Below are 57,671 nucleotides of genomic sequence, written 5' to 3' on the forward strand. Positions count from 1 at the left end.
GAAATTATTAAAGAGAAGATAAAATCAATAATTGAACGTGACAGAATTACTAATCTTCCCAATGCATATTATTTTAAAGAAGCAATAGTTGAATTTTTTAATGAATATAGTGAAAATAAGATACAATGTGCAATGTTAATGCTTAATTTGGATAATTTTAAATATGTTAATGAATCTTTTGGACATGAATTTGGAGATTTAGCATTAAAAGAAATTGCGAATAAAATTTTATTAATGCTTTCAGAAGAAAACTTGGTATGTAGATATAGTGGAGATACATTTTTAGTTTTTATTCCTTATATCTCTAGTTTAAATGAAGTTAATACTTTGTGTAAAGATATGGTTAAAGCTTTTGATAGGCCTATTTTAATAGATAATAAAGAAATATATTTAACCGTAAGTATAGGAGTTTCTATATATCCATACAATGGATTAGATTTTGAAGCTCTTTTAAAAAATTCAGATGCAGCAATGTACATGGCTAAAAGTAACGGGAAAAACGAGTATAATTTTTTTGATGATAGTATGTCACTTGAATTAAATAGATTATATACTCTTCAAAAAGGGCTAAGAACTGCACTTGAAAATAAAGAAATGTATGTTGTGTTTCAACCTAAAGTTACATTAGAAGATTCATTAGTACGTAGTTTTGAAGCTTTAGTTAGATGGAAAAGTAAAGAATTTGGATTTGTTAGCCCTGAAGAATTTATTCCCATAGCGGAAAATACAAAAATGATAATCCCTATTGGTAGTTTTGTTTTAGAAGAAGTTTTTAGAAAAGTAAGGAATTTATTAAATGATGGATATGAAAATTTTAAGATTGCAGTAAATTTATCTGAGATGCAGTTAAGGAAAGATGTAGTTATATCAGATCTTAAAAATTTGATAAATAAATATAGAGTTAATCCGAAATATATTCAGGTAGAAATTACTGAGAGCATGCTTATGAAATCGTTTGAAAAGAATGCGGAAATACTTGATGAAATTAAAGAATTAGGTATAAGTATAGCCCTAGATGATTTTGGAACAGGATACTCATCATTAAATTATTTAACTAAGCTTCCTATAGATGCATTAAAAATAGATAGAACTTTTGTCATAGACTTAGATAATAATTTTAAAAGTAAATGTATTATTGAAAATATTATTAGATTATCTCATCAGCTAGGAATACAAGTAATTGCTGAAGGGGTAGAATCTAAAAATCAAGTAGATTATTTGCAGAGTATTTTATGTGATGTTGTTCAAGGATATTATTTCAGTAAACCAGAAAGCTTTGATAAAATAAAATATATGATTGGAAAAAATATATTACAAACATATTGACAATTAAATATGTGTCATTTAAAATACTAATTAGATAGATAAATTCTTAGATAAGGGATAGTAGTCAGGTGCTAAGTTGAAGAGAGCTGAAGATGGTGAGATTTCAGTACTGATGCTAATGATGAATGGGCCTTTGAGAAGCGATATGAAATCTTTTGAGAGTAGTTTAGCCGTAAGTCGCACGTTATAGCGAATGAGATATGTTAGTATCGAATTGAGAGGCATTTTATGCAATTTAGGTGGCAACGCGGATAATCTCCGTCCTATTTATATAGGACGGAGTTTTTTTATATATTTTTTTAGTGGGGTGTGATAATTATGTTGTGAAAGAGTGAATATATAACCTAAATAATATTAACAAGTATAAAATAGGGGGAATTAAAAATGAAAACAAAAAGAATGATAGCAAATTCAATTTTAATAGCAATAGGAGCAATATTACATCAAATTACACCAGCGCTAGGACTTCCAATGCAACCGGATTTTGCATTAGCAATGTTATTTATAATAATGATTTTTAATAAAGAGTATAAAACTATAACAATATGTGGATTAATAATTGGAATCTTTACAGCAATTACAACTAAAATGCCTGGAGGACAATTACCGAATATTATAGATAAATTTGTTACTTGCAACGTTATGTATTTAATTTTATTACCATTAAGAGATAAAATTAATGTGAATATACAAATGATAATATTATTAATTTTAGGAACATTTATTAGTGGAATAACATTTTTAGTTTCATTAATGTTAATAGTAGGATTACCAACTGGAATTTCTTTTACTGCATTATTTGTAGCTGTAGTTCTTCCAACAGTAATATTAAATGGAATAGTTGGATATATAATTTATAAAATAGTAAAGAGAACAGTATCAACAAATAATGTATATGCATAAAAAAATTAGATTTTATTAAGGGTAAGTATATTTTAGAATAATAGTAACATTATAGTATAAATCTCATGGACAAAGAAATTTTATTTAAAATATAATTAATAAAAAAGATTATCTCAAACTTATAAATATGTTTTGGAGATAATCTTTTTTGTAATTTTTTTAGAATATAAAGAAAATATAGTAAAAATTTATTAAAATACAATTAAAGAATTTAAGTATGCAATTTTATTGTATTAATTTAGAATATATTTTAGGCACATTCAAAAAAATAATAGACCAGTATGCTCGTATATTTTGTGTTATACTGCATCAGCGAATTTAGCTAATAGCTCACTATTAACTAAATTTACTTCCTTGTCTGACACAAAATATACAACGCCTCTTTGATGTATTATTTTATTTCATGTGCCTTAAATAATTATTTTTTTATAATATGGTACTCTTCTGGTGTATCTGAATCAATTGCTTTAAATTCGTAACCATTATCCTTATAATACTTAATTACTTGAGGTAAAGCTTTAACAGAATTTTTATTCATATATCCACAATGCATTAATAAGATAACTCGATCCTTATCACTCTTAGATTTTTTTATAAAAGTACTAGGTGCTGCACAATGATTAGCACCATCGCCACTATCTACATTCCAATCATATATTTTTAAATTATTTTCATGAAGTAATTCTATTAGTGAATTATTAATTTTATAATAATTATTATTACATCCAAAAGGGAATCTTAAAATAACAGGCTTTATGCCTACAACGCAATCTATTAGTTTTTGAGTATCAAGCATTTCTTTTAAAAATTGTTCATTTGAACAATAAAGATTTCCTTTTTTATGAGTCATACTATGAAGTCCTAAAGAATGCCCTTCACAATACATTCTCTTGATTAAGTTTTCTTGTCCTTTAATTTGCTCTCCAATTAAAAAGAAAGTTGCCGGTACATTTTCTTTTTTCAATATATCTAATGTGTTTTCTGTTATTTTAGCAGCAGGACCGTCATCAAAAGTTAAATAGATTACCTTTTGATTTTCATTATTTTCTTGACATTTAACTGGTATAGAGAAATTAATTATAGATATTAATACTAAACATACTACAATTAACTTTTTTAATAGTTTAATTTTCATATAATCACCTTCATAAATATTTTTATATATTAACTATTATGTACTAAAGTTTATAAAATATTTATGCATAATTTATATGTTTTTTTGTATTGAATTATAATAATGTAAATGTTAAAATTACAAGTATATACAATAAATAAATAAAATGGTCGTTTTGGAATAAATATTAAGTTGCTATATAAGACTATTTATAGAGGAGAAAAATTCTCATTTATAAATAGTCTTTTACAATTAACGGGAATTAGGTGTGATATAAATTTATAATGTTTATGAATTATTTAACAATAGAGTTTATTAAAAATAAATTTGTAGTTTTAAGTATTTAGATTGGTAAGAGATAAAGAGGTGAAATTGTTTGAAAACTTTAAACAATAAATATTTAATTGAAAGTTGCATAGAATCTGATGAAAATTTTTTAGTATATAAAGTTAGGAATAAATTTAATCATAAAAAATATAATTTTTATATTTTACAGAACGATTTTGAATATGAAAACTGTAGGGAATATTTATTAAGTAAGTTTAGAACAATAAAAAATTTAAATTTTGAAAATGTAGTTAAAGTAATTGATATAGAAGTAATTAAAAATATTGATGGAATAAACTTAGATAAAGTAAAGTATGGTTATATTACAGAATATATAGATTATAGTATTGATACTAAAAGTTATATTAGTAAGTGTACATTTAATGAAAAATTAGATATTTTTATGGAAATATGTGCAGCTGTTAATACCTTAAATATTAAAGGATATGTATTTGATGAGATTAATATTAAGGACTTAAATATAATAATAAATAAAGAAGTAACTATAAAAATAAAAAATTTATTACAATATGAGATAAGTAAATTTAGTACAAATAATTTATTGAATATGAAAAAATTATCATATCCTTATAATTTAGAAAGACAACACCAAGAGGGATTAGTTAAGGATAATATAAAAGAAATACTAAACTTATTTAAATTATTATTTGATGAAAAAGAACTAGAATATGAATTTAAATGTACAAATTATATAGAAAAAATAGTTTCTTTTAATAAAATGCCTAAAATAGCAGATTTTATTAAATATATAAATAAAGATTTAAATAAAAATTATAATATGTTTGTTTTTGAAGCATTAAATAAAGTTGAAACTGATTTGGACATAATTGGTATGGAAGATGAAATAAAAAAGGTAGAAATAGCTTTTAAACAAGTTTTAGAAAATAAATTAAGATATAAAATTATATCTTTTAATGGTGAAGAAGGTACTGGTAAAACTAAAACTTTAAAAGAGATTAGACATAAGATTATCAATAAATATTTTACTAATAAATTAGAAAAACCATATTTATTAATAGATAATTTACAAAATAATAGTTCATATGTTTCAATGTTAGAAACTATTTATAATAATTTGGACAAGACTTTGAAGGATAAATATGGTGTGTATTTAAAAAAATTTATAGATATGTTGTTTAGTGAAGAAGTAGTTAATGATAAAAATACTCTTCAAGTAATAAATAGAGTATGTAAATTCTTAGATGAATACACTCTAAATACTACATTAATTATGTTGTTAGATGATTTAGATCAAAGTAAAGATTTATTTAAATTATTTTTCAAATATTTTTGTTTATTAGGAAATAAATTAGAAAATATAATGATAGTTTTTTCTATAAATGAAGATAAATATGATCCTAAAATATTAAAATTTGTAAAAGAACTTGTGTGTTTAGAAAATTATGAAGAATGTAAAATCAATTATTTTAACAATTATAATACAAGCAAAATGGTAAAAAGTATGCTAAATTCTCATAGAAATATTGATGAACTTTGTATGAAAGTTTATGAAGAAACTTTAGGTAAACCTCAATTTATTAGTGAAACTATAAAAGAATTATATAAAGATGAAACTATATATGTATGTAGAGAAGAGGGGGTATGGAAGAGTAAAGTAGATATACATGATATTGTAGTACCAAAAAGTATTGAAAAGAAATTAGAAAATAAAATTTTAGATTTAAGTATTGAAGAGATTAAAGTTTTAGAATGTTTATGTATATATAAAAGCGCTTTATCAGAAACATTAATATTTTCTTATGTGTTTTTAGATAAGAAAAGAAGAAAAATATACGATACTTTAAAACGAAAAGGATTTCTTATAGATAAAATAAGTGATAGTGGAATACGAATAGATTTTTATAATGATTTAGTTAAAAAAATAATTTATTCAAAATTAGATTACAATAGAAAATTAAGAATGCATAATGAGTCTTGTGAATTTCTTGAAAAGGTTTTAAGTAATACTGATGAATATTTAGATGAATTTTTAAATCAATTAGAAAAAGCTATGAATTGGGATAAATTAATAAAATATAGTTTACAATGTGGAAAAGCATTTGATGTTTTAGGAGACACATTTAAATCAATATCTTATTATAAAAAGGCGTTAAAATATGCAAAAGGAAAAAGTAAGTGTAGAATTTCAATTAGTATTGCAAAACTTAATGAAAAGGTTGGAGAAGAAAAGGAAGCATATAAATATTTTAATAAAGCCAATATTTATGCATTAGATAGTGAAGAAAAAGAATTACAAATATATGCTTTACTTAGAATGATAATAATAAAAGCTAAGGAATGTAAAAATATAAATTTATATAATTCATTAGATGTAGTTAGAGATTTATTAAATAAAACACTATATCCTAAAGGAGAGGCGTATTATTATTATTCATTATCACTATTAGCTAGAATAGAAAGAGACAAAAAATTATGTTTGAATTATATAGAGAAAGTTTTTAATATTTGTGACCAAAATAATATAAACGTAGGCGTGTATGCATGTGCAAAGATATTATTTAGTCAAATTTATATTAGTCAGGGTATATATAATAAAAAAGTAAAAGAAACATTGAAAGAAGCCTTGAGTATATTTACTATAGAAAATAATTATGTAGGAATTGTTAGTGCTAAGCTTAATTATGAGCTAGTAAACAAAGAGTGTGGTGAAGATATAAAAAATATTTTAAAAAATATTTTAGAAGTTAATAAAGTAAGTAATAAATATAAGGTATATAAAAAAGAAGTGTCAACTTTAATACAGATAGCTATAATTTACATTGAAAACAAAGAATATGAGAGTTCTATAAAAGAACTATTGTATGCTTTAGAAATTGCAAAAGAACATAATTTTGATAGATATATATTTAGAATTTGCAATTTTCTTTGCTGGTCATATAGTAAATTAGGAGATTTAAGACTAGCTTCTAATTACTATAATTTAATTATGGAAATGAAAAATAGTGTAAATTTATTAGAGTTTGATATAGTAAATTTAAAATCTACATCAGCATTATATAATTGTCTAGTATATAATTTTGAATTAGCATTTAAAGAGTTAGAAGATATAAATGACATAATATTAGATTACCAAAGTTTTGAATATAACAAAATTAGATGTCAATATTATCAAATACGTATATTTAAATCTAATGATGAATATGAGATAAAAAAAGCATTTAATTTATTAACAGATGAAGTCAAAAAGATCAAAAAGACATGTGTAAGAGCAGAAATTTTAATAGGTAGTATAAGGAGTATTTTAGATTTGGGTTATAAGGATTTAGCAAAAGAATTATTTTTAAATCTTAAAGAATATCCAAATGATTATGATACTCAAATGGAATATATATATTTAGAATTAAATTTTAGATGCAAAAATTGTTATAATACATTAATTAATAAGGCTTTAAGGATAATATCTTTTGGTAATAACAAAAATATAAAAGCAAGCATATATTCAATTATAGGTGAAAAGTATGACGAGTTAGGATGTTATGAATTAGCAATAAATTATTATTATGAATCTATAGATATGTTTATAAATATTATTAATTCATTACCAGAGAAAGATCAATTATTATATGTAAATAATAGTAACTTTTTAATTGTATATAATAAATTTATAAGTGTTTTAAAGAATATTATATCTACTGGAATAGGACTAAAACTTATAGAAAGAATTAATAATATTTTAGAAATGGAAAATTTATTAGAGGGATTAAAAATTGATAAGATACTAGAGAATAAAAAATTCTTTAGTCTAATGCAAGAGTTTTATAGTAACTGTTATTACAATTATGTAATAGATATAGATGAAATATTAGAAAATTTTTCTAGTGATATAATAAAAAACTTAGAAACTATTTTAAAATATTTTGCAAGAATGACTTTAGCTAATAAAGCGATGATAGTTATGGAAAATAATTTTGGAGAAAATGAAGTAATATGTGAATATAGAATAAGTGATAAAAATGAGATTCAAAAATATTTTTCTTTAAAAGTAGACTCAACACAAGATGTATTAGTTATATCTAATAATGATAGTAGAGTTAATAGAATAAATGATATAATTTCATACAATCAAATGAAAGCTTGTATGCATATTAAATTTAGTAATAAAGGTAAGTTAATTAATAGTAATGAAAGAGTTAATGGAAAGCTTATTTTAATATCAGATAATGCTATTAATTATATAAATAGAGAATCTAAGAAGAAAGTAGAAAAGGCTATACCATTTATAATTTTTTTATTAGATCAGTATAAACTTAGAATAAATTCTACATTGGATAAACTTACAGGAGTATATAACAGGAAGTATTTAGAAACATCCCTTCGTGATTTGGTAGATTATTCACATGAAAAAAATAAAAAATTTTCACTAATAATTTTTGATATTGATGATTTTAAAGGTGTAAATGATAGATATGGACATCAAACTGGAGATGATGTATTAGTGAAAATAACAAAGGAAGTTAAGAAATGCTTATCTAAAAAGGATATATTTGTAAGATATGGAGGAGAAGAATTTATATTGTTGTTACCTAATAGAGGAGAAGAATCTACTTATAATTTAGCAGAAGAAATTAGACAACAAGTAGAAAGTGCTAAAATTTTAGGAGATAAGAGAAAAGTCACTATTAGCTTAGGAATATCTGTATACTTAAAACATTCTTCTAATCCAGAAGAACTTATCAACTTAGCTGACCAAGCATTATATACATCTAAAGCTGAAGGAAAAAATAAATCAACTATATGGTGTGAAAATTTAATATCAATCAATAAATCAAATGATTCAAATAATAGAATAAATAGAATATTTCAATCAAACTATACCAAAGATGATAATCTAAAGTTAGTTACAAGGGACATAATGGAGATGATAAAAATAAATTCTAATATTGAAGAAAAAATTTATTATTTTCTTTCCAGAATAATTCAAATAACAGAATCTGAATATGCGTCTATTTTTATAATACGAGATAATAAGATTTCAAAAGCATATAATAAAAAAAGATATGAGCAAGGTACTTGTGATATAAAAGATTTTAATTGGGATTTAATAAAAGAAAGCATAAATAATAATAGTGATTTATGTTTAATTGATTGGAATAATGTATATATGAATGAATCTTTTGGAATACCTGACTGGAAATCATTATGTATAACTCCACTTATATTTAATGGAAATATAGTTGCTTTGATGTATATTTCTATTTCTGTTAACGAAAAAGAATTTACTAATGAAGATCTTCATTTAATAAAATATTTTGGTCAATTATCAATATCATTATTTTGTTAATTGCTTTTTAGGCATAATCAACAAAATAACAAGTTCATCTGCAAAGCCTATTTTCTATTATACTGTGTCAGTAGATTTGCCTAAGAAGCTCGCTATGAGACTAATCTACTTCATTGTCTAATGAAAAATAATTATAGCATTTTGAACTTGTTATTTTTTCATATGCCTTAATATAAAACTCATAAGCACATAAAATATTTTTAAATCATACTTTATTAATGTATAGAAAATGTAATGAAAGGAATTTTTTTATGGATAATGATATGAATAACGATTGTAGTGTTAATAACTGCATTAGTAATAATATTCATGCAAATTTATCAACGTCTGACCCCAAAATAAAGTGTTATGGTAGTGACGATAATACTTGTATATTTGAAACTATAAATGATGATTTAAGAAGTAATAATAAGATTGATATGGAATGTGACATGGATGATTTTATTACAGATTATAAGGAAAAAATGAACGATTGTATTAATAATCAAAAAGATGATTTTAATAATAAATTTGATACCATTAATGAAGATTCTTCTAATCATTATACATCAAATATGAAAAAAAATAGATTAAATTATCAGAATGAATCTTGTTCACAACATATTAGAGGGAAAATAGTTGTTGTATCAATATTAAATTGTGGACAGGAAAAAACTTATTTAGAGGGTGCTAAGATAAATATTTATAGATTAAATGGAGTATGCCCAGTTTTTATTAAATCTTGTTTGACTGATAAATCAGGAAAAGCTATATTTAATAATTTATCTGAAGGATGTTATAGAATTATAGAAATTGTAAATAAAAATTATTTTCAAAAACCCAAATATATTAAATGGAATGAGGTTTGTATAAGTAGTGATAATACTGAGGACAGCATAATGATAGTAAATAATTTAAAACAGTCTTCAATAAGTAAAATTAAATAATAGTTATAGAAGGCTATAGTTTAAAAAGCAAATTCTAATGTCAGTGCACTCTTATATGACAATAGTAACATTCACTTAAAAATAGCATTAGGCACATTCAAAAAATAATAGACCAGTAAGCTCGTCTATTTTGTAAGTAAATTTAGCTAATGCTAGCTATTAACTGAACTTGCTTCCTTGTCTGACACAGAATATACAATGTCTCTTTGGTCTATTATTTTATTTCATGTGTCTTATAGAAAAAAGATTTATAATAATTAATAAAAATTCATCAATCTTTTTTTGATATTTATTTAATAATAATCTATAATCAAATAAGTTATATTAAAAAAATAATAAATTAGTATGTTTGCATATTTGGTTTATTATTTTCTTTAATATGCCTAAAACTTATATTAAAGCAGGTGGAAAAATGGATAAATATACATTGAAAATAAAAAGAATTAACGATAAAGCAATAATACCTAACTATGCACATGAAGGAGATGCAGGTTTAGATTTATATTCAGTAGATGAGATTATGCTATCTCCTGGAGAAAGAGCTCTAATACATACAGGAATACAAATAGAACTTCCAAAGAATACAGAAGCACAGATAAGACCAAGAAGTGGATTGGCATTAAAAAATGGAATAACAACTTTAAATTCTCCAGGAACTATAGATGAAGGATATAGAGGAGAAATAGGAGTTATTTTAATAAATCATAGTAATGAAGTTTTTAAGGTTGAAGAAGGAATGAAAATAGCCCAAATGGTTATAAAACCTGTATTTAAAGTAAATGTAATAGAGTCTAATGAATTAAGTAATACTGAAAGAAGTGCAAATGGTTTTGGATCATCTGGAATTAGATAACATACTTTTATACTAAAATATCAACATAGCAGGATAAAAAAATAGTTCTTAGCTTTAGGTTAAATTTTATTGTTTACCTGAGGCTAAGAACTTATAATTCAAGATAGTATTTATATACTAGATAATTCTTCCCATTCTTCATAAAGTTCTTCAATAATCTTTTCTTTTTCTTTGATTTCTTTATTAACTCTTTCACTTTCTGAAGGAACAGAATAAATTTCTTCTTTACATAATTCTTCTTGGAGTTTTAGTAAATCTTCTTCATTTTTACTTATGGTATCTTCAAGAGTTTTTATTTTATTTTTATGAGCTTTAAGTTCTTTATCTAAGGCTCTTTTTTTCTTTTTCTCTTCATTTATTTGAGTTTTGGTTTTATTAGAATTTGATTCAGTATAATGTTCAAATCTTAATGGATTTTTTTTCTTTTCATTATAATAACTATAATTACCTAAATAATCAACTACACCAGTTTCAGTAAGCTCTAATATTCGATTAATTACTTTATTTAAAAAGTATCTATCATGAGAAATTACGACTAATGTACCATCATAAGTTAATATGGCTTCTTCAAGAGCTTCTCTAGATGGTATATCTAAATGGTTAGTAGGCTCATCTAAAAGAAGTAAATTAGATTTTGATAACATTAGTTTTAATAGATTTATTCTACATTTTTCTCCACCGCTTAATTTATCAATTGTTTTAAAAACATCATCACCGATAAATAGAAATGAAGCAAGAATATTTCTTATTTCTGTTGTAGTTAATTCGGGAAAATCGTCCCAAACTTCATCTATTATAGTTTTATCCATATTAAGATCAGATTGTTCTTGATCATAATATCCAACATTTACATTGGCACCTAATACTTTTATACCAGTATCGCTCTTTATTTTATCCATTATTATATTAAACAAAGTTGTTTTACCACGACCATTTTCACCAATCAATGCAAGTTTTTCACCACGTTTTAGATCAAATGATAAATTAGAAAATAAGGTTTTTTTACCATAACTTTTTGATAAATTTTCAACATGCAATACATCATATCCACTTTTTACAGAAGTTTGAAAATTTATTTTTGATGCTGACTTTTCTTTATCTGGAGCATCTATTAATTCCATCTTATCAAGAGCTTTTTCTCTACTTTCAGCAGCTTTAATACTCTTTTCTCTATTAAAAGATCTAAATTTTTCTATAATTGCTTCTTGTCTTTTAATTTCAGATTGTTGAAGATTATAAGCCTTTAATTTAGTTTCATAATCTTTTTCTTTTAATTCTAAATATTTAGTATAAGAAGCGTTATAAGTATTTACATGTCCGTTTATAACTTGGAAAGTTATATTAGTAACAGAATCTAAAAAGAATCTATCATGTGATATAACTAAAACACTCCCCTTATAAGCTTTTAAATATTCCTCAAGCCATTCTATGGCATCTAAATCTAAGTGATTTGTAGGCTCGTCAAGTAATAATATATCAGGTTTTAAAAGTAGGAGTTTACAAAGTGCTACTCTTGTTTTTTGGCCACCACTTAATGTAGAGATTGATTTATCAAAATCACTTTCATCAAATCCCAACCCTTTAACAATACGAGATATTTCACCTTTATAAGTATAACCGCCTCTATTTTCATATAAATCTTGAGCAGTAGTATAATCTTTTATAATTTTTTCATGATAACTAGCATTATTTGCATCATAAGGTTCACTCATTTTTATTTGAAGTTTAGAAATTTTATTTTCTAACTGTATAAGGTCATCAAAAACTTTTAACATTTCATCATAGATACTATTATCAGAATTTAAATCTAAATGTTGAGATAAGTATCCTAAAGACTTATTTTTATCTATAAAAATTTCACCACTATCTTGAAGGATTTCTTTTGAAAGTATTTTAAATAGAGTTGATTTCCCTTCCCCATTTGAACCAATTATACCTACTTTATCCCCCTCATTAACGGAAAAGTTTACATCTTTTAAAATATCATTTATTCCATAACTTTTACTTATATCTTTGCAACTTAAAACAATCATTATTTATCCTCCAACGTTTTATTGTTATAATTGAATATATATAAGTTCCAATAAAGTTTGTTCATTAATATGAATCTTAGAATATTTATAAATATTATGACTCACGACTGTAGTTAGGAACTTATATAGAAAATTTATGATATATATACTTCTAACTAGAAAGTGTTAATTAAAGATATAATTTTCTATAAAAATTATATAAAAGATTATAAATGTATTAACTTAATTAGAACATATGTATATATATAAGAATATGGTGGAAAGTTCACATACCTTATATGATTATACTATTTTATAATATGTATATCAATTTAAGGCATCATATATGGAGGAATAAAAATGAACTTAGATGATAAAAAGGTTGATAGGGTTACCAAAAAAAAGCAAATGAAAGAAAAACAATTGTTTTCAGCAGGATATGATTTATTTCTTAATCAAGGAATAGAAAAGACAGCTATAAATGATATTGTAAATAAAGCAGGTGTTGCTAAAGGTACGTTTTATCTTTATTTTAAAGATAAATATGATTTATTAAATAAACTTATATTAAAGAAGAGTAATAAGATATTCAATGAAGCGTTAAACGCAACAGTTAGTACATCTATTGATGATTTTGGTGAGAGAGTATTGTTTTTTATAGATTATGTTATAAATGCTTTAAAGAATAATATATTACTTCTTAAACTTATAAATAAAAATATATCGTGGGGATTATATAGAAAAACTATAATGAGACAAGAAGAATATGAAAATGGGAGAATGGTAATAGAAATTTTTATAAATAATTTAACTAAACAAGGAATGAGCAGAGAAGAAGCTGAAATGACATTATTCATGATAATTGAATTAGTAGGAAGTGTATGTTTTACTACAATTGTATTTGAAGAACCAACAGATATAGAAACTATAAAGCCTATTCTATTTAAGAAGATTTTAGCGATGCTAAAAGTATAAATTAATAAGGCACATTCAAAAAATAATAGACAAAGCTTCTTTGATCTATTATTTTTTGAATGTGCCTAAAATTATATGTAATTAAGATTAATAATGTACAATTAATGAATAGAAGAAAGGTTTAATAAACTTTCATTATTAATTGCACATTATTAAAATAACTTAAAAAGCTACAATAATATTATTTTATTTGCCTTTCTTATTAATATTATCTTTAACAAGTATATACCCAATGTCAGGAGACCCTTTCATCATTCCAACAATATATATTGTAATAGACATATCACTTTTTAAATTAATTGCATTTATAAATTTATTGAAATTACCCATACCAGATGATACAACAAAATTATATATTCCTGGAGAAAGAGGATAGTAGTTATTAGTTTCTAAATAACTAGCTTCATTAAATAATATAGGTCCATTTGGTAAACCTAAAGATAATACAGGAGAGTCAGGAGAAAGATTAATAAATCTTACATACGACAAAAATTGATTATAGTTACAATTACAATCTGTATCATCTAAAGTAAAAAAATTTACTTTATTATTCTCCAAAACTACATTAGCAGTAGTAAAGGAGTTAGGTAATAATTCTATAGATTTTGACATTATAGGAGTATCTTTTGTAGAGGTTTTAAATAATTGTATATCATGTTTACCTGTTGGAAGTGTTACATATTTAGTAACTTGTCCAAAAGCGAGATTTTGGTGAAGTAAATTTCCATCTGAATAGATATCTACATTAGGTGCATTAGGTACAGTATGGATAAATCTAATATTAGCTTTTAAATCTGGTAATGAACTTCTAAATAAAAACATATAGATCACTACTCCTTATTACAATATTTTAGTGATAATTTAATTATCCTTTTAATAATAAGTCTTGAAATTGGAGAAGGAACATTATAAGAAGATAGTGTATTTATTATAGCTGGATTTTCCTTTTCAATTTTAGCATAAATTTTATTAATATCATTATCACAGCAATTTCTTTCTAAATCCATGCTTTCATCAAGATCAAGATCAAAACTTCTTAAGATTTCATCAGGAGTTAATATTCTTTTGATATTATTGTTAATATTAGGGTTATTAGTATTAGATGTATTGGTATTAGGATTATTAGTATTAAAAAGATTATTATTGTTATTAGACATATTAGCATTTAATTCATTATAATATGAATGTAATTCAGAACCTACAGTTTCAGAAGGAAACAATTCTGAGTATTGTTTATTGTTAAACTGTTCATTAGAATTAAAAATTGTATCATTTCTAAAATAAAAAGGAATATTATTATTAAAAAGTGACTTATTAAAATTATTTAAGGGTGTTGTAAGTGATAAGTCATAATTAAAATTTAAATCTGTTTTTAATGGAAAAAAGTTTATATCATAAGTATTTTTAGAATCAGAATAAGATTCAGACATATATTTTTGATCAGGTTTCATTATTATATTACCTCCTTATATTTCCTTATAAATATATGAATATAAAGAATTATTTGTTACATTTTATAATATGAATGAATACAAATATATATTACACTAGGCGCATTAAAGCAAATAATAATTCAATTATGTACATTGTTTAAGAATGTATTAATGATGGCACAATAAATAAGAAAATTGAATAGGATATATTGGAGGAGATGTATATGAAGTTAAGGGATTATAAAGAGATTAGGGATTTGTTTTTTGGAATAGATGAAAAAGTATACGATTATAATGGGCATCGTATAGATTCTATAAACTTTGATAACGCAGCTACAACTCCTGTTTTTAAATCAACCTTTCCATATATAAAAGGATTTAGTAAAACTTATGCATCTATAGGAAGAGGTACTGGTCAAAAGGCAGAAATAACAACTCAACTTTATTATGAATCAAAGAGTTTTTTAATGGATTTTTTCCACATAAAGGATAGAGATAAATATACCGTAATTTATGTAAATAATACGACTGAAGGTATAAATAAATTAGCTAAAACTTTAACTAAAAATGATGATGAAATAGTGCTTATTTCAAGAATGGAACATCATTCTAATGATTTACCATGGAGAAAAAGAGGGAAAGTAGAGTATATTGAAATTGATAAAGAGGGAAGACTTAATTTTGAAGAACTAGAAGAAAAATTAAGTAATAGTTTAGGAAAAATAAGATATGTATCTTTAACAGGAGCTTCTAATGTAACTGGATATATTAATGATATTCATAAAATAGCTAAAATTGTTCATAAGTATGAAGCTAGATTAATAGTGGATGCTGCACAACTTGTAGCTCATAAAGAAATTAATATTAGTGGAAGCTGTGAAGAAGAAAAAATTGATTTCTTAGTATTTTCTTCTCATAAAATATATTCACCATTTGGAATAGGAGTAATAATAGGTCTTAAGGAGGAGTTTAAAAATTCTTTACCAGATTATTTAGGAGGAGGAACTGTTGAATTAGTTTTAGATAATGAAGTTAAGTATCTTGAACCACCTGAAAAAAATGAAGCAGGAACACCAAATTTTTTGGGAGTTATGGCTTTAATTAATTCTCTTAAAATTGTAAGAACTATTCAATATTCTTTTATAGAAGAGCATGAGAAAATTCTTTTAAAGAGAATATTACAAGGTTTAGCAAGCATCCCTAAAGTGATAAACTATGGAGATACTATAAATATTTATGATAGACTAGGAATAGCAGTATTTAATATAGATGGATTCTATCATAGGGATGTAGCAGAAATATTAGCTAAGAAAAGAGGAATTTCTGTAAGACATGGATGGTTCTGTGCACATCCATACTGTAGAAGATTAATGAATGTAAGCGAAGAAGAAGCAAAGTGTTTCTTAGAAGATTATAATAAAAAAATGCCTGGAATGATAAGAGTAAGTTTTGCACCATATAATACTGTAAAAGAAGTAGATTTGTTTTTAAATGCAATAGAAGATATTGTTTCAGGAAAGTTGAAATGATGTGGTTAGGGGCCTCATAGAAAAACTAAAGAGCCCCTATTTTTTATTTTGGTTAATTATTGAAAACTTTATACTTTGGTAAATTATTTTCCAAGTTTAAAGTAGGAATACCTTCTATTAATGGTTCAAAATAAGAGAAAGCTTCTTGGTTTACAAAGTTACCTTCTTCATTAATCCATTCGACAGGGAAATATCTTACATTATTTGCTATTTTATTTGCATCTACTAAAAAGTAAGAGGCTTCATATTGAGTTCCCTCTTCTCTTTTTATAGCTACCATTTTACCAGTTTCACCTTGTAGTGCATATTCTAAAGCTAAATATCCGACTTTATGAGCTTCTTCTAAATCTCGACCAGAAGCACAGTGCATAGCACATCTTTGAAGAATTCCAAGTTCTAAGGCCTTTACTCTTGTAGTAATACCAGATTTAAGTATTATTTCTCTAAGGTATTCTCCAACCCCGCCTAATTGAGCATGTCCGAACTTATCATTTGAAATACATTCAAATTCAGATACAAATTTACCGTCTTTATTTTTTATTCCTTCTGAGACAACAATATAAACTTTATTTTGCTTATCAAATTTTTCTTTAACATCTTTAAGAAATTTTTCTTCATCGAATATAGATTCAGGAAGGTATATAAAATCAGCTACAGGTTTATTATTAATTCTAGCAATACAAGCAGAAGCAGCTAACCATCCAGTATCTCTTCCCATAGTTTCTAATATAAAGATACCATTATTAACATAAACTGATGAATCTAAATAAGTTTCTAATACAGATGTAGTAATAAATTTTGCTGCACTACCAAATCCAGGTGTATGATCAGTATATACTAAATCATTATCAATGGTTTTAGGAATACCTATAAATGTTATATCTATATTATTCTTTTTTGCATATTCTGAAAGCTTAGCAGTAGTATCCATAGAATCATTTCCGCCAACATAGAAAAATGATGTTATATCATATTCTTTTAGTATTTGCATTAATCTTTCATATTCTTCTGAAGAATCTTTTGAATTTTTTAATTTATATCTACAAGAACCTAATCCTGAGGATGGCGTATATCTAAAATTTTGTATATGATTTTCATCAATTGATGAAAGATCTATTATATTTTTATTTAAAATTCCTTCGATACCATTTAATCCACCATATACTTTATCAAAGGCTTTAAGTTTTTTATTTCCGTTTATTAGGCCAACTACACTAGAATTAATTACAGATGTAGGACCTCCTGATTGTGCTATGATACAATTTGACATTAAAAACGCTCCTTTTTAAACCTATTAGTTTAAATGTGATATACTATTTAGGCATTAATCATACTCTATTTAATAATATACAATAAAAAATGTATTTAATAAAGAGTTTTTTTAAATTTTTTACACATAATTTAAATTTTTTAATTATTTCTGCATATATTTTCAGTTTCATAATTATTATTAATATAAGCATTATAATAATTAATAGATTGGAAAGTGATATGTATGAGTTTAAGTGGAGCTATATTAATAGGAATTGCTTTAGCAATGGATGCTTTAGGAGTAACATTGGGAATAGGAGTTAACCCATTACTTAAAAAAGTAAATAAGATTAAGTTTATATTCTCTTTTACAATTTTTCAGTTTTTGTTTAGCTATATTGGAGGTATATTAGGATATTTGTTTGATACATATGTTGTAAGTATCTCTTCTTTTGCTGGTGGAATAATAATGGGAATAATAGGATTATTAATGATAATTGATGGATTTAAAAATGAAGATAGCAGTTTTTTAATAAAAAATAGTACATGCATAATTCTTGGAATATCAGTTAGCATAGATGCGCTTGTAATAGGTTTTACTAATTTTCATCATTTAGGAACAAATACACTTTTATTTCTTTATTCATTATTAATGGGATTAATAGCAATGTTTATGTGTACAACAGGATTTTTTGTTTGTAGATATATAAAAAAAAATAATTTTATTAATAGATATGCTAATTTTTTAGGTGGAATGTTTTTAGTATTATTTGGAGCTAAAATAATATTTTTTTAATTAAAAAATGTATTTGGTTTAGTATTTTCTTTTAGGTGCCTAACTGAGATAATATCATATATGCTATAATATATGATATTATAGTTGTTAGGGGATATATCAATGGAGTTAAAAGATTTTTTAAGAACAAATGGGATAAAAATTACTAAAGCAAGAGTTGAAATGTTAAACATATTAAAGAGTTATGAGTTTAGTTTAAGTGCGGAGAAAATATACCAAATATTAAAGAAAAATAATATAGATATAAATTTAAGTACTATTTATAGAACATTAGAATTATTTGAAGAAAAAAATATTATTGATAAAATAGTACTTGAAGATGGTGTATTTTCTTATAAGCTTAAGAAAAAAACGCATATGCATCTTTTACAATGTGATATATGTCATAGAAAAGTTGAAATTCCATGTCCTATGACTCAAATAGAGGAAATGGTACAAAGTAAAACAGGATTTACATTAATGGAACACAATATTGATATTGTTCTTAAGGGTGTTTGTAAAGAGTGTAAAAATAGTAAGAAAAAATAATTATTTATATATAACACATATTAAAAAGACATCTATGAAAATCTAATTTGATTTTTCATAGATGCCTTAATATTTTATCTATGTTTTTACTATTTTTTTAATCCACTTTTTAGCACTAATGTTAGTATTAATGTGATAACAGAAGTAAGAGCTATTGTTCCACCTGGTGCACTATTAATATAATATGAAAGCATAAGCCCTAACATAACATCTAAAAATCCAAATAAGATTGCAAAAAGTAATGTTTTATTAAAACCTCTTTTTAATTGCATTGCAGTTGCTACAGGGACAACTATTATAGATGAAACTACTAAAACTCCCATAATTCTTATTGAAAGAGAAATGGTAGCCCCTACAAGTAAAGTAAATATGTAATTTATCAATTTAACATTAATTCCATTAGTTTTAGCGCCATCCTCATCGAATGTTACATATATTAACTTATTGTATATTAAAATTAATAACAATATACATATAACACCAATAATAGAAATTAATAATATGTCCGGTTTTGTAACAGTTAAAATACTACCAAATAAAAAAGAATCTACCTTTGTGGCAGCTTTACCACTACTTATTAAAATAATTGCTATACCTAAGCTTAAAGTTAAAACAATCGACATAACTAGTTCAGAATACTTTTTATAGTAGCTTCTTAAAAATTCGATTATAATAGCACAAAATGATGTAAATATAAATGCTGTAAGCAAAGGATTTATTCCTATTACAAGTCCTATTGCTACGCCAGCAAATGATGAATGCGATAATGTATCACCAATCATAGAATTTCTTCTTAGAACAATAAAAAGTCCAATAAATGGACACAATATTGACACAATAAATCCTGCCATAAATGCATTTTGCATAAAATTTAATTCAAACATATATGAGAGTACCTTTCTAATAGATATATTTAAAACTTCTTTTAGGCACATGAAATAAAATAATAGATCAAAGAGACGTTATATATTTTGCGTCAGACAAGGAAGTAAATTTAGTTAATAAAAAGCTATTAGCTAAATTTGCTGACGCAGTATCACACAAAATAGACAAGCATACTGGTCTATTATTTTTTTGAATATGCCTTATATAGCAAAAGAAGTTTGTTTTTCATTTTTTAGATGTTTAACAAATTCATCAGTTGTATATAAGTTAAGAGTACCATTATGTATTTTTAAAATGTGAGTAGAATACTTAATTGCAATCTTGGTATTATGCTCAACTGAAATTATAGTTTTACCGAAATCTTTATTTAAACTTTTTAATAATGGATAAATTTCATTTTGATTTTTTTCATCAACACCAGTTGAGGGTTCATCTAGTATTATTAAATCTGGATTTCCTATTAAAGCTCTTGCTATAAATATCCTTTGTTGTTGACCTCCAGAAAGATTTCCTATTAGATTATTTTTAAAGTTTTCCATATTAACTTTTTTTAAAGCTTCATTTATTTTAGTCTGATTCTTTATTCCCATAGTTTTAGCATGTATTGATAGAATTTCATTTATAGTTATAGGAAATTGAGAATTAAAACTGTCTAATCTTTGAGGTACATAGGAAATATTATTAAAATCTAAATTTATAGATCCGGAAGTAGGTTTTAATAAACCTAAAATTAGTTTTATTAAAGTACTTTTACAGCTACCATTTTCTCCTAATATAGATAAATAAATGCCATCTGGAATTTTAATGTTTATATTTTGTAAAAGTGGTTTACATTTATTTGTATATGAAAATGATAAATTATTTATATTAATCAAAAAATAATCAGCTCCTTAAAAAATCTAGTTAGATATTACATCTAAAAGCTTAAATATATTATATACTTACTTGCAAATTAGTTGCAACTATTACTTAAAACTATTAACAGAGTTGTTAGTTTTAAGTAATAGTTAATATATAGATCTGGTATTTCAATTATTTCCAAATTATATATAAATTTACTCATTAGATGATATAAGAGGATATATTTTTTCTAATATCCAAGAATTATTTTTATCTTTTCTAAAATTTCCTTGTAATGATGTTTGTTTATGAGGCTCTGATTTAGAAAGACCAGATGCTTCTACTACAGCAGTCTCACCATCAGAGTATATCAAATCCATTTGCTGTACTCTTAAAAGCTTATCTTTATCACTTAATCCACTAGTAAAGTTATATTCTACAGAGTAAGCTAAATCTGTACATTTATTTGTAAGATATAATTTTTTTGCTGTAAAAAAACCAATAGATATGATAATAAATAGAGATAAAAATATTCTTAAATAGCTTTTTAAAATCTTTTTTTTTCTATGTTTATTTAACCTTTTTTTCTTATGTTTATTTAATTTAAGTGGTTTATTTCTATTTTTATTCATTTGTGATGAATTTTTTGTGTTCATATAATACCTCCTTAAACGTTAACATTAAGAAAATATTACCATATTTTTCCAAATAATAAAATAGTCATATGTAATATTTAGGAAAAATATTAATAAAAGAGGAATCTCTATTGCTTATTAGGATAAAATGTACTTATAATGTATTTATTACATTAGGCGCATTAAATTTTGTGCCTAAACACTAAGAGGATGGTGCATAGTTATGGATTTTTCAAGTTTAGTATTAATGGAAAAAGATAAAGAAACAGGATTTATAAAAAAAGAATTAGGAAGTTTTGAAGTTAGTGAAGGTGGAATTTGTGTTAAAAAGTTTTATGTTTTAGATGAAATAGTATATATGTATTTTGATACTAATAAAAACGTAGAAGAATGGGAATATTCAGCTATATATGATTTATTTAATACTGAATCTTTTATAGAAAAAGGATATGAAATTCAAGAAGATTTAGAAGAATATAATCCTACATATATTATAAAATTTAAATATGAAGATGATTTCCAAGTTATGAAAGAAAAAGTACAAGAATGTATTTATTTAATTGAAGAAGAAATGAATAATGTATGGGAAAATATTAAAGATAAGAAAGAAGAATATATTGATCAAGAATAATTTATAAGGAATAATGCATCGTAAAATAAATAACTAGTCAAAGATTTAGTAGTTTTTTTTTGAACTAGACAAGGAAATAAATACATTTAATACTACTGCTATTAGCTGTATTTGATTACTCAGTATAGTACAAAAAAGACAATAATACTGACTATTTATTTGGAGATGCCTAAATACTAAAGGGAGTGTTTTAAAATCAATGTAATATATAAGTTGATATTAAATGTAAAGTTCATCGACAGAGAAGTTTGCTATTATACTTAATATCAACATTAGTTTAAATATAGTGAATAAAAACATCCCTTTAAATTGTTTTAGAGGAGGGAAAGATTAATGGAAGATTTAAAAAAGAGAGAAGAAATTGATTCTAAGTTTAAATGGAAGGTAGAAAAAGTATATAAAAATATTGATGATTGGGAAAAAGATTTTGAGGACTTAAAGAATGAAGCACCTAATTTAAAGAAGTTTTCTGGCAATTTAACAACTGGCGAGAAGATATTAGAATATCTAAAATTAAATGAAAAGATATCAAGGAAAGCAGAAAAATTATATGTTTATGCACATTTAAAATCAGATGAAGATACTTCAAATTCAACATATCAAAGTTTAATGAGTAAGATTGATATATATATGGCGGAATTTGCTGGATATACTTCGTTCTTTGTTCCAGAAATTTTAAGCTTAGATGATGGGTTTATTGAAAAAGAAATAGAAAAATTAGATGAATTGAAACCCTTTAAATTTTTATTTGATGATATATTAAAAGAAAAACCACATATATTATCAAAAGAAATGGAAGAATTATTAGCATTAGCTTCAGATTGCTTAGATGCTCCATCTGATATTCATAATATTTTAACCAATGCTGATATGAGCTTTGGTAAGATAAAAAATGAAGATGGAAAGGACGTGGAATTAACTGAAGGAAATTATTCATCTTTTATAAGAAGCAAGGATAGAGAAGTTAGAAAAAATGCATTTAAACAATTATTTGGTGAATATAAAAAATTACAAAATACATTAGCTACATCTTTAACATGTTCAATTAAAAATTTTAATTTCAATAGTAAAGTAAGAAAGTATAATTCAGCAATAGAAGCTTCTCTTAACCCTAATAATATTCCAGTAGAAGTATATAAAAATGCAGTGAAGGTTATAGATAATAATTTAGATTCACTTCATAGATATGTTGATGTGAAAAAGAAGCTTTTAGGCTTAGATGAAATTCATATGTATGATCTATATGTTCCAGTTATTGAAACTCCAAAAGAAAAAATAGACTTTAATAAAGGAGTAGAAATTGTATTAGAAGCATTAAAACCTTTAGGAGATGAGTATTTAACTATTTTTAAAAGTGGAATAGAGGATGGTTGGATAGATATATATGAAAATAAGGGAAAAAAAGGTGGAGCATATTCATGGGGGGGATATGATACAATGCCATATGTTCTTTTAAATTATAATAATGAATTAGGTGATGTTTCTACATTAGCACATGAGATGGGTCATTCTATTCATTCTTATTATTCAAGAAAAGAACAATCATATTATTATGCAGGATATACATTATTCTGTGCTGAGGTAGCTTCTACAACTAATGAATCAATATTAATTCATCATTTAATTGAAAAAGAGAAAGATGAAAAGAAAAAACTTTATTTAATTAATCAAGAATTAGAACAAATTAGAACTACAGTATTTAGACAGTTAATGTTTGCAGAGTTTGAATTATATACTCATGAAAGCTTAGAAAAAGGAATGCCTTTAACAGCAGAAGACTATAATAAAGCATGGCATGACTTAAATGTTAAATATTTTGGAGATAAGATTATAATTGATGAAGAAATTGATGTTGAATGGTCAAGAATTCCTCATTTTTATTCAGATTTTTATGTGTATCAATATGCTACAGGATATGCAGCAGCTTCAGCATTTTCAAATTCAATATTAAATGGAGAAGAAGATGCAGTAGCTAAATATAAGATGTTTTTAAAAGCAGGAGGCAGTGACTATCCAATAAATATATTAAAAAATTCGGGTGTAGATATGACAACAGACAAACCTTTAGAAGCAACAATAAAAAGATTTAATGAGTTGTTGGATATGTTAGATAGATAAGATTAAATATGTTATATAAAAATAAATAAACTATGTTTTAAAATATAAATAACTACTTAAAACATAGTAAGTGAATAGAGGACTATCTCAAAGGCATAAAGATGTTTTTGAGGCAGCCTCTTTTTAATATATTATAGTATTGGTTATATTAATTAATGAAAAATTTATTTTATAAATGTTTTAAATTTTTATTAATAGATTAATTATAGATAAGGGGGAGCAAAATAAATGATTGAGTTTAGTAATATATTGTATAAATATTTAATAAATAATGAGTACTTTTATATGAAACAATACTATAGTAACTTTCATAAAAATGAATGCTATATTGCAATAAAAGATATACAAGAATATATATATTGTGTTTTAGTAACAGATGAAAAATATGAAGAAGTAGATGTTTATGAAGCATTTGAATACATAAAGACATTGGGAAAATCTTTTGTATTTAATTTAGTTGTTTTATCAAATGGGGAATATGTAAATAGAAATCAAGAATATGTTAATAAAATAATTATTGATAAAAAAACATATAATACTATTTCATATGATGGTTCTTGTAAGCCATTAGAAGCTATAATTAATCAGTATGCTAAAAGAGATGAAGTTAAAGTAAATAAATATTTAAATAACAAAAGGATCACATTAATTATAATGGGCATAAATATTATACTTTTTCTAGTAACGGCATTTCTATCCAAAAGTATATTTTCTATAGATGTAGATGTATTAATAGATTTTGGGGCAAAATATAATAAACTTATTTATGAAGGAGAAATTTGGAGACTAGTAACATGTGCATTTTTACATGGAGGATTAATTCATATATCAGGCAATATGTATATGTTATATATATTAGGACCACAAGTAGAAAAAATTTATGGTATTAAGAATTATATAAGTATATATTTAATATCAAGTATAACAGGTAGTTTATTGAGTTTTTTACTTAGTCCGTATGTATCAATAGGAGCTTCAGGAGCAATATTTGGATTATTAGGGGCAATTTTAGTTTTTGCAATAAAGGAAAGACATAAAATAGAAAAAAGTTCAATTATAAATTTAATAGGAATAATAGTATTAAATTTAATAATTGGTTTTAGTATTGCTAATGTAGATAATAAAGCACATATTGGAGGATTTTTAGGTGGTATAATATCAGGATACTTAATTTTAAGTTTCAAGAAAAGATTAAATAGATATGTTTAAATTAAGTTTGATTAAAGTACAAAGAATAGATTACAAGTAAAAACATTTGTTAAAACTATATTCATATTAGAATATGAATATAGTTTTAAAATATAGCCTAATTAAGAAGTGAGAAGGAGAGATTTAGTTTGAAAAAAAAGATGACATATGATCAGATAATAACTATATTAGTAGCAATTTATTTAGTATTACATTCAATTGTTAATGTAGTATTTTATGATGGAAATAAAGTTGGAAGAATTGCTTTAATTTTTATAGCTATTATAGCTATGAAAATTATTTTTTCTTTTACATTTATGAAAAGATCTAAAATTATGTATATTTTAGGATTAATCTTTATAATTATGTCTATATATTTAGGAAATGTATTAAATATTTACACATATATAACTTATTATGATAAAATTCTTCACTTGGCTTCGGGAATTATATTAGGGATAGTTGGTTTTGCTATATATATTTATTTTGAATATAAAGAGAAAAATAAATTGAATGCTAAATTTGCAGTAATATTTACATTTATATTTGCAATTGCTATGGCTGGAGCATGGGAGATATGGGAGTTTTTAACAGATCAAATATTTGGTCTAACTTCTCAAAATAATAGTTTACTTGATACAATGACAGATATAATTTGTGGAACAGTTGGAGGGGTACTTATATTACCATTAATTTATATGCATACAAAAGGTAACAAAATAAAATTTTTAGAGGTTGTTATTAAAGAAATCACAGAGTAAAGTTTTGTTAATAAATTATCAATAAAAAAGAGCAAAAACAGATATATTGTTAATATTTTATATAATTAAATAATTTTATGGTAAAAAATATGGAATTAATGTATTATTATAGGTGATTATAAAATTTGGATTTTAATCCAAATAATAGCCTGGAAATCTTACTTATTTTGCATTGTACTAAAGCATAAAAATTAGTTGATATTATGAGTTGATTTTATTTTTAATTTGTTTAATACAAAATACACTAAGAATTTCAAAAAAATATTTTATTATAATATTCAATTTTTTTATAAAATTTAAGGAGATGAATTTAATTATGGAAGCAAAACAATATGTTGACAAAGTGTTAAATAAAATTAATAAGACAAACCCAGGAGAAAAAGAATTTATAGATGCATCTAAGGAAGTGTTAATTTCTTTAGTACCTGTATTTCAAAAACATCCTGAATTTATTAAAGCTTCTTTACTTGAAAGAATAGTTGAGCCAGAAAGACAAATAATATTTAGAGTACCTTGGATGAATGATAATGGTCAGATAGAAGTAAATAGAGGATTTAGAGTTCAATTCAATAATGCAATAGGACCTTATAAAGGTGGATTAAGATTTCACCCATCAGTTAATTTAAGTATAATAAAATTTTTAGGATTTGAACAAATTTTTAAGAATTCTTTAACAGGTTTACCAATAGGCGGAGCAAAAGGTGGAGCTGATTTTGATCCTAAAGGAAAATCAGCTAATGAAATTATGAGATTTTGTCAAAGTTTTATGTCTGAATTATACAAATATATTGGGGGAAATATGGACGTTCCAGCAGGTGATATTGGTGTTGGAGGAAGAGAAATAGGTTATCTTTATGGATATTATAAAAAGTTAAAGTCTTTAAGTGAACAAGGTGTTTTAACAGGAAAAGGATTAACATTTGGGGGAAGTTTAGCTAGAACTGAAGCTACAGGATATGGATTAGTATATTTTTCAGAAGAAATGTTAAATGATAATGGTATGAGTTTAAAAGGAAAAACAGTTGTTGTTTCAGGCTCAGGTAATGTTGCTATATATGCAACACAAAAGGCTCAAGAATTAGGTGCTAAAGTGGTAGCATTAAGTGATTCAAATGGATATATCTATGATGAAAATGGAATTGATATAAATGTAATTAAAGATATAAAAGAAGTTAGAAGAGGAAGAATTAAAGAATATTTAGATTTTGTACCTAATGCTAAGTATCAAGAAGGATGCAATAAAATATGGGAAATAAAATGTGATATAGCTCTTCCATGTGCAACTCAAGGAGAAATTAATAAGCAATCTGCTGAAATATTAGTTGCTAATGGAGTTGAAGTTGTAGCTGAAGGCGCTAATATGCCTTCGACATTAGAAGCGATAGAATTATTTCAAAATAATAATGTATTATTTGGACCAGCTAAAGCGGCTAATGCTGGTGGTGTGGCTTGTTCAGCACTTGAAATGTCACAAAATAGTTTGAGATTATCTTGGACATTTGAAGAAGTAGATGAAAAACTTAAAGAAATAATGAAAAATATTTATCATAATGCTAAAAAATCAGCAGAAGAGTATGGACAACCAGGAAATATATTAATGGGTGCTAATATAGCTGGATTTATGAAAGTAGCAGAAGCTATGATGGCTCAAGGTCTTGTATAATTAAATAAAATAATATAAAAGAATTGACCCTTAAATTTATTTACTTGTGTTTTTAAATTTAAGGGTTTTAAATTAGTCTAGTATTTTTTATGTGCCTAAAACAAAGAATTATTTAAAATAGACATAATTCATAATATTATTAATAAATATTTTAATATAAGGGTAACATAAAAATATAAACTATATGTAAAAGAAAAGTTAAAGAAATTAAGAAAAGCAAAGGTAAATGATTACATAATAAGAAAATTAAATAAATTTAATTTTATCTTAAGAAATATACACTTGATTTTTTAGTTATATTGAAATATATTAAATAAAGATGTAATTAAAATGTGTATATAAAATAATGAATGGAAAATGAGTTCCATTTAGCATTAGGAGTGAATGTAATGGGAAAATACATTTTTACCATAACAGCTGTATTTCAAATATTAGTTTTTACATTAACCGTGTATTATATGGTATTAGGATTTTTCGGACTTGTTAGAAAGAAAGAAAAAAAAGATTATACTCCAAAGAAAAAATTTGCGTTACTAATTGCAGCACACAATGAAGAAGTAGTTATTAGTAAGCTTATAGAGAGTATGTTGAATCTTGATTATCCTAAAGATATGTATGACATTTTTGTAATAGCAGATAATTGTACGGATAATACTGCTAAGATAGCAAGTAAATATAAGGTAAATGTTTGTGAAAGATTTGAAAAAGATAAAAGAGGTAAAGGCTATGCATTAGAATGGATGTTTGCAAATCTATTTAAAATGGAAAAACAGTATGATGCAATAGCTATATTTGATGCTGATAATCTTGTACATAAAAATTTCTTAAAAGAAATAAATTTAAAAATGTGTCAAGGTTATAAAGTTGTACAAGGGTATATTGACAGTAAAAATCCGGATGATTCTTGGATTGCAACTGCTTATTCAATAGCTTTTTGGACTCAAAACAGACTTTTCCAATTAGCAAGAGCAAATGTTGGATTTTCTAATCAAATAGGAGGAACAGGATTTGCTATTGATACTGAAACATTAAAAGAATTAGGTTGGGGAGCTACATGCTTAACAGAGGATTTAGAGTTTACATGTAAACTTGTTCTTAATGGAGCAAAAGTAGGCTGGGCACATGATGCTATTATTTATGATGAAAAGCCTTTAAAATTAGCTCAATCATGGACCCAAAGAAAAAGATGGATGCAAGGTTTTACTGATGTAGCATCAAGATATTTTTTCAAGTTAGTTAAGAAGTCAATTAAAGAAAGAAAATGGTATATTTTTGATTGTGCATTATATGTATTACAACCATTTGTTACTCTAATGTTGGCTTTATCTGCAATTTTAACAGTTGTTCAAGTTGATTCTTCAGCTGGAAGGGACATATTTATTTTAAGTTATCTATTGAGTGATATTGGATGGAAGGTTTTTGCTTTGATTCAATTTATTATTACGCCTGTAGTATTAGCTTTAGAAGAAAAAGTATCAAAGGCATTTTTAACCATGACTGTTATATATTCAACTAATGTATTTGTTATTCCGTATCTTTTAGAGGGTGTAGAAAACTATTTTGTTTCTTTAGGAATAACAATAGGATTTAATTTAGCGTTTCTATTTTTAGTTCTAATTTTATTAGGTAAAAAGAATTTAGTACTATTTTTTAGATTTTTATTATATGGAATATATACAATAACATGGATACCAATTACGATACAAGGAATAATAAATAAGAATAATAAAGAGTGGAGCCATACTAAACACGTTAGAAGTATTGAAATATATGATGTATAGTTTCGCTATTAATAAATAAAAATATAATATTAAGAGAGTGCTTATTAGAAAGTAATTTAAAACTTTATGTTTTGTTTCTTATAAAATAAAGCACTCTTATTTTATATTTATACAATAAATAAGGAATATTCAAAAAAATAATAGACCAGTATACTCATCTATTTTGAGTCATACTGAATCAGCAAATTTAGCTAATAGCTCGCTATTAACTGAAGTTGCTTCTTTGTCTGACACAAAATATACAGTACCTCTTTGGTCTATTATTTTATTTCATGTCCTTAAAGTGTATATTTTAAGATAAAATATTAATGTTAACTTTGACATTAGCTATGAAATAAAGTATATTTTTATAGTGAACCAGTACATAAGTTCGCTTATGTAGTGATTATAATAAAATTATTTGAAAATAATCTTATGTTTTAAGTGATTATTTATATATATGTTCTAATTAAGTTAATACATTTATAATTTTTTAATTAATCTTTATAGGAAATTATATCTTTAATTAACAATATCGAGTTAGAATAATATATATCATAAATTTTCTATATATGTTCCTGACTAAATTTATGAATCGTAATAGTTATAAATATTTTAAGATTTATATTAATGAACAAACTTTATTGGAACTTATATATATTAAAATCTAGATAAAAATAAAGGATTTTTAAATAATTGTAGCTAAATAAGAAAATATGAGTTAATAAATTGATTTATTTATATGTGTGATTTAAAAGAATATTTATGATAAATAAATATTGGTTATTACTATATTCAATTTATTAGTATATTTTTAGGAGGACCTTATGGAATTAAAAAACAGTAATTATGATGTAACAGATTTAACATCTTTAGAAAAATTAGAGCCAGTAAGAATTAGACCAGGTATGTATATAGGTTCTACAGGGATGAAAGGATTACATCATTGTATATGGGAAATAATAGATAACTCTATAGATGAAATTAGTAATGGTTATGGGGATAAAATAACTATAACTTTAAATGAAGATAAGAGTGTTACAATTCTTGATAATGGAAGAGGTATACCTACAGGAGTTCATCCTATAAAGAAAAAAACAGGAGTTGAAATGGTATTTACAGAATTACACACAGGTGGTAAGTTTGATAATAAAAATTATAAAACTTCTGGTGGACTTCATGGTGTTGGAGCAGCAGTTGTAAATGCATTATCTAAATGGCTTGAAGTAGAAGTATATCAAAATGGTAATATATATAGGCAAAGATTTGAATATGCTTTTGATAAAGAATTAAAAAGGAATATGCCAGGAACTCCTGTATCTAAGTTACAAATAATCGGAAAGACAAAAGGAAGTGGGACTAAAGTTACATTTAGACCAGATAATGAAATATTTTCAACTGTAGATTTTAAATTTGATATTATAGACAGCAGATTACAAGAATTGGCTTTCCAAAATAAAGGTATAAGATTAGAGCTTATAGATAGAAGAAAGTCTGAAGAGATTAAAAAAGAATACTATTCGGAAAATGGGCTTTTAGATTTTATAAATTATTTAAATGAAAGTAAAACTGTAATTCATGACACTCCTATAATTTTTGATGGAGATAGAACAATAAATAATATACAAATACATGGAGAAGTATGTATTCAATTTACAGATTCGTCTACAGAATATATAGCAAGTTATGTAAATAATATACCTACTACTGAAGCAGGAACACATGAAACAGGTTTTAAAACAGGTATGACAAGAGCTTTTAAAGAAGGTGCTAGAAAGCTTAACTTGATTAAAGAAAAGGATAAAGAGTTTGAAGGTAATGATTTAAGAGAAGGGATTACAGCAATACTTAGAATCAAAATAACTAATCCTATCTTTGAAGGGCAGACTAAAACTAAGCTTGGTAATAATGAAGCATATACTATGATGAATGATTTGGTTTATACTAAATTTTCGGAATGGATTGAGGATAATAAGGAATTAGCAACAATATTAATTAATAATGCTTTAGAGTCAGCTAAAAGAAGAGATAAAATAAAAAAAATAAATGATGCAGAAAAGAAAAAAGTTGGAATAGGAACTTCACCATTAGCTGGAAAAGTTGCAGTGTGTACGTTGAAAGACAAAGAAGTAAACGAGTTTATAGTAGTTGAGGGAGATTCAGCAGGTGGATCTGCAAAACAAGCAAGAGATAGAAGATTTCAAACTATCATGCCTTCTAAAGGTAAAATAATGAATACTGAGAAACAAAAATTAGAAAATGTATTAGCATCAGAAGAACTAAAAATATTTAATACAGCTATTGGTACTGGAATATTAGATAATTATAAACAAGAAGATATGAAATACGATAAAATAATAATAATGAGTGATGCTGATGTAGATGGATATCATATAAGGACTTTATGGATGACGTATATTTATAGATATATGAGGCCTTTAATCGCAAATGGTCATCTTTATTTAGCACAACCACCTTTATATAAGGTTTATAAAGTAAACAAAGGCGTTGAAACAGTAAAATATGCTTATAGTGATGATGATTTAGAAGATGCTAAGAAAGATATAGGAAAGGGTGCTTTAATACAAAGATACAAAGGTCTTGGAGAAATGAATCCTGATCAATTATGGGAGACTACTTTAAATCCTGAAACTAGAACACTTATGCAAGTTACAATAGATGATGCAGCGAAAGCAGAAAAGATGATATCTCTTTTGATGGGAGACATAGTAGAACCTCGAAAAAACTATATGTACAAATATGGAGAATTTAACTAATAAATAATATTGAATATATTTAAAATGATTTTGATATTTACTATAAAGCTCATGGACATAGGAATGTGCTTTAATAACTCTAAAAATAAAGATTAGTCGAATTAATGCATGCTTCCAATTAGAGGTTGTACGCTGTGAAAGTTGTAAGAACCAAATATGAAATTTGGATTCTCATTTTTGACAAGCAAATAGTTGTACAAATCTTAATTAGGAGATTATAAACAGTAAATTCCAATACCAGTTTGCTTTTATATCAAATATTAATATTTACTTGAAATATAGGTGTACAATTAAGTAAAAAGCTCATTTTATGAGCTTTTTTGAAAATATATAAGTTTCAATAAAGTTTGTTAAGTAATATAAATCTTATATATAGTTACAAATCTTATGATTAAACTACTATAGTACGGAATTTATATAGAGAATTTTTGATATATATGATTCTAACTGTATATTGTTAATAAGAGATATTAGTTTGCTATAAAAATTAGATACAAAATTATAAATGTATTGACTTGATTAGAACATATATATATTAAGATAAATTTTGAAGAAATTTTTAATAATCATTTTAATAAGAAATTTTATTTAAAGTTAAAAATTACTTTATGGTTATTAATTGTTAAACTAAGAATGGAGAAAAATTATGGCAAAGAAGATTAAAACTATCCCTAAGGATAATAATATAATTAGAATTCCTTTAGAAGAAGCAATGCCGGAAAATTATTTACCTTATGCAATAGAAGTGGCAAAAGATAGAGCACTTCCTGACGTTAGAGATGGATTAAAGCCGGTTCATAGAAGAATACTTTATGGGGCATATCTTTTAAAGGCTTTTCCAGATAGACCATACTATAAATCAGCAAGAATAGTAGGAGATATTTTAGGTAAATTTCATCCGCATGGAGATACATCGGTATATGATGCAATGACAATTTTAGCACAAGATTTTTCAACGAGAATACCTTTAATAGATGGGCATGGTAACTGGGGATCTATAGATGGAGACAGTGCAGCAGCAATGCGTTACACAGAAGCCAGACTTGCTTCTATTTCCATGGAAATGATAAGAGATATAGATAAGGATACTGTAGAGATGATTCCTAACTATTCGGATAGTGAAGTTGAACCTAAGGTATTGCCTAGTAGGTACCCAAATCTTTTAGTAAATGGAGCGTTCGGTATAGCAGTAGGGCTTGCAACTAATATCCCACCTCATAATTTAGAAGAAGTAACTAATGGTGTACTGGCTTATATAGATAATAATGAAATTTCAACTAAAGAGCTTATGGATTATATAAAAGGACCCGATTTACCTACTGGAGGAATCTTAATAGGAAAGAATTCACTTGAATCAGCTTATGAAACAGGAACGGGAAAGGTTGCATATAGAGCTAAAACATCAATTGAAACATTAGAAAATGGAAGATTGGGAATAGTAATAAGTGAGTTCCCATACAAAAGAAATAAAGCAAAGATACTTCAAACAATTTCAGAAATGACAGGAGATAAAAGGCATTCTAAAGCATTAGAGTTAATATCAGATATTAGAGATGAATCTGATAGAAACGGAATAAGAGCTGTTATTGAGTTTAAAAAGACTGCAAATGAAGAAAATGTGGATAAAGTATTAAAATATTTATTTAAAAAAACAGATTTACAATGTAATATAAATTTCAATATGGTAGCATTAGCAGATGGAAAGCCTGAAACAATGAGTTTAAAGGCAATGATTACTTATTATGTAAATCATCAAAAAGAGATAGTAACTAGAAGAAGTAAAAAAGAACTTGAAATAGCTAAAAAAAGACATCATATAGTTGAAGGTTTTATAAAAGCTATTGATGTATTAGATGAAGTTATTGTAACAATTAGAAACTCTAAATCTAAAAAGGATGCATCTATTAATTTAATAAATAAATTTGAATTCACAGAAGAACAAGCTCAAGCTATTTTGGAATTAATGTTATATAGATTAACTGGACTTGAAATAAAAGTTTTTGAAAAAGAATATAAAGAGCTTCAAAAGATAATAAAAAGATTAGAAAAAATATTATCAGATGAAAAAGAATTATTAAAAGTAATAAAATCTGAATTGAAAGAAATAAGTGATAAATATAGTGATGAAAGAAGAACTGCTATTGTAGAAGATGATAGTAAAAGTAAAATTGACCTTAATGAATTAATAGTAGTAGAAGAAGTTATGATAACTTTATCCAAAGATGGGTTTATTAAAAGAATACCTCTTAAGAATTATAATAGATCTAATTTTAATCCAGATGATATAGATTATAGAGAAGGAGATTCATTAGAACATCTTATAAGTTCTAATACAAGAGATAATTTACTTATATTCACTAATAAAGGATTTATGTATCAAGTTAAAAGTATAAATATACCTGAATTAAAGTGGAAAGAAAAAGGCGAAAGATTAGATGAAATAATAAAATCTTTAGATTTAGAAGATGAAAAAATAATTAATGTAGCATCAGTAGATAATTTTAATCCTAATAAATTATTTAGATTCATAACTAAAAACGGTGGAATAAAGGAAACTTCATTAGATAAATTTGAAACATCATATGCAAAATTACAAGCTTTAAAATTGCGTGATGGAGATGAATTATTAAATGTTAAGATTAAAGACTTTGAAGAAGAAAATCAATATTTAAGAGTTAAAAGTAAATTAGGATTGGATTTTGTTGTGGAAATACCAGAACTTGAAAATGTTCCAAGAAATATTCTTGCAATACAATTGTTCAATCTTTCATCTGATGATGAAATAATTGAGATAGAAGATCGTAAAGAAGATGAATATTTTGAGTTTAATATTGGAGTTACAGAGAAAAATACATTTAAGTCATATAAGAAAATTAAAGAAGATGCATTAAAAACTAGAACTAATTCTTTAAAATATTTAGCTTTATTTACTAACAAGGGAAATATGTATAAAATTCCAGTATTTTTAATGAAAAATATAATGGAAAATGAATTGAAGGTAGAATTATATACTGGAGAGATGGAAAAAGGAGAAAAGGTTGTTAAGATATGTACACTATCTTCTTATGATGATAAATTAGCAGTATATTCATTTAGTAAAAAGGGATTAGTTAAGAAAACATTACTTCAAGAATTTGAAGGTGATATAAATAAACAATGTTATTATAAATTAAAAAGCGAAGATGATGAGGTAGTATCGGTAGATATTGATAGAGTTACATTGGGTCATTTGCTTATAATAACTAAAAAGGGTATGGCTATCAGATTCCCAGTTGAGAATGTTAATACAATGGGAAAAATAGCATCTGGAGTTACTGGGATTAGTTTAAGAGATGAAGATGAAGTTATATTTGGAGCATATATTTCTAAATATTTAGAAGGTGAAGGTAATACGGTTATAATATCTCCAAAAACTCAAGAAATTTTACTTACTTCAAAAGATAAGCAAAAGTTAACATTAAAAGTTGATGAAGTTAAACTGCAAAATAGAGCAGGTAGAGGTACTAATGTAATGTTAATGGTTGATGATGAAATTAAAGATATATTAATAGTATAATAATAAGATACATTTTGATTTAGGCACAGTCAAAAAATAACAAGTTCATGTGCCTTATTAAATACTTTTATGTATCTAGTTGATGAGTTATAATTAAAAAAGTAAAGGATGTTTTGAGTTTTTTAAACATCCTTTTTTATTAAGGTATTTAGGAGGGAATTTGAATGAAAAAATCATGTGTATTATTAGCAGAAGGTTTTGAAGAAGTGGAAGCTTTAACAATAAGTGATATTATAAGAAGAACAGGAATGGTTTGTGATTTAGTATCTATGGACAAAGAACTAGTAAAATCTTCTCATGGAGTAGTTATAAAAGCTGATAAAATATTTCATGAAAATTTAGAATATGATTTAGTTGTACTTCCAGGAGGAATGCCAGGGGCAACTAATTTAAGGGATGATTCTAGAGTAATAGAATTTATTAATAGATATAATGGTAGTGAAAAATTGATAGGGGCTATATGTGCAGCTCCAATAGTATTAGGTAAGGCAGGAATAACGGTAGGAAAAAATGTAACATCTTATCCAGGTTTTGAAGATGAGTTGGGTAATTGTACTTATTTAGAAGATGAGGTTGTTGTTGATGGTAATATAATAACCAGTAGAGGGCCAGCAACAGCTATGGCATTTGCTTACAAGTTAATAGAAAAATTAGGTTATGAGAAAGTTGATGAATTAGCTAACTCTATGCTGTATAAGTAGTAAAGAATTTTCTTAAATAATCCACAGTTTTATTCCTATTTTGTTAAAATATTCAGGAAAATTGTGGATTATTTGTTATTTAAATGTATAAATAGAGGGAGAAAATTTAAATATTTATTTATAAAGCTATGTTTTAAGTGTATGTTGATATTATAGATGGAGATCATGGACAAAGGAATGTACACTATTTTGAAAAATATTCATTTATAATAAAGATTAATATTATTTTAATGTGTATTATAAAAATTATTATGTATTACAAGAAGTGAATTTTAATTAAAGATTTGGAGGGAACATGCTAGAAAAGTGGTTTGTAAAAAATAAAAAAGCAGATTTTAAAAAAATCTCTATAAAATATGGTATAAGTGAATTAATAAGTAGATTAATTATAAATAGAGATATTACAGAAGATAATATGATAAAAAATTATATAAATCCTACTGTTGAAAACCTTTATGATGCAAGTGAGATGAAGGATATAGAAAAGGCTGTTAATATATTAAAGAATAAAATAAAATCACAAGTTAAAATAAGGATAGTTGGAGATTATGATGTTGATGGAGTGATTAGCGTATATATATTATATACTTCATTAAAAAAATGTGGAGCAAATGTAGATTATGAAATTCCAGATAGGATAAAGGATGGATATGGAATAAATAAAGATATAATTCTTAAAGCAAATGAAGATGGTGTAGATACATTATTAACATGTGATAATGGCATTTCAGCAATTGATCAAATAAAGTATGCTAAACAATTAGGAATGACAGTAATAGTAACTGACCATCATGATATACCATTTGTTGAAGGGGAAAATGGGACGAGAACTTTTATATCTTCTGAGGCAGATGCTATAGTTAATCCTAAACAAATGGAGTGTAAATATAAATTTGATAAGATATGTGGCGCAGGTGTAGCATTTAAATTAATTCAATTTTTATTTAATGAAATGGATATTAAAAAAGAAGAAAGTTTTAAATTAATAGAATTTGTTGCTATAGCTACTGTTTGTGATGTTGTAGATCTTATTGATGAAAATAGAATATTTGTTAAAAATGGTTTGGATATGATAAATAAAACAACAAACTTAGGATTAAAAGCGTTGATAAATGCAACAAATATGTCTGATAAAGAAATATCTACATATCATTTAGGATTTGTTATAGGACCATGTATAAATGCCTCTGGAAGATTAGATTCTGCTAAAAGAGGGCTAAAATTATTATTATCAGAAGATGAAAATGAAGCAAGAATATTAGCAGATGAATTGGTAGAATTAAATAATGAAAGAAAAGATATGACTCTTGAAGGCGTAGAGAGGGCTATAGATATTGTAGAGAATACTAATATTAAAAAAGATAAAGTTTTTTTAATATATATACCAGAAGTTCATGAAAGTTTAGCAGGAATAATAGCTGGAAGGATAAGAGAAAAATATAATGTTCCAACAATAATACTTACAAAAGCGGAAAATGGAATCAAAGGTTCAGGAAGATCAATTGAAGAATACAATATGTTTGAAGAATTAATGAAATGTAAGGATTTGTTAGATAAATTTGGAGGACATCCTATGGCAGCAGGATTGTCTTTAAAAGAAGAAAATATAGATAAATTTAGAGAAGAACTTAATAAAAATACTATTCTTACAGAAGAAGAACTTATTCCTAAAGTTACAATAGATTTACCATTAAATTTAGATTATATTAATTATGACATGATAAATGATTTAGAAGTTTTGGAACCATTTGGAAAAGGTAATTCTAAACCTTTATTTGGTGCAAGGAATATATGTGTGACGAAAGCTATGGTTCTTGGTAAAAACAATAATGTATTAAAGCTTAAGCTTAAAACGGAGTTAGGAAAGATTATTGATGGAATCTATTTTGGCGATATTAATGAATTTGAGAATACAATAATAAATAAGTACGGGAATGAAGAATTACAGAAATTATATGATGGTCAATATAATAGTGTTAATATAGATTTTATATTTTATCCAAGTATAAATGAATATAATGGTGTTAGTAATATTCAGCTTATAATACAAAATTATAGATAATTATTTTCATATTAGAGTATGTTGTTAATTTAAAATAGGGTGTTTACAAAATTATTATATTTTGTAAACACCCTTTAAGATTCTAATCGCCTATTACTTGGCAAACATTTTCAATAAGTGATTCAGTATAATTCTCATATAAGAAATCTACATAACTTCCGCTAGTGTTACATTGATTTGCTTGGAAAATTTGATATTGAATGTTATTAACTTTGCTATTAATTAAATCTAACTTTCCTAAGATTTCCTTTAATTTAGCTCTTTCATCCATTAAAATCACTCCTTTTATTACCAAATTCTATTTTTAACAGCTTCCTTTTTAAGTTCTTGTCTAAAATCAGGATGAGCTATAGCTATTAAGCTATCAACTCTTTCTCTAATACTTTTACCACGAAGATTGGCTACACCATATTCTGTAACAACATATTGAACATCATTTCTAGAATATGTAATTGCTGCACCCATATAATGACTTGCAGTTATACTAGAAATAGTATCATTTTTAGCGGTAGAGTATAATGCGATTATAGATTTTCCGCCTTCACTCATTTGAGCACCTACACCAGTATCAGTTTGTCCACCTGTTCCGCTATATTGTTTAAAACCTAAACTTTCAGATGCACATTGTCCAGTTAAATCTATAGAAAGTGATGTGTTTATAGAAACCATCTTTTTATTTTTAGCTAATACATAAGGATTGTTTACATAAGAACATCTTTTCATTTCTATACAAGGATTATCATCTAAGAAATCATATAATCTTTTAGATCCAAATGCGAAAGCACCGACAATTTTATTTCTATGAAGTGTCTTTTTTGTATTATTTACTACTCCAGCTTCAAATAAATCAACTACACCTTCAGTAATCATTTCAGTATGGATTCCTAAATCTTTTTTAGTTAATAAAGATTTAGCAACAGCGTTAGGAATACCACCAATTCCAAGTTGAATAGTAGAACCGTCTTCTACTAAATCAGCAATATATTGACCTATTATAAAATCTTTTTCAGTAGGCTGTTTAGCTACTAATTCAGGAACTTTTTCTTTACTTTCATAAACATAATCAACTTCGCTTATATGAATACAAGTATCTCCTAAAACTCTAGGTAGATTTTCGTTTATTTCTAAAATTACGATATCAGCGTTTTCTAAAGAATCTCTTTCGTATACTAATGAAAGTGATAATGAGAAGAAACCATGCTCGTCCATTGGAGTAGCAGCACCTACGAAGATATTAGGTTTTTTATAGCTTAATCTGTTAATAGCAGAATATCTAAGGTGTGTTGGTATATATGAAACTAATCCTGTTGGATGAGCCTTTCTAGCAGGTCCAGCAAAGAAAGTACTCTCATTTACAAAGTGTCCAGCCATACTTGGATCAGTGTGATATTTATAATCTAAAGCACTAAGCATACTAACAACTGATACGTTTTCTACTTTATCTCTTATCTCATGAAGTCTTGACATAAATAGTGTAGCTTCACAAGGTCCTAATGAAGTAACAATTTCATCATTTGATTTAACAAGTGATAATGCAGTATCTACTGTGATAGTTTTGTTTTTTAATTGTTCTAAATAATTCATAAAAATATCCCCCTAGTCAAATAAAATGTTATTTTCTTAACAATAATAATTATAAAAACGATTACTTTAGATACAAAGTAATTCTTAATTTCATTTAAGTCTTCTTGCAGTTAAATGTTATATTATAAAATTCAAGAATAACTCATTTTCTGCTTTGGTTTAATTTAGTTTACTTGTAAACACCTAAATTAAGCTGTTTAATGGTTTATGTAACTAAAAAAATTACTATTAAAATAGAGAATTTATTAGATTAAACTAATTTGTAAAATATTATTTATCTCTATAGTTATAATATACTACATTGTTAAATAAAAAACAATACTATTTTCAGAATTTATTAAATATTTAGAAGTATATAATTTTTCAATTAAAAATAGAGGATAGTTTAAAACTATCCTCTAAAATATTTAGATGTTTATTTATGGTTAAAGATTTTTTTCATATTGTTGAACCATTCTTTTAACCATTTCACCGCCAACGCTTCCGCATTGTTTTGAACTTAAATCTCCATTATATTCTTTAAATGGTACGCCCATTTCATTAGCAACTTCATTTTTGAATTTTGCTAATCCGCTTTTTGCTTCAGGAACCAAATTTTGATTACTGTAATTACTCATGTTTTTCACCTCCTTTATTTTGTATATATAGCTTGTGTAAAAAAACAATAATTATATTATATAAATGGAGGAAAAAGAGGAGTGCATTAACAGGTTTTGACTAAGAGAAATAAATAATGTATTCTAAATTTATGTTAGTTTAGAATACATTATTTATATAAAGTATGAAAATATATATATTTGAGTACTATACTTAAATATATATATTTATATTAGTAATTTATATTTTTTATAAATTTATTAAACATATATGTTGCAAATTTATATGTGCACCAAAAGACTATATAGTTCTTTAATTTATCGAATAATTCTTATTGCAACATATAGAATAAATTTTTATATAAAGTCAATATCCGTATTAAAACTATTCAGTTAGTAAGTATATATTAAAAAATAATGCTGTGTTTTAAGTTGTAGAAACAATATAATGAAAGGATGAGTTATTTTTGTATAAATATAAAATAATAATGACAGGTGGAGGAACAGCAGGTCATGTAACACCAAATTTGGCATTGGTACCGTCATTAAAGGAAAAAGGTTTTGAAATAAAATATATTGGTAGCAAAGATGGAATAGAAAAAGAAATAATTGGGAAAAGTGGTATTCCGTATTTTGATATATCTTCAGGTAAGTTAAGAAGATATTTTGATATAAAGAACTTTTCGGATCCATTTAAAGTTTTAAAAGGAGTAATAGATGCAAAACGTATTTTGAAGAAAGAAAAACCAGATGTTATTTTCTCTAAAGGAGGATTTGTAGCAGTTCCAGTAGTTATTGCAGCATATTTTAAAAATATACCAGTAGTAGCTCATGAGTCAGATATTACACCAGGACTTGCCAATAAATTATCTGCACCTTTTTGCACTAAGTTATGTGTTACTTTTAGAGAAAGTTTAAAATTTGTAAAAGAAGATAAAGGGGTATTAACTGGTAGCCCGATAAGAAAAGAAATTTTAAATGGAGATAAAAATAAAGGGAAAGAACTTTGTGATTTTAAAGATGAAAAAGAAATTTTATTAATAATGGGTGGTAGTTTAGGTTCTAAAGTAATAAATAGAGAAATTAGAAAAAATTTAGACTTGTTATTAAAAGAATTTAATATAATTCATATTTGTGGAAAAGAGAATTTGGATACTAATCTTTTAAATAAAAAGGGTTATAAACAATTTGAGTATGTTACAGAAGAATTACCTCATTTAATGAAAGCTTCAGATTATATAATATCAAGAGCAGGTGCAAATTCTATTTTTGAATTTTTAGAGTTAAAAAAACCAACACTATTAATACCACTTTCTAAAAAAGCAAGTAGAGGAGATCAAATCTTAAATGCTAACTCATTTAAGAATGAAGGGTATTCACTTGTATTAGAAGAAGAAGAATTACAAAAAGATGTTTTATATAAAAAAATTCTTGAACTTAAATCTAAAAAAAATGAACTTATTAAAGCAATGAATAAAGGAGATGCTAGAAATAGCATAGATTGTATAATAAATGTTATATTAGAAAGCATAAAAAAATAATTATATATTAATTTTTTGTATAATATTAAGGAATTTCAATGGATAATATATATAATTGTCTAAGTTTAAGCAATGAAACCTTGCAAAAAAAAATATGTGATATATAATAAAGTATGTAAGTCTATTTAATTTTCATTAGAGAGTTAATTATTTAACGAAAGGTGAGGTGCTATTTTTATGAAAAAGGTGTCAATCATTTATTGGAGTTGTGGTGGGAATATAGAGATTCTTGCTAATATGATGGCAGATAGCGCTGAAAAATTAGGAGCAGAAGTAACTCTAAAACATGTTACAGATGCAACAATTGAAGACGTCTTAGAAGCAGACTCTGTGGCGTTTGGAAGTCCTGCTATGGATGAAAATAATATAGAACAGCAAGAAATGCAACCATTTCTTGAAAAACTAAAAGATTTACCTATTAAAAATAAAAATTGTGTTTTATTTGGAACTCATGGATGGATTGAGGATACGTTTATGAAATTGTGGGCGCATACAATGAAATCATATGGGCTTAATTTGATTGGAGAATTAATTGTAAAAGAATCACCAACAAAGGAACAATTAAAACAAGCTGAATTTTTAGGGGAAAAACTTGCTAAATAATATTGTTTATGAGGTAGTCAATTAAGACTTACTTTTATAATATATTTAAATTTAATATAATATATTTAAATTTAATTTTAAAATTTAACTTTTAAATAATAGAAAGAAGGGTCATGCGATGAGAAAAATGAAAACTATGGATGGTAATACTGCAGCAGCTCATATATCTTATGCATTTACTGAAGTTACTGCAATATACCCAATCACTCCATCATCACCAATGGCAGAACATGTTGATGAATGGGTTGCACAAGGAAGAAAGAATATATTTGGACAACCAGTAAGAGTTATGGAAATGCAATCAGAGGCTGGTGCAGCTGGTGCAGTTCATGGATCATTACAATCAGGAGCTTTAACAACTACTTATACAGCTTCTCAAGGTTTATTATTAATGATACCAAACATGTACAAAATTGCTGGTGAAATGTTACCTGGAGTATTCCATGTATCAGCAAGAGCTTTAGCTACTTCATCATTAAATATCTTTGGAGATCACCAAGATGTTATGGCAGCAAGACAAACTGGTTTTGCAATGCTTGCTGAAGGATCAGTTCAAGAAGTTATGGATTTAGCAGCAGTTGCACATTTAACAGCTATTAAATCAAGAATTCCATTCTGTAATTTCTTTGATGGTTTCAGAACTTCTCATGAAATACAAAAAATTGAAGTTCTTGAATATGACGAGCTAGCTAAATTAGTAGACTGGAATTCAGTTGAAGCTTTCAGAGCTAGAGCATTAAATCCAGATCGTCCTGTAACTAGAGGTACTGCTCAAAATGCAGATATCTATTTCCAAGAAAGAGAATCTGTAAATAAATTCTACGATTCACTTCCAGATGTAGTTGAAGGATACATGGCTGAAATCACTAAATTAACTGGCAGAGAATATCACTGTTTCGATTACTATGGTGCACCAGATGCAGACAGAGTAATAGTAGCAATGGGTTCAGCAACTGATGTATGTGAAGAAACTATAGATTACTTAAATGCTAACGGACAAAAAGTTGGTGTTGTTAAGGTAAGATTATTTAGACCATTCTCAAATGAAAAATTATTAGCAGCTATTCCAAAAACAGCTAAGAAAATCGCTGTTTTAGATAGAACTAAAGAACCAGGTTCTGCTGGAGAACCACTATACTTAGATGTTAGAAATGCTTTCTTTGGACAAGCTGATGCACCATTAGTTATCGGTGGAAGATTCGGTTTAGGATCAAAAGATCCAAATCCAGGACACATTGCGGCAGTTTATGAAAACTTAGCAAAAGAAGAACCAAAGAACGGATTTACTATAGGTATAGTTGATGACGTTACTAACACTTCATTAGAAGTTCATGAAGATATAGATGCTACTCCAGAAGGAACTACAGCTTGTAAGTTCTGGGGATTAGGATCAGACGGTACTGTTGGAGCTAACAAGAGTGCTATCAAAATCATTGGAGACCATACAGACATGTATGCTCAAGGATACTTCTTCTATGATTCAAAGAAATCAGGTGGAATCACAGTATCTCACTTAAGATTTGGTAAGAAAGCAATAAAATCACCATACTTAATCAACAAAGCTGATTTTGTTTCTTGTTCTAACCAATCATACATCCACAAATACAATGTACTTGATGGATTAAAGCCAGGTTCTACTTTCTTATTAAATACTATCTGGACTCCAGAAGATTTAGAAGAAAAATTACCTGCATCATATAAGAGATTTATAGCTAACAACAACATTAAGTTCTATACTTTAAATGCTGTAGCTATCGCTCAAGAAATTGGTCTTGGTGGAAGAATCAACATGATAATGCAATCAGCTTTCTTTAAGTTAGCTAGAATTATCCCTGTTGAAGATGCAATTAAATACTTAAAAGATGCTGTTGTAACTTCTTACGGTAAGAAGGGTGAAAAAGTTGTTAACATGAACAACGCAGCTATCGATAAGGGTGTTGAAGCAATCGTTGAAATCAAAATACCAGAAGCTTGGAAAACAGCTGTAGATGAAGAAACAGCTGATACTAAGAAAAAATCAGATTTCGTTAAGAATATAGTTATTCCAATGAACAGACAAGAAGGAGATGCTCTTCCAGTTTCAACATTTGTAGGAATGGAAGATGGTACATTTGAAGCAGGTACAGCAGCTTTCGAAAAGAGAGGAATCGCTGTAAATGTTCCTGAATGGGATTCAGAAAAATGTATCCAATGTAACCAATGTTCATATGTTTGTCCACATGCTTCAATCAGACCAGTTCTTTTAACTGAAGCTGAAAAGAATGCTGCACCAGATTCATTAACAGCAGTAGCTGCTAAGGGATTAAAGACAGAAGCACCATTATTCTACAACATGGCAGTTGCACCTTTAGACTGTTCAGGATGTGGAAACTGTGCTCAAATATGTCCAGCACCAGGAAAAGCATTAGTTATGAAACCACAAGAAAGTCAACATGACAAGATAGAAGCTTGGGATTATGCAATGGATGTAGTAGCACCAAAAGCTAATCCAATGAACAAGAATACAGTTAAGGGTAGCCAATTTGAGCAACCATTACTTGAATTCTCAGGAGCTTGTGCAGGTTGTGGAGAAACTCCATATGCTAAGCTTATAACTCAATTATTTGGAGATAGAATGATGATTGCAAACGCAACTGGATGTTCATCAATCTGGGGTGGATCTGCACCTTCAACTCCATACACAACTAACCATAATGGACATGGTCCAGCTTGGGCTAACTCATTATTCGAAGACAATGCTGAATTCGGATTAGGTATGCATCTAGGAGTTAAAGCAATAAGACAAAGAATTGCTGAAAATGCTGAAAAAGCAATAGCTGAAGGAATCGAAGAAGAAGCTAAAGTTGCTCTTCAAGAATGGTTAGATAATGCTCAAGAAGGAAACGGAACTAGAGAAAGAGCTGATAAAGTAGTTGCTGCTTTAGAAAAATCTAATCATGAATTAGCTAAAGTAATCTTAAAAGATAAAGAATACTTAGTTAAGAGATCACAATGGATCTTTGGAGGAGATGGATGGGCTTACGACATCGGATACGGTGGAGTTGACCATGTATTAGCTAGTGGAGAAGATGTAAATATATTTGTATTTGATACAGAAGTTTACTCAAATACTGGAGGTCAATCATCTAAATCTACACCAACTGCTGCAATAGCTAAATTTGCTGCAAGTGGTAAGAGAACTAAGAAGAAAGATCTTGGTATGATGGCTATGACTTACGGTTATGTATATGTAGCACAAATTAATATGGGAGCTGATAAGAATCAAGCACTTAAAGCTATTGCAGAAGCAGAAGCTTATAAGGGACCATCATTAATCATAGGTTATGCTCCATGTATCAACCATGGTATAAGAATTGGTATGGGTAACAGCCAATTAGAAGCTAAGAGAGCTACTGATTGTGGATACTGGTCAATGTACAGATTTAATCCAGAATTAAAGGGAACTAAGAATCCATTTGTATTAGATTCTAAGGAACCAACTGCTGACTTTAAAGAATTCTTAATGGGAGAAGTAAGATATGCTTCACTTGCTAAAGCATTCCCAGAAGCTGCAGATGCTTTATTTGAAAAGACTTATAAAGATGCTATGGACAGATTAGAAGGATACAAAAAATTAGCTAGTCAAGAATAGTATTCTTAATAATTTAGATTTAAAGGGATGATCATTTTTGATCATCTCTTTTTTTAATACATGAAAATATAAAATTTGTTTGAGTAAAAATATTGATAAAATCTAATGCTATAGATTTATAATCTGATTGTCCATTGTCCATTGTCCATTGTCCATTGTCCATTGTCCATTGTCCATTGTCCATTGTCCATTGTCCATTGTCCATTGTCCATTGAAGTACAATGTATCTATTTTGTTTTGCACAAGAAAGTATATTTAAATTAGGATGGAACTCTTTTATGTGCATAAAAAATAGAGATAAGTATAAAAATAATATAAAGAGATTTATTTGATGAATTTTCATATTAATGAAAAATTTTTATTTTAAGGGTTTTAATTTTTTCTATTTAAGGGTAGAATTATTATGGAGATTAAGCAATATAATTTAGACAGGTGTTATACATAAGCAAATACAGTTGTCTATGTATTTTAAAAGGAGGAATAAATTTAATTATGGATAAAGATTTAGAAAAATGTGGATGTGGATGCGAAGAAAATAATGGATGTGGCTGTGGAGATCATGGACACGATCACGAACATGGATGCGGTTGTGGAGGACACGATCATGACCATGAATGCGGATGTGGATGCGGAGATGAAGAAGCTTTTGTTGTAGATTTAGAAGACGATAATGGAAATATAATTTCATGTCCTATAATTGATGCATTTGAATTTGAAGGAAAAGAATATATATTAGCTCAAAATTCAGAAGAAGATTCAGTTTATTTATTTAGAACTGAGGGAGAAGAACTTGTAGTTCCTGAAGAAGAAGAATTTGATAGAGTATCAACTTACTATCAAGAAGATTTAGCAGGACAAGAATAATAAATATTATTATTTATAAGATAGGTTTTAGCATATTGCTAAAACCTATTTAGGCATATGAAAGAAAATAACAAGTCCAAAATGCTATGATTATTTTTCATTAAGGAAGGAACCCAGATTGACCTCATAGCAAGTCTATTAGGGAAATTTGTTGATGCAGCTTGGTGGAAAGTAGGTTTGGCATATGGACTCGTTATTTTTTGGAATGTACTTTATTTACAACTTAAACTATAAATGTTATATTTTATTCTATAAAGAAGTATTCATTTAATAGATTAACTAAACATAATATGAAATTTATTAATATTTATAAACAATGGAGGAGAAAGGAATGGAGTTATCTAGAAAAGCTGAAAATATTAATCCATCAATTACGTTGGAAATTACAGCTAAAGCAAAAGAACTTAAAAAGTCAGGGGTAGATGTAGTTAGTTTTGGAGCGGGAGAACCAGACTTTAATACTCCGCAAAACATTATTAATGCAGCGATAAAGGCAATGGAAGAAGGAAAAACTAAATATACTCCAGCAGGAGGAATTTTAGAATTAAAGGAAACTATATGTGATAAATTTAAAAATGATAATAATTTATCCTATAAGCCAAATCAAGTAACTATATCAACAGGAGCAAAACAATGCTTGGCAAATGTATTTATGGCAATATTAAATCCTGGTGATGAGGTATTAATACCAATACCATATTGGGTTAGTTATCCGGAACTTGTAAAGTTAGCTGATGGAATTCCTGTATTTGTTCAAACTTCTAAAGAAAATAATTATAAATATACATTAGAAGAGCTAGAATCTGCTGTTACAGATAAAACAAAAGCTATAATATTAAATAGTCCAAACAATCCAACAGGAACAATTTATCATGAAGAAGAACTTAGAATAATAGCGGACTTTGCCAAAAAACATGATATACTTATAATTTCAGATGAAATATATGAAAAATTGATATATGATAATGAAAAACATATAAGTATAGCAAGTTTAAATGAAGATGCATACAATAGGACTATAGTTATAAATGGTGTATCAAAAACTTATGCAATGACTGGTTGGAGATTAGGATATGTAGCTGCAAGTGAAAAAATAACAAAACTTATGACTAGTATACAAAGTCATATGACATCAAATGTTAATACAATAACTCAATATGCTACAATTGAAGCATTAACTGGACCAAAAGAAAATTTAGAAAAAATGATAAGTGAATTTGAAAGCAGAAGAAATTTTATGCTTGATAAATTGAGTAAGGTAAATGAAGTATCTATAATAAAACCTAATGGAGCTTTCTATGTAATGGTTAATATAGAAAAGTATTTAAATACTACTTTTAAAGGAGAGGAAATAAATGACTCTCTTGATTTTGCTAGAGTTTTATTAGAAGAAGAAAAAGTTGCAGTAATACCTGGTTCAGGATTTGGCTTAGATAATTATATAAGACTGTCATATGCAACATCTATTGATATAATAGAAAAAGGAATTGATAGATTGTCTATATTTTTAAGTAAAATTAAATAGATTTATATAGCTGTTTTGAGTTAAAAGATTTATTTTGGATATAATAATTAAAAAGATTTTATAAACCTCTTGTTTTAAACATGAGGTTTTTTAAACGAATTTACTATATACAAAGAAATAAATTAGTTAATGTTTAAATTATAAGTAAAAGGAAAGAGTTTAAAAATGAGAAAAATAGCAATATTTGATATAGATTATACTATTACTAAAAAGGAAACTCTTATGGAGTTTTTTAAGTATTGTGTAAAAAAAGATATTAAAAATATAAAATTTTTACCAAGAGCATTATATTGTGGAATTATGTATTCAGTAAAAGTATATGATGAAAAAATGGTAAAAGAAAACTTTTTAAAATTTATAGATGGTATAGAAGAAAAGGCTTTAGAAGAACTTGTAGAAGATTTTTATAGTGAAAGATTAACCAGAATTTTATATAATGATGCTATTGATATGATGAAAAAACTGAAGTCTGAAGGGTATGATATATATTTAATATCAGCTTCACCAGAATTCTATATAAATAAATTTTATAAAATAAAAGAAGTTGATAGAATAATTGGAACTAAGTTTAAGTTTGACAAAGGTAAGTTTATAAGACAAATGGATGGCTGTAATTGTAAAGGTGAAGAAAAAGTAAGACGTTTAAAAGAGTTTCTTAAACAAGAAAATATAGAAGTGGATTTTAAAGAATCATATATGTTTTCAGACTCCTTGTCAGACAAACCACTTTTAGATTTAGTAGGTAAACCATATTTGATTAACTATAAAAAGAAACATGACTTTGAAATCTTAAAATGGAAATAGGTATATTATTATATAAAGGGGAGAATATTATGGACGCTATTAATAATTTTTTTATTGAAGATTATAAGATTAAGGAAATAACAACTATAGACGAAAATGAAATAAAGAATAAAGTTATATATGAAGTTTTAAGAGTAATACATGGTAAAGCACTTTTTTTAGAAAATCATTTAGTACGAATGAAAAACTCTTTTAAATTAATAAATTTAAATTATCCTTTAAATGATAAAGAATTAACTAAAAGTATAGAAGAATTGATACAAAAAAATAATAAGTTAGAAGGAAATATAAAGATAACTTACAATGTAGATAATAAAAAATTAAAGATATTTTTTATAAAACATAATTACCCAATTGAATCCATGTATGAAAATGGTGTTAAAACTATTCTATATTTTGGAGAAAGAGAAAACCCAAATGCTAAAATAGTTAATCAAACTTTTAGAGATAAAGTAAATAATAAAATTAAAGAAGAGAATGCTTATGAAGCTATATTGGTTGACAGAAATGGTTATATAACAGAAGGAAGTAAATCTAATATATTTATGATAAAGGATAATGTATTATTAACTTCACCAGTTAAAGCTGTATTACCAGGAGTTACAAGAAAAGAGATAATAGAGGTAGCTACTGAAAATAATATAGAAGTTAAGGAGTTGGAATATAAATACTCTGATATAAAAGAGTTAGATGGAATGTTTATATGTGGAACATCACCTAAAGTACTTCCGATAAATCAGGTTGATAATATAAAATTTGACAAAAATAATTCCATTATAAAGAATATAATGGAATATTATAATAAAAAAATTGAAGATTATATCAATAAACATTAAATGGGAAAATAAGTAATATAAAATAGTGTGTATTAAATTGTTTTACCATGTGTTATACTAAAAAAAACAATTATTTTTATGGGAGTTGAGAGTTATGGGGCTTTTGTTTTCGGGGACTACATTAGATGAATGCTTAAAAAATGCATCTGATGAATTAAAAATTCCTCTGGAATCATTGAGATATAAAATTGTAGAACAAAAACATATTTTTTTTAAAAGACATGTTAAAATAGAAGTTTCACAATATGATACTGTTACTAAAGAAGACTCTGATATGCTTATAACGGAAGCAGAAGAGCAAGTAAAAGGTAATGAAAATAGCGTTATAGATAAGAAAAACGAAAAAGGCATAAAAGTAGAAAATGGAAAGCTTATAATTGTCGACCCAAACTATTTAGATACAAATTGTGTAACAATACAACCTTGTGATGGTATTAATTTATTAATTGATGGAAAAGAATGTACAAGCACTACAGTAGTGCGTTCAAATGAAAATATTGAAATTGAAGATATTAAGAAAAATGCAACTAGAAAAGTTGATTTATCTATATCGAAAGATAAAATGGAAGCTTATATAACCATTATTTATACACCTGAATATTATTATGAATTAATAGATAAGCCATGTTGCGACAATCTTGTATTAGAAGTGAGAGAGGTAGAGGGTAAATATCCTCCTAAATATACTTGTGATGAAATATTAACAATATTAAAAGAAAATAAAATTGTATATGGGATAATGAAAGATAACTTAAATGATATATGTAAAAGCGGAAATTCTGTAGAACGTGTATTAGTGGCAAAAGGAGATCAAATTGTAAAAGATATACCTGATAACATACAAGTATTTTTTGAAACAACTAAAAAGAGGATATTAACAGATGAAAATGAGAGAGTAGATTATAGAAATATGTATTCAATCTCTAATGTAAAAGTAGATGATGTTTTAGCAGAAAAAGTTCAAGGAAAAGATGGTAAAGATGGGATTGACATCTTTGGCAAAAAAGTAAATAGAATACACGCTAAGAAAATAGTACTAAAGGCAGGAGAAGGTTGTACATTAAAAGATAATAAAGTTATAGCATTGATAGAAGGTAGACCATCATGTAAATCAGGAGTATATAGTGTTAATAAAGTATATACTATTAATGATGTAGATATGAAAAGTGGAAATATAAATTTTATAGGTGATGTTGAAATAACTGGCAGTATAAAGTATGGTACAGAAGTAAAATGTGGAAATTCGGTTACTGTCAAAAAAAATGTTGAAGAAGCAAAAATTTCTGCAGGAGGACAAATTACTGTAGAAGCAAATGTATTAAATTCTAAAATAACTTCAGGTTCAGAAGATATTAATAAAAAAAAGCATTTAGAAATCTTAAAACAATACGAAACTATAATAGAGGAATTAATTATTGCTGTAAAACAAATAAAAGATAAAAGACTTTTAGGTGATAATAAATGTGATGGTGAAATAATAAAAATATTAATAGAAAATAAATTCAAAAACATTCCACGATTATCTATGCTTATAATAAGTTTTGAGTTAAGTGATGGAATAACTGAAAGTGCAATGCTTACCTTTATTAGAGAGAAAATTATAGGACTTGGTCCTATTAATATAAAAAATTATTTTGAATTATATGAATTAAAAAAAATGGTATTAACTGAAATAGATACATTATCAGAAGAAATAACAATTCCAACAGATATATATGTAAGTTATGCTCAAGATTCAACGATTGAGGCATCAGGAAATGTTTTTATAACTGGTAAAGGTCAATATGTATCTAAGATAACAGCATTAAAAAATATTGAATTTACTCAAAGTGGTTCTGTATGTAGGGGTGGTGTTCTATGTGCTGGAAATGAAGTAAAGTTAAAAACTGTAGGTAGTATAGCAGGAGTGCTTACTAGAATAGAAGTGCCAAGAAATGGGATTATTACTGCAGACATAGCTTATCAGAACACAGTTTTTTGTTTTGGAGAAAAGCAAATAATATTGGATTTAGCCTCTCGTGATGTAAAAGCTTATTTGGGTAAAGATGGTATGATAAATGTTGATAAGTTTTTACTATAGGAGGTAAAAAGTGTATGGAAAGTAATGAAATGAAAATATTAATATTTAGCTTAAATAATGAACATTATGCTACGGATATAAAGGATGTAGAAAGAATTTTAGGTTATGAAGAACCAACAGTTCTTCCAGAGGCACCTTCTTTTGTAAAAGGAGTAATTAATTATCAGGAAAGTATACTTCCAATAATAAGTTTATCAAGAAAATTTAATTTTGGTGATGACAAAGATAATGAAAATAGAAAGATTATAGTCGTAAAAAGAGATGATAAAAAATTTGGAATTATTGTAGAAAATGTTTATGAAGTTAAAGATATTGACAACTCTTTAATAGAAGTATCTCCTCCTATTACAGCTACAATATCAAAAACTTATATTAAGGGTTTAATAAGATTAGAGAATAATATAGTAATACTTTTAGATTTAGATAAGATATTATCTTTAGAGGAAGAACAAAGTATATTTTAGGGGGTAAAATGGAGAGTACAGAAGTAAAAGTTGGAATAGCAGATTTGAATTTGGTATTTTCACCAGGTAAAATCATGACTATAGGTTTAGGTTCATGTATTGGAATAGCATTATATGATAAGACTATGAAATTAGCAGGATTATCACATATAATGCTTCCAGATAGTACTCAGTTTAAAAATGTAACAAACCCAATGAAGTTTGCAGATCTGGCTATTCCTTTACTAATAAAAAAGATGGAAGAAAAAGGTTGTAAAAAAAGAAACTTAGTAGCAAAAATTGCTGGTGGGGCTTCTATGTTTAATTTTTCAGATAAAAGCATGGTTGGTGATATTGGCAAAAGAAATGCAGAAGCAGTAAAAAAATCATTAAGTGATATAAGGATTCCTATAATAGCAGAACAAGTTGGAGGAAATAAAGGAAGAACTATGATTGTTGATGCTTTAGACGGTAAAGTTACACTTAAAATTGTTGGTATAGGAATAGTTGAATTGTAAAGAGGTGAGTAAGTTGAATAAAATAAAAGTTATTGTTGTTGATGACTCAGCTTTTATGAGAAAATTAATATCGGAAATGATACAAGAACAAGAAGATTTTGATGTTGTAGCTAAATTTAGAAATGGAAAAGAACTTATCCAAAAAATAGATCAATATAATCCTGATATTATAACATTAGATTTAGAAATGCCTGAAATGGATGGATTAACAACACTTAAAGAACTACAAAAAAAACCTAGAGATTATTCAGTAATTATGCTAAGTAGTTTAACATCTCAAGGATCAGAAAAAACTATGGAGTGTTTAGAAAATGGGGCTATTGACTTCATTGCTAAGCCTTCAGGAAGTATCTCACTAGATATTAAAAAAATTCAGGATAGCCTTGTAGAAAAAATTAGGAATATTGCAGTAAAGAAAAAGATTGTTTCTAATATACCAAAACCTATGGCTACTTTTGATTCTAGAACCTCTTCAACTAAGCTAAATAATCTATCAAATGATAGTAAAATAAATAAGGTGAAAAAGATAGAGCAGACTAATTTACTAAACATAAAGAATAAAAAGATTGAAGCAATTGTTATAGGTGCATCGACAGGTGGTCCTAAGGCTCTTCAACAAGTATTAACTAAATTTCCAGCAGATATAGGAGTACCTATATTCGTTGTACAACATATGCCACAAGGATTCACTAAAGCTTTTGCAGAAAGATTAGATAGGCTTTGTAATGTTAAAGTTATAGAAGCTGATGAAGGAATGAAAATTATAAGTAATACTATTTATATTGCAAAAGGTGGATACCATATGACTGTTGGAACAGATGGTAAAATACATTTAAATGAAGAACCAGCAATATGGGGAGTTAGACCAGCAGTAGATAAACTCTTTGACTCAGCTATAAAAGCTTATAGAGGAAACTTGGTATCAGCAGTTTTGACTGGTATGGGAAGAGATGGAGCGCAAGGTACAAGTAACATAAAAGATTATGGTGGGGTTACAATATCAGAAGATGAATCAACTTGTACTATTTATGGCATGCCAAAAGCAGCTTTTGAAACTGGAAAAGTGGATTTAGTTTTACCCCTTAATAATATAGCAGAACAAATAACTAAAATTGTAAAAAAATATTAGGAGGCTATTATGGATTTTAATGATTTTCATAAATGGGTTCATAAAGAACTAGGAATAAATTTATCTGCTTATAAGCCCGATCAACTTAACAGAAGAATAGATAGTTTAATGAGTAGGGTTGGAATCAAATCATTAGATGAATATGCAAAAGTAATAAAATCTAATCCAGAGCAAAAGCAAAAGTTTTTAGATTTTATTACGATAAATGTAACAGAGTTTTTTAGAAACCCTGAATTATTTGATGATTTAGAAAAAAAAATAACTACAGAATTATTACCTAATAATCCAAATTTGAAAATTTGGAGTGCAGCATGTTCAATTGGATGTGAACCATATACTATTGGAATGATTTTAAATAAAATAGCTCCAAATGGAAGACATACAATTATTGCAACAGATATTGATAATACTATTTTATCTAAGGCTAAAATAGGAGAATATACTAATAATGAAATGAAAAATGTTAAAAATAATGAATTAAGTAAATATTTTGAGATTAAGGGCGATAAATACTATATAAATAATAAAATTAAATCTATGGTTACATTTAAAAAGCACGATTTAATTTTAGATAGATATGATAATAACTTTGATTTGATAATTTGTAGAAATGTTGTTATTTATTTTAATAATGATACTAAAGCTGAAATTTATAAAAAATTTAGTAATTCATTAAAAAAAGGTGGGCTTTTATTTGTAGGAGCTACAGAAAGTATTTATAATTATAAAGAATATGGTTTTGAAAAAGCAGCTACCTTTATTTACAAAAAATTATAGGGGGGATAATATTATGGATACATCTCAATATATGACTATGTTTTTAGAAGAATCTTTAGATAATCTTCAAACACTAAATGAGTCACTTTTAGATTTAGAACAGACTCCAGATGACATTGATAAAGTTAATGAGATATTTAGAGTAGCTCATACAATTAAGGGTATGGCAGCAACGATGGGTTTTACAGATGTTGCTGAATTAACTCATAAGATGGAAGATGTATTAGCTAAATTTAGAGATGGTGATTTAAGAGTAACTCAAAAAGTTGTAACTGTTTTATTTGATTGTTTAGACACATTAGAGAAAATGATTGATAATATACAATCAGGAATAGAAGACAAAGTTGAAATAAACGACATAATCGAATCTTTAGAACATATAGCTATAGAGGGAAAAAATGAAACTCAAGAAGAGTCTATAGAAATTACAGCTGATATTACAGAAAGTGAATTACAAAATAGTAATTCAGAATTTAAGTTAAATCAATATGATTTATCAGTAATTAAACAAGCAAAAGAAAAGTCTTACAATGTTATTGAAGTAAAAATTAAATTAAGTGAGAATACACTTTTAAAATCAGCAAGAGCTTTTCTAATAGTAAAAGATCTTGAAGATCATGGAGAAATCTTAAAGTCAAATCCTTCAACTGAAGATATTGAAAATGAAGAGTTTGATTTAGAATTAAGTTTTATATTAGTAACTCATAATTCGATTGAGGATATAAGCACTCTAGTTAATGGAATTTCAGAAGTTGATAATGTTGAAGTATCAATGATAGAAGTGAATATTGATGAAATTGAAGCTAAGGAAGTTCAAGAAAAAGTTGGTAAAGAATCTCAAGATACAACTTCAACTTCTAATAGTGCTGCTCAAAATAAACCTGTAGCTGAAAATAAAATTAAAAAATCAAATTCTGTAAAAAAAGATTCTAAAAAAGCACATCAATCAGTAAGAGTTGATTTGGTAAGAATAGATAATCTAATGAATATGGTATCAGAACTTGTTATTTATAGGACAAGACTTGAACAAATAGTTATTGATCATAAATCACAAGAATTAAATGAAACATTAGAACAAGTTGGAAGAACAACTTCTGATCTTCAAGACTTGGTAATGAAAATCAGAATGTTACCTTTAGATACTGTATTTAATAGATTCCCAAGAATGATAAGAGATGTTTCAATAGAATTAAATAAGGAAATTAATTTTATCATAGAAGGTGCAGAAACAGAGTTAGATAGAACTGTTATAGATGAAATTGGAGAACCATTAATTCATTTATTAAGAAATGCTGCAGACCATGGTATTGAATCTAAGGAAGAAAGAATAGCAGCAGGAAAGAACCCAGTTGGTACAGTTAGGTTAGTTGCATACCAAGAAGGAACAAAAGCATTAATTAAAGTAATAGATGATGGTGCAGGAATAAATGTTGAAAAAGTAAAAGCTAAAGCAGAACAAAAAGGTATAAGTACAGATGGATTGTCAGATAATGATATTAAGAATTTAATATTTGCTCAAGGATTTAGTACTAATGAGGTAGTAACTGACATATCAGGTAGAGGTGTTGGAATGGATGTTGTTAAAACAAAAATTTCAGCATTAGGTGGTACTGTTGATGTATTAAGTAAGGAAGGCGAAGGCTCAACATTTGTAATAAAACTTCCATTAACATTACAAATAATACAAGCATTGCTTGTAAAAGTAGGAGAAGAAACTCTTGCTATTTCATTAGGATTTATAGATAGAGTAATAGATTACAAAGAAGAAAATATAAAGACAAGTAATGGAAGAGAAGTTATTATTTATAGAGATAATGTTATTCCATTAGTAAGATTAAATGAAACTCTAGATATAGAGGCTGGTGAA

Annotated in this window: 44 protein-coding genes and 1 other annotated feature (2 of these 45 cut by a window edge); of the genes, 32 read left to right on the forward strand and 12 right to left on the reverse strand. The window is 26.1% G+C overall.

What is annotated here, in order from left to right:
- Positions 1 to 1,326, forward strand: the 3' portion of a protein-coding gene (locus ACYUET_RS09315; RefSeq protein WP_460279043.1) for a putative bifunctional diguanylate cyclase/phosphodiesterase. 429 nt of this gene lie to the left of the window's left edge; 1,326 of the gene's 1,755 nt are visible here — the last part of the coding sequence; its start codon lies off the left edge, out of view; the stop codon is at positions 1,324 to 1,326.
- A gap of 38 nt (positions 1,327 to 1,364) precedes the next feature.
- Positions 1,365 to 1,595, forward strand: a binding site (T-box leader).
- Positions 1,596 to 1,710: 115 nt separating this feature from the next.
- Positions 1,711 to 2,229 carry a tryptophan transporter gene (locus ACYUET_RS09320; RefSeq protein WP_460279044.1) on the forward strand — a complete coding sequence of 173 codons (519 nt, stop codon included), beginning with the start codon at positions 1,711 to 1,713 and terminating at the stop codon, positions 2,227 to 2,229.
- Positions 2,230 to 2,647: 418 nt separating this feature from the next.
- Here the strand turns inward: ACYUET_RS09320 and ACYUET_RS09325 are convergent, their stop codons facing one another.
- Complete coding sequence (locus tag ACYUET_RS09325; RefSeq protein ID WP_460279045.1) at positions 2,648 to 3,364, reverse strand: polysaccharide deacetylase family protein; 717 nt, start codon at positions 3,362 to 3,364, stop codon at positions 2,648 to 2,650.
- Between the two features lie 355 nt (positions 3,365 to 3,719).
- On the opposite strand from ACYUET_RS09325, the gene ACYUET_RS09330 reads away from it, so the two are divergent.
- From ACYUET_RS09330 to dut, 3 genes are all read left to right on the forward strand, one after another.
- Positions 3,720 to 8,993 (forward strand): diguanylate cyclase, encoded by a 5,274-nt coding sequence (locus tag ACYUET_RS09330; protein WP_460279046.1) that lies wholly within the window; start codon positions 3,720 to 3,722, stop codon positions 8,991 to 8,993.
- A 251-nt stretch (positions 8,994 to 9,244) separates the two neighbouring features.
- Positions 9,245 to 9,919 carry a SpaA isopeptide-forming pilin-related protein gene (locus ACYUET_RS09335; RefSeq protein ID WP_460279047.1) on the forward strand — a complete coding sequence of 225 codons (675 nt, stop codon included), beginning with the start codon at positions 9,245 to 9,247 and terminating at the stop codon, positions 9,917 to 9,919.
- A gap of 412 nt (positions 9,920 to 10,331) precedes the next feature.
- Positions 10,332 to 10,772 carry a dUTP diphosphatase gene (gene dut / locus ACYUET_RS09340; protein WP_460279048.1) on the forward strand — a complete coding sequence of 147 codons (441 nt, stop codon included), beginning with the start codon at positions 10,332 to 10,334 and terminating at the stop codon, positions 10,770 to 10,772.
- A 110-nt stretch (positions 10,773 to 10,882) separates the two neighbouring features.
- Here dut and abc-f read toward each other — a convergent pair whose 3' ends face one another.
- Positions 10,883 to 12,805, reverse strand: coding sequence for a ribosomal protection-like ABC-F family protein (abc-f, locus tag ACYUET_RS09345; RefSeq protein ID WP_460279049.1), 1,923 nt, complete (start codon positions 12,803 to 12,805; stop codon positions 10,883 to 10,885).
- Positions 12,806 to 13,144: 339 nt separating this feature from the next.
- Here abc-f and ACYUET_RS09350 point away from each other — a divergent pair, with 339 nt between their 5' ends.
- The gene (locus ACYUET_RS09350) at positions 13,145 to 13,759 is read left to right on the forward strand and encodes a TetR/AcrR family transcriptional regulator (RefSeq protein WP_460279050.1); all 615 of its coding nucleotides are present in this window, start codon (positions 13,145 to 13,147) and stop codon (positions 13,757 to 13,759) included.
- A gap of 186 nt (positions 13,760 to 13,945) precedes the next feature.
- Here ACYUET_RS09350 and ACYUET_RS09355 read toward each other — a convergent pair whose 3' ends face one another.
- Together ACYUET_RS09355 and ACYUET_RS09360 are read right to left on the reverse strand one after the other, a co-directional pair.
- Positions 13,946 to 14,581, reverse strand: a complete 636-nt coding sequence (locus ACYUET_RS09355; RefSeq protein ID WP_460279051.1) for a DUF4397 domain-containing protein — start codon at positions 14,579 to 14,581, stop codon at positions 13,946 to 13,948.
- A gap of 8 nt (positions 14,582 to 14,589) precedes the next feature.
- Entirely contained in the window at positions 14,590 to 15,210 is a 621-nt protein-coding gene (locus ACYUET_RS09360; protein ID WP_460279052.1) for a hypothetical protein, read from the reverse strand.
- 206 nt (positions 15,211 to 15,416) lie between these two features.
- Here ACYUET_RS09360 and ACYUET_RS09365 point away from each other — a divergent pair, with 206 nt between their 5' ends.
- Positions 15,417 to 16,721 (forward strand): aminotransferase class V-fold PLP-dependent enzyme, encoded by a 1,305-nt coding sequence (locus tag ACYUET_RS09365; RefSeq protein WP_460279053.1) that lies wholly within the window; start codon positions 15,417 to 15,419, stop codon positions 16,719 to 16,721.
- A gap of 52 nt (positions 16,722 to 16,773) precedes the next feature.
- Here ACYUET_RS09365 and ACYUET_RS09370 read toward each other — a convergent pair whose 3' ends face one another.
- A complete protein-coding gene (locus ACYUET_RS09370) occupies positions 16,774 to 17,991 on the reverse strand; it encodes a 6-phosphofructokinase (RefSeq protein WP_460279054.1) in 1,218 nt (405 codons plus the stop codon).
- A 225-nt stretch (positions 17,992 to 18,216) separates the two neighbouring features.
- On the opposite strand from ACYUET_RS09370, the gene ACYUET_RS09375 reads away from it, so the two are divergent.
- Positions 18,217 to 18,768: a manganese efflux pump MntP gene (locus tag ACYUET_RS09375; protein ID WP_460279055.1), complete on the forward strand. Its 552-nt coding sequence runs from the start codon at positions 18,217 to 18,219 to the stop codon at positions 18,766 to 18,768.
- A 102-nt stretch (positions 18,769 to 18,870) separates the two neighbouring features.
- Entirely contained in the window at positions 18,871 to 19,296 is a 426-nt protein-coding gene (locus ACYUET_RS09380; RefSeq protein WP_460279056.1) for a Fur family transcriptional regulator, read from the forward strand.
- A gap of 89 nt (positions 19,297 to 19,385) precedes the next feature.
- On the opposite strand, the gene ACYUET_RS09385 is transcribed toward ACYUET_RS09380, so the two are convergent.
- The 3 genes from ACYUET_RS09385 to ACYUET_RS09395 form a co-directional block, all read right to left on the reverse strand.
- A complete protein-coding gene (locus ACYUET_RS09385) occupies positions 19,386 to 20,180 on the reverse strand; it encodes a metal ABC transporter permease (protein ID WP_460279057.1) in 795 nt (264 codons plus the stop codon).
- Between the two features lie 201 nt (positions 20,181 to 20,381).
- Positions 20,382 to 21,056: a metal ABC transporter ATP-binding protein gene (locus tag ACYUET_RS09390; RefSeq protein WP_460279059.1), complete on the reverse strand. Its 675-nt coding sequence runs from the start codon at positions 21,054 to 21,056 to the stop codon at positions 20,382 to 20,384.
- Positions 21,057 to 21,236: 180 nt separating this feature from the next.
- On the reverse strand, positions 21,237 to 21,677 hold the full coding sequence (locus ACYUET_RS09395) for a hypothetical protein (protein WP_460279060.1): 441 nt from the start codon (positions 21,675 to 21,677) through the stop codon (positions 21,237 to 21,239).
- A 202-nt stretch (positions 21,678 to 21,879) separates the two neighbouring features.
- Between ACYUET_RS09395 and ACYUET_RS09400 the strand changes: the two genes are divergently transcribed.
- The 10 genes from ACYUET_RS09400 to recJ all read left to right on the forward strand — a co-directional run bounded on the left by ACYUET_RS09400 (position 21,880) and on the right by recJ (position 38,873).
- Positions 21,880 to 22,287: a DUF6762 family protein gene (locus tag ACYUET_RS09400; protein ID WP_460279062.1), complete on the forward strand. Its 408-nt coding sequence runs from the start codon at positions 21,880 to 21,882 to the stop codon at positions 22,285 to 22,287.
- A 333-nt stretch (positions 22,288 to 22,620) separates the two neighbouring features.
- On the forward strand, positions 22,621 to 24,405 hold the full coding sequence (gene pepF, locus ACYUET_RS09405) for an oligoendopeptidase F (RefSeq protein WP_460279063.1): 1,785 nt from the start codon (positions 22,621 to 22,623) through the stop codon (positions 24,403 to 24,405).
- A gap of 228 nt (positions 24,406 to 24,633) precedes the next feature.
- Positions 24,634 to 25,614 (forward strand): rhomboid family intramembrane serine protease, encoded by a 981-nt coding sequence (locus tag ACYUET_RS09410; protein WP_460279064.1) that lies wholly within the window; start codon positions 24,634 to 24,636, stop codon positions 25,612 to 25,614.
- A gap of 128 nt (positions 25,615 to 25,742) precedes the next feature.
- Positions 25,743 to 26,354, forward strand: a complete 612-nt coding sequence (locus ACYUET_RS09415) for a hypothetical protein (protein ID WP_460279066.1) — start codon at positions 25,743 to 25,745, stop codon at positions 26,352 to 26,354.
- A gap of 316 nt (positions 26,355 to 26,670) precedes the next feature.
- Entirely contained in the window at positions 26,671 to 28,017 is a 1,347-nt protein-coding gene (gdhA, locus tag ACYUET_RS09420; protein WP_460279068.1) for an NADP-specific glutamate dehydrogenase, read from the forward strand.
- Between the two features lie 389 nt (positions 28,018 to 28,406).
- Complete coding sequence (locus ACYUET_RS09425; RefSeq protein WP_460279069.1) at positions 28,407 to 29,798, forward strand: glycosyltransferase family 2 protein; 1,392 nt, start codon at positions 28,407 to 28,409, stop codon at positions 29,796 to 29,798.
- Between the two features lie 806 nt (positions 29,799 to 30,604).
- Positions 30,605 to 32,554: a DNA gyrase/topoisomerase IV subunit B gene (locus ACYUET_RS09430; RefSeq protein ID WP_460279071.1), complete on the forward strand. Its 1,950-nt coding sequence runs from the start codon at positions 30,605 to 30,607 to the stop codon at positions 32,552 to 32,554.
- A 646-nt stretch (positions 32,555 to 33,200) separates the two neighbouring features.
- Positions 33,201 to 36,110: a DNA topoisomerase IV subunit A gene (locus tag ACYUET_RS09435; RefSeq protein WP_460279073.1), complete on the forward strand. Its 2,910-nt coding sequence runs from the start codon at positions 33,201 to 33,203 to the stop codon at positions 36,108 to 36,110.
- Between the two features lie 164 nt (positions 36,111 to 36,274).
- The gene (locus ACYUET_RS09440; protein WP_460279075.1) at positions 36,275 to 36,811 is read left to right on the forward strand and encodes a DJ-1 family glyoxalase III; all 537 of its coding nucleotides are present in this window, start codon (positions 36,275 to 36,277) and stop codon (positions 36,809 to 36,811) included.
- 295 nt (positions 36,812 to 37,106) lie between these two features.
- Positions 37,107 to 38,873 (forward strand): single-stranded-DNA-specific exonuclease RecJ, encoded by a 1,767-nt coding sequence (recJ, locus tag ACYUET_RS09445; protein WP_460279077.1) that lies wholly within the window; start codon positions 37,107 to 37,109, stop codon positions 38,871 to 38,873.
- An 82-nt stretch (positions 38,874 to 38,955) separates the two neighbouring features.
- Here recJ and ACYUET_RS09450 read toward each other — a convergent pair whose 3' ends face one another.
- From ACYUET_RS09450 to ACYUET_RS09460, 3 genes are all read right to left on the reverse strand, one after another.
- Entirely contained in the window at positions 38,956 to 39,144 is a 189-nt protein-coding gene (locus tag ACYUET_RS09450; protein WP_460279079.1) for a hypothetical protein, read from the reverse strand.
- Positions 39,145 to 39,161: 17 nt separating this feature from the next.
- Complete coding sequence (locus tag ACYUET_RS09455) at positions 39,162 to 40,457, reverse strand: acetyl-CoA hydrolase/transferase family protein (RefSeq protein WP_460279080.1); 1,296 nt, start codon at positions 40,455 to 40,457, stop codon at positions 39,162 to 39,164.
- Between the two features lie 425 nt (positions 40,458 to 40,882).
- Positions 40,883 to 41,074, reverse strand: a complete 192-nt coding sequence (locus ACYUET_RS09460) for an alpha/beta-type small acid-soluble spore protein (protein WP_460279081.1) — start codon at positions 41,072 to 41,074, stop codon at positions 40,883 to 40,885.
- Positions 41,075 to 41,520: 446 nt separating this feature from the next.
- Here ACYUET_RS09460 and ACYUET_RS09465 point away from each other — a divergent pair, with 446 nt between their 5' ends.
- From ACYUET_RS09465 to nifJ, 3 genes are all read left to right on the forward strand, one after another.
- Entirely contained in the window at positions 41,521 to 42,594 is a 1,074-nt protein-coding gene (locus ACYUET_RS09465) for an undecaprenyldiphospho-muramoylpentapeptide beta-N-acetylglucosaminyltransferase (protein WP_460279082.1), read from the forward strand.
- Positions 42,595 to 42,771: 177 nt separating this feature from the next.
- On the forward strand, positions 42,772 to 43,197 hold the full coding sequence (locus ACYUET_RS09470; RefSeq protein ID WP_460279083.1) for a flavodoxin domain-containing protein: 426 nt from the start codon (positions 42,772 to 42,774) through the stop codon (positions 43,195 to 43,197).
- A 118-nt stretch (positions 43,198 to 43,315) separates the two neighbouring features.
- The gene (gene nifJ, locus ACYUET_RS09475; protein WP_460279084.1) at positions 43,316 to 46,828 is read left to right on the forward strand and encodes a pyruvate:ferredoxin (flavodoxin) oxidoreductase; all 3,513 of its coding nucleotides are present in this window, start codon (positions 43,316 to 43,318) and stop codon (positions 46,826 to 46,828) included.
- 31 nt (positions 46,829 to 46,859) lie between these two features.
- On the opposite strand, the gene ACYUET_RS09480 is transcribed toward nifJ, so the two are convergent.
- Positions 46,860 to 47,012: a hypothetical protein gene (locus tag ACYUET_RS09480; protein ID WP_460279086.1), complete on the reverse strand. Its 153-nt coding sequence runs from the start codon at positions 47,010 to 47,012 to the stop codon at positions 46,860 to 46,862.
- Between the two features lie 308 nt (positions 47,013 to 47,320).
- Between ACYUET_RS09480 and ACYUET_RS09485 the strand changes: the two genes are divergently transcribed.
- From ACYUET_RS09485 to ACYUET_RS09530, 10 genes are all read left to right on the forward strand, one after another.
- A complete protein-coding gene (locus ACYUET_RS09485; RefSeq protein ID WP_460279087.1) occupies positions 47,321 to 47,692 on the forward strand; it encodes a DUF1292 domain-containing protein in 372 nt (123 codons plus the stop codon).
- Positions 47,693 to 48,023: 331 nt separating this feature from the next.
- The gene (locus tag ACYUET_RS09490) at positions 48,024 to 49,217 is read left to right on the forward strand and encodes a pyridoxal phosphate-dependent aminotransferase (protein ID WP_460279088.1); all 1,194 of its coding nucleotides are present in this window, start codon (positions 48,024 to 48,026) and stop codon (positions 49,215 to 49,217) included.
- A 165-nt stretch (positions 49,218 to 49,382) separates the two neighbouring features.
- Positions 49,383 to 50,021: an HAD-IB family hydrolase gene (locus ACYUET_RS09495; protein WP_460279090.1), complete on the forward strand. Its 639-nt coding sequence runs from the start codon at positions 49,383 to 49,385 to the stop codon at positions 50,019 to 50,021.
- A 29-nt stretch (positions 50,022 to 50,050) separates the two neighbouring features.
- Positions 50,051 to 50,857: an aminotransferase class IV gene (locus ACYUET_RS09500; protein WP_460279091.1), complete on the forward strand. Its 807-nt coding sequence runs from the start codon at positions 50,051 to 50,053 to the stop codon at positions 50,855 to 50,857.
- 94 nt (positions 50,858 to 50,951) lie between these two features.
- Positions 50,952 to 52,937, forward strand: a complete 1,986-nt coding sequence (locus tag ACYUET_RS09505) for a DUF342 domain-containing protein (protein ID WP_460279092.1) — start codon at positions 50,952 to 50,954, stop codon at positions 52,935 to 52,937.
- A gap of 14 nt (positions 52,938 to 52,951) precedes the next feature.
- Positions 52,952 to 53,401 (forward strand): chemotaxis protein CheW, encoded by a 450-nt coding sequence (locus ACYUET_RS09510; protein WP_460279094.1) that lies wholly within the window; start codon positions 52,952 to 52,954, stop codon positions 53,399 to 53,401.
- 8 nt (positions 53,402 to 53,409) lie between these two features.
- Entirely contained in the window at positions 53,410 to 53,898 is a 489-nt protein-coding gene (locus tag ACYUET_RS09515; protein ID WP_460279095.1) for a chemotaxis protein CheD, read from the forward strand.
- Positions 53,899 to 53,911: 13 nt separating this feature from the next.
- Complete coding sequence (locus ACYUET_RS09520; RefSeq protein WP_460279096.1) at positions 53,912 to 55,027, forward strand: protein-glutamate methylesterase/protein-glutamine glutaminase; 1,116 nt, start codon at positions 53,912 to 53,914, stop codon at positions 55,025 to 55,027.
- Positions 55,028 to 55,036: 9 nt separating this feature from the next.
- Positions 55,037 to 55,804: a CheR family methyltransferase gene (locus tag ACYUET_RS09525; RefSeq protein ID WP_460279097.1), complete on the forward strand. Its 768-nt coding sequence runs from the start codon at positions 55,037 to 55,039 to the stop codon at positions 55,802 to 55,804.
- 13 nt (positions 55,805 to 55,817) lie between these two features.
- Positions 55,818 to 57,671: the 5' portion of a chemotaxis protein CheW gene (locus ACYUET_RS09530; RefSeq protein WP_460279098.1), read on the forward strand. The gene runs 198 nt beyond the window's last position; only the first 1,854 of its 2,052 coding nucleotides appear in the window; it begins with the start codon at positions 55,818 to 55,820; its stop codon lies beyond the right edge, outside the window.

The organism is Clostridium sp. CTA-5 (assembly GCF_054768135.1).

Bases quoted from the DNA above. Each gene is read 5' to 3' on its own strand.
- ACYUET_RS09320 (WP_460279044.1), top strand. From the start codon at position 1,711: ATGAAAACAAAAAGAATGATAGCAAATTCAATTTTAATAGCAATAGGA.
- ACYUET_RS09325 (WP_460279045.1), bottom strand. From the start codon at position 3,364: ATGAAAATTAAACTATTAAAAAAGTTAATTGTAGTATGTTTAGTATTA.
- ACYUET_RS09335 (WP_460279047.1), top strand. From the start codon at position 9,245: ATGGATAATGATATGAATAACGATTGTAGTGTTAATAACTGCATTAGT.
- dut (WP_460279048.1), top strand. From the start codon at position 10,332: ATGGATAAATATACATTGAAAATAAAAAGAATTAACGATAAAGCAATA.
- abc-f (WP_460279049.1), bottom strand. From the start codon at position 12,805: ATGATTGTTTTAAGTTGCAAAGATATAAGTAAAAGTTATGGAATAAAT.
- ACYUET_RS09350 (WP_460279050.1), top strand. From the start codon at position 13,145: ATGAACTTAGATGATAAAAAGGTTGATAGGGTTACCAAAAAAAAGCAA.
- ACYUET_RS09355 (WP_460279051.1), bottom strand. From the start codon at position 14,581: ATGTTTTTATTTAGAAGTTCATTACCAGATTTAAAAGCTAATATTAGA.
- ACYUET_RS09360 (WP_460279052.1), bottom strand. From the start codon at position 15,210: ATGAAACCTGATCAAAAATATATGTCTGAATCTTATTCTGATTCTAAA.
- ACYUET_RS09365 (WP_460279053.1), top strand. From the start codon at position 15,417: ATGAAGTTAAGGGATTATAAAGAGATTAGGGATTTGTTTTTTGGAATA.
- ACYUET_RS09370 (WP_460279054.1), bottom strand. From the start codon at position 17,991: ATGTCAAATTGTATCATAGCACAATCAGGAGGTCCTACATCTGTAATT.
- ACYUET_RS09375 (WP_460279055.1), top strand. From the start codon at position 18,217: ATGAGTTTAAGTGGAGCTATATTAATAGGAATTGCTTTAGCAATGGAT.
- ACYUET_RS09380 (WP_460279056.1), top strand. From the start codon at position 18,871: ATGGAGTTAAAAGATTTTTTAAGAACAAATGGGATAAAAATTACTAAA.
- ACYUET_RS09385 (WP_460279057.1), bottom strand. From the start codon at position 20,180: ATGTTTGAATTAAATTTTATGCAAAATGCATTTATGGCAGGATTTATT.
- ACYUET_RS09395 (WP_460279060.1), bottom strand. From the start codon at position 21,677: ATGAACACAAAAAATTCATCACAAATGAATAAAAATAGAAATAAACCA.
- ACYUET_RS09400 (WP_460279062.1), top strand. From the start codon at position 21,880: ATGGATTTTTCAAGTTTAGTATTAATGGAAAAAGATAAAGAAACAGGA.
- pepF (WP_460279063.1), top strand. From the start codon at position 22,621: ATGGAAGATTTAAAAAAGAGAGAAGAAATTGATTCTAAGTTTAAATGG.
- ACYUET_RS09410 (WP_460279064.1), top strand. From the start codon at position 24,634: ATGATTGAGTTTAGTAATATATTGTATAAATATTTAATAAATAATGAG.
- gdhA (WP_460279068.1), top strand. From the start codon at position 26,671: ATGGAAGCAAAACAATATGTTGACAAAGTGTTAAATAAAATTAATAAG.
- ACYUET_RS09425 (WP_460279069.1), top strand. From the start codon at position 28,407: ATGGGAAAATACATTTTTACCATAACAGCTGTATTTCAAATATTAGTT.
- ACYUET_RS09430 (WP_460279071.1), top strand. From the start codon at position 30,605: ATGGAATTAAAAAACAGTAATTATGATGTAACAGATTTAACATCTTTA.
- ACYUET_RS09435 (WP_460279073.1), top strand. From the start codon at position 33,201: ATGGCAAAGAAGATTAAAACTATCCCTAAGGATAATAATATAATTAGA.
- ACYUET_RS09440 (WP_460279075.1), top strand. From the start codon at position 36,275: ATGAAAAAATCATGTGTATTATTAGCAGAAGGTTTTGAAGAAGTGGAA.
- recJ (WP_460279077.1), top strand. From the start codon at position 37,107: ATGCTAGAAAAGTGGTTTGTAAAAAATAAAAAAGCAGATTTTAAAAAA.
- ACYUET_RS09450 (WP_460279079.1), bottom strand. From the start codon at position 39,144: ATGGATGAAAGAGCTAAATTAAAGGAAATCTTAGGAAAGTTAGATTTA.
- ACYUET_RS09455 (WP_460279080.1), bottom strand. From the start codon at position 40,457: ATGAATTATTTAGAACAATTAAAAAACAAAACTATCACAGTAGATACT.
- ACYUET_RS09460 (WP_460279081.1), bottom strand. From the start codon at position 41,074: ATGAGTAATTACAGTAATCAAAATTTGGTTCCTGAAGCAAAAAGCGGA.
- ACYUET_RS09470 (WP_460279083.1), top strand. From the start codon at position 42,772: ATGAAAAAGGTGTCAATCATTTATTGGAGTTGTGGTGGGAATATAGAG.
- nifJ (WP_460279084.1), top strand. From the start codon at position 43,316: ATGAGAAAAATGAAAACTATGGATGGTAATACTGCAGCAGCTCATATA.
- ACYUET_RS09480 (WP_460279086.1), bottom strand. From the start codon at position 47,012: ATGGACAATGGACAATGGACAATGGACAATGGACAATGGACAATGGAC.
- ACYUET_RS09485 (WP_460279087.1), top strand. From the start codon at position 47,321: ATGGATAAAGATTTAGAAAAATGTGGATGTGGATGCGAAGAAAATAAT.
- ACYUET_RS09490 (WP_460279088.1), top strand. From the start codon at position 48,024: ATGGAGTTATCTAGAAAAGCTGAAAATATTAATCCATCAATTACGTTG.
- ACYUET_RS09495 (WP_460279090.1), top strand. From the start codon at position 49,383: ATGAGAAAAATAGCAATATTTGATATAGATTATACTATTACTAAAAAG.
- ACYUET_RS09500 (WP_460279091.1), top strand. From the start codon at position 50,051: ATGGACGCTATTAATAATTTTTTTATTGAAGATTATAAGATTAAGGAA.
- ACYUET_RS09505 (WP_460279092.1), top strand. From the start codon at position 50,952: ATGGGGCTTTTGTTTTCGGGGACTACATTAGATGAATGCTTAAAAAAT.
- ACYUET_RS09510 (WP_460279094.1), top strand. From the start codon at position 52,952: ATGGAAAGTAATGAAATGAAAATATTAATATTTAGCTTAAATAATGAA.
- ACYUET_RS09515 (WP_460279095.1), top strand. From the start codon at position 53,410: ATGGAGAGTACAGAAGTAAAAGTTGGAATAGCAGATTTGAATTTGGTA.
- ACYUET_RS09525 (WP_460279097.1), top strand. From the start codon at position 55,037: ATGGATTTTAATGATTTTCATAAATGGGTTCATAAAGAACTAGGAATA.